This is a genomic window from Streptosporangium sp. NPDC002607 (assembly GCF_053592655.1).
The window spans coordinates 1-56,985 of record NZ_JBSFWD010000022.1; the positions used below are offsets into that span (position 1 = coordinate 1).

The following is a 56,985-nucleotide window of genomic DNA, read 5'->3' on the forward strand; positions in this document are numbered from 1 at the left end:
GGAGCCGCGATCGCGGCTCCGGGCGGCCCTTGTCGGAGCCGTGCCGGCTACCAGGCGACCGGCAGGGACGTCAGGCCGTACACGACGCTGAAAGAGCGGAAGTGCGCCTCGGGCTCGACCACGCGCAGCTCGGGGAAGCGCCCGAGCAGTGCCGGGAAGGCGATGCGCATCTCCATCCGGGCCAGCGGTGCGCCCAGGCAGTGGTGTACGCCGTGGCCGAAGGCCAGGTGACCGGGCGCGCCCCGGGTGATGTCCAGCGTCTCGGGGTCGGGCAGGAACCCGGCGTCGCGGTTGGCGGCGGGCAGCGCGCAGACCACCAGCTCGCCGGGCCCGATGACCTGGCCGGCGATCTCGACCTCCGTGGTGGTCACCTTGGCGGTGCCGGAGTGGACGATGCTGAGCCAGCGCAGCAGCTCCTCCACCGTCGCGTCGATGCGCTCGGGCTCCTTCCGCAGCAGCTCCAGCTGGTCGGGATGGCGGAGCAGGGCCAGCGTGCCCAGTCCGAGCATGTTGGAGGTGGTCTCGTGTCCGGCCAGCAGCAGCAGGGTGCCGATGCCGACGAACTCGTGCACCGTCAGGTCGTCGCCGTGCTCGCGCACCAGCGTGCCGAGCAGTTCCTCCCCGGGATCGACCCGGGCGCGGGCGACCAGTTCGCCGATGTAGGCGCGCGACTCCAGCTGCGCCGTCAGACGCTCCTCGAAGGGCGCCCCCACATCGAGCATCTTGCTGCTTGTGCGCTGGAAGTCCTCCCGGTCGGCGTACGGCACCCCCAGCAACTCGCAGATCACCAGTGAGGGGATCGGCAGCGCGAACGACGACACCAGGTCGGCCGGGGACCCGGCGCGTTCCATCGCGTCCAGGTACTCCTCGACGATGCGGGTGATCCGCGGCTCCAGCCGGCGCATCCGGCGGATGGTGAACTCCGGCGTCAGCACCCGGCGCAGCCGGGTGTGCTCGGGAGGATCGAGGGCGAGCATGTTGCCCGCGCGCAGCGCCGCGACCTCCTCCTTGCTCATCTTCGTGTCGGACGGCACGAAGTCGATCCCCACGGCGTTGCTGAACCGTTCGGGGTCGCTCAGCACCGTCCGTACGTCCGCGTAGCGGGTCACCAACCAGGCGTCGACGCCGAAGGGTGTGCCGGCACGCCCGATCCCCTCCCCGTCCCGCAGCGCTCCCAGTTCCGGATCCGGGTCGAACCCTGCTCGCCGCATGTACAGCGGAGGCGTCGGAGTCTCGCTCATGTAGCTCCCTTGCTGACCGGCCGTCCTGACTGTTCCGAAAAAACGATAACCAGCCGTCGCCTCCCTGCAAGGGATCCCGGCGGGCGGGATATCGCCCACCGCGCTGACCTGCGCGCGCCTCGGAACCCCGGCGTTATGAGGGCGACACCGACGCTCCTGCCGGACCGACCGAAAAGACCCGCGGGCAGGCTGCCACCGGCATGGCGGAGCCGGCCGCGGTGACGATGCTCCGCGCACTCGTATTCGATCTAGCATGACGGTCTGGCCCCGGTACGGTGATCCGTCCGAGGTACATCCACCTGTTCACGGCGTCCCGGGTGATGACCGCGGTCATCGCGCCGGCTCGGTGATGTGAGAGGGCGGCAGGACGATGGACACCAAGGGATGGGCGGTCAGCGTCCCCTCGGGGTATCGCGTCGGTGACTGGCGGGTCGGCAGGCCCGTCGCCACGGGGAGCTGGGCGAGCGTCTACCGGGGAACGCGAGACGGGAGAGAGGCGGCGCTGAAGTTCCTGCCCACCGGCACGCTCACCCGGCGGCAGTTGCGGTACCTGCGGGACATGACGGAGCGGGAGTTACGCCTGCACGGCAGGCTCCGGCACCCCCGGCTGATCCGGCTGCGGGAGACGCTCGTCGTCGACGACGCCGGGAACTCCGAACTCGACGGCGCGTGCGTTCTGGTGATGGACCTGGCGGAACGGTCACTGGCCGATCTGATCGGGGAGGGGGCTCCGGTTCCCGGCGCGCCGAGGCTGATCGCCGAGATCTGCGAGGGGCTCGCGCACATGCACGCCGAGAGGTGGGTGCACGGAGACCTCAAACCCAACAACGTGCTCGTGATGGCCGACGGCTCGGTACGGCTCGCCGACTTCGGCCTGGCCACCGAGATGGACGGGACGCACGGCTACCTTCCCCCGATGGGCTCGGTGGACCACGTGCCTCCCGAGCGCTGGGGGGAGCCGCTGAGCGAGAAGGGGCACGCGGTGCGGGCCTCGGCCGACATCTGGGCGCTGGGCGTGACGGCGTGCCAGTTGCTCACCGGCCACCTTCCCTTCAGCGCCCCCACCGCTCGCGCGCGCTATGTGGCCGCCGTCGAGTACGCGGCGGGCGAGTCCCCCCTGTCGCTTCCGGTCTCGCTGCCCGAGGCCTGGCGCCCCTGGGTCGGCGACTGCCTGGACCCCAACCCGAGGTCCAGGCCCAGCGCGGTCCGCCAGCTCTACCGCGCGCGACTGCTGGCCGGCACCCTGACGGGTTCGCCCCGGCGAACGGGCCACCGGGTGGCGAAGACCATGGCCTCGGCGGTTCTCGTGCTGGCGGGTGTCTCGGGGGCGGGGATGGTCGACTCGCGGATGGCCGACCCGTTCGGGCGGTGGTTGCGCTCCGGCTCCGACATCCCCCGGGAGTATCGCGCGCTGATCGTCGAAGCCGGCACGATGTGCGCGGACCCAGGTCTGAGCCCGGCACTGGTCACCGGGATCCTGAAGGCGGAGAGCGGCTTCGACGCGAACCTGTTCGACGCGGCCAAGGACGAGTACGGCCTCGCGCGCTGGACGCCGTCGGTGCTCCAGTACTACCTGCCGGCCGACCGCCGGGGCACCGTCCTCACCCCGCCCATCTCGCCCGAGGACACCATCCCCGCCGTCGGCCGCTACCTGTGCATGCGGTTGCCGCTGCTGGCCGGGGTGCCCGGAGACCCCGGGCTGCTGGGCGCGGTGGCGTTCCGCTCCTCCGACGACGTGGTCCGCCAGGAGGGCGGGATTCCCGCGCGCTTCCAGGCCCACGCCGACCTGGTACGGCGACACCGGGCCGCCTACGAGCCGTGATACACCCGTTGTCTCCGCCGCGGGGAAAGCGGCCGGCGGACGAGGGCATACCGCGAAAGCAACGGGCTGGGGGCGCAGGAATGGAGCATGGTCCCCGAGGGCGATGACCACTTCACGCTGGTCAACCCCGTCAGCGGCAAGTGCCTCGACCTGGCCTACGCCTCTCCCGACCCCGGCGCGAACATCCAGCTGGTGACCTGCAACGGCGAGGGTGGTCCACCGGGCCACCCTCCACAGGGTGTGATCAGCTGTCCAGCCGCTTCAGATGCTCCTCCCGCACCAGGTCGAAGCGGAGCGCCACGGAGACCAGCGCGGCGCGCTGCCAGTCGGCCTTGCGCGAGCCCGACGGCGGCTTGACGCGCAGTTTCGTACGCGCCAGATAGTCGATGTGGAAGTTGACCGCGGCCCGGGTCAGTCCCGCGCCGCCGGGAACGTCGCGCAGCCGCTCCAGGATCTCCGGCACCGTCGGGATGACCGGGGACGAGCCGTCGCGCAGCCGCGGCTCGCAGAGCGCGATCAGCACGAGAAAGTACTTCGCCGTCTCGTCCACGGGGAAGCCGGAGACGGTCGGCTCGCCGACCGCCGCGCTCTCGGGCGCGTCGGGGTCGATGAAGCTGTGCTGCGAGGCGAAGACCAGGAAGGAGCAGGCGCCACCCGCCACCGGGAGCACCACGCGGGCGAACTCGAACGGCACGGGCGCCGCCACCCGCCGCGGAGCCACCTTGAGGAACTCCCCGCCGCCCTCCGGGTTCTCCACGACCAGGGTGGCGTCCCGGCTGAGGTTGGTGAGCAGCCAGTAGTCGTCCACGGCCCGGATGATCCCGGCCCGCCGGGAGATCCCCGGATGGTCCAGCGGGAAGTCGACCGGGGCGCTCTCCGTTCCGCGGCCGAAGGTGACCTCGCGACCCGGAGGAAGCTCGATGACGACCGCTCCATCGTCGGGGGCCTCGGCCTGCAAGAGGATCGTCCGCATCTGTTCCGCCCCTTAGCACCCTGGAAGCTTCCAGGTTCCCAGAACATCACCCTATGCCGAACGATGTCGCTGTCGGCGCTGAATGTCGGGGGACCGGAGCGCCGGCGAACTCCACCTGAAACAGCGGCTGGTCGACGAGGGTGACCAGCCGCTGTTTCCGCTTTCCGGGATTCGGAGCCGAGCCGCTCAGCGTGACCGAGCGCGGGCTGGCGGGTCGGCGCCGATCCGTGCGCTGATGCCGCCCGCTCGGTCGGGGCCATCACCGAGGACCAGGCCGGCAGCTGGATCGAGGAGCAGGCCGGGCGCGCGCGGGACGGCAGGCTCTTCCTCGCGATGCCGCTGTTCGTCGCCGCAGCCCGCCGCCCCTGACCGGCGGTCTCAGGAGGCTCGTACCCTTTTTCGAGGAAGCGGGTAACAACCGAGGGTCCCCGGCCACTTCCCGGTGTCAGAAGAACACATCCGGGACGAAGGGGGCGGGGCGGTGACGGACGACTCGCAGAGATTCACCGGCATGTACGACGAGTGCCGGCAGCGCGTCTGGGCCTACGTGGTCAGCCGCGCGGGACGGCAGGTCGCGGACGAGGTGGTGAGCGAGACGTTCGCGATCGCCTGGCGACGGCTGGAGGACGTGCCGGAGCCGGCGCTGCCGTGGCTCCTCGGGGTGGCCCGCAACGTGCTGCGCGACAACATCCGGGCGGAGATCCGGCGGGACGCGCTCAGCGCCGAGTTGCGGGCCTGGACCGAGGACGACGTCGCGGAGCAGGTCACCGAACGGCTCAGCGTGCTCAGGGCGCTGACCGGGCTGTCGGAGGACGATCGGGAGATCCTGATCCTGACCGCCTGGCAGGGGCTCTCCCCCCGCGACGCGGCCCAGGTCGTCGGCTGCTCTCCGACCACCTTCCGGGTGCGGCTGCACCGCGCTCGCCGACGGCTCAAACAGCGGATGGACACCGCCGTGAGTCCCGAGCCCCGGATGAGGAACCTCAGCGAGGAGTGGTCATGAACCCCATCGATCAGCTGCGGGCCGCACGCCCCGCGCACCTGGACGACACCCCGGTCGACCCGCGTACCAGGGCCGCCGAGCTCTCCCGCGCCATGGCGCGGCCCCGGCCGGCCCCGGCCAGGCGCAGGATCGTACGCCCGGTGTGGGGTCTCGGCCTCGCCGGAGCCGCCGCGGCCGTGACCGCGGTCGCCGTCACGATCTCCGCGACCGGCGGTACGGCGCCGCGCGCGCCCTCCGCCCAGGTGATCTCGAGCCCGGCGACCGCCACCCCGCGCATCGAGCTCTCCGGGAGATCCATCCTGCTCGCCGCCGCCCACGGGGCGGCCCGCCAGCCGGATGTGACCGGCGCCTACTGGCACACCGTGTCGGTGAGCCGGAACCTGTTCGAGGCGGCCGACGGGGACTACACCGTCGTGGACCGGCAGCGGAACGAGGTGTGGACCCCGTCGGCGGCCGGCGGGGAGCAGTGGAGCCGGACGAGCTCCCTCGGCGCGGAGCCCGCGGGTCCGGACGACAGGGCGGCCTGGGAGCGGGCCGGTTCCCCGGCCGAGATCCAGGTCAGGTCCCCCAAGAGGGGCAACAACCCGAAATCCGCAGGTTTCACCCTGTCGACCGAGCCGGGAGCGGCGCAGGACGGCCACGCCCCCCTCGTCGACGGGGACAAGGTGTTCTGGCTGGGCCGCAACGTCACCATGAAGGACCTGCGCGGCCTGCCGAAGGACCCGGACCGGCTCAAGGCGTGGCTGCTGCGCTCGTACGGGGGGCACGGCACCGAGTCGGACGCCCCGATGTCGTCGGACGCCTGGCTGTTCGCCGTCACGGTCGGGCTGATCACCGACATGCCGGTCACCCCGCAGGTGCGCGGTGCCGCCTTCCGGATGCTCGCCGACCTGGAGAGCATCGAGGTCGTCCGTGACGTCGTCGACGCGGAGGGCCGTACCGGCAGCGCCGTCGCCATCGAGGAACGGGTCAGGGCGAAGGCGGACGCCAAGGGCGGCGAGGGGATCCTGCGGAACCGCCTGATCTTCGACGAGGTGACCGGGCGGGCACTGGCCAGGGACAGCGTCGTGGTACGGCCGGGCGGCCTGCAGGCCGGATTCGCGCCGGGCACCGTGTGGAACTCCGAGACCGTCCTCGAAGCCGGCTGGACCGACGAGAAACCCGCCTCCTGACTCCCGGAGGACTCGCCGCACTCCCGGGGCGTACGGCGAGTCCTCCGGGCGAGGCGCCGGACCTCCCCAGCCGCTCGGAGAGCCGTACGGATCCGGCGTTCCGCTCTGCCGGCGGCCCGGCGCGCGGTGGCAGACTGAACCGTGTTCGACGTGGATCCGAGCGGGCGGGAGCCGGGATGGGTACGGAGGAACGGATCGAACGGGCCGGGTTGCTCCACGAGCGCGCGATCTTCGGCGGCGAGGCCGACGCGCTGGTGATGGCCGAGCGGGAACTGGACGCGGTCGAGGCCGACCTGGCTCTGGCCCGCGGCAAGGTGGCGCAAGCGCGTTCCCTCGCGGAGGGAGACGAGGACCCGCAAGGGCTACCGCTCTTGGAGCGCGCGGCACGGCTCTACCGGACGCTCGGCGACCCGCGCGGCGAGGGCGAGGCGCTGCTCTGGACCGCCCTCTTCCACCAGGTGGTCCGCCGCGACGACGACACCGCGGTGCCGATCCTTGAACGCTCGTACGAGCTGGCGACGCGGATCGGCGACAGGATGACGATGTCCTACGCGATCCGGCACCTGGGCATCGCCGAACACGCCGCGGGCCGGTTGGAGGTGGCAAGGGAGCGCCTGGAGGAGTCGGTACGGCTCCGCCGGGAGCTCGGCTTCCTGCCCGGCGTCGCCGCGAACCTGGTCGGGCTGTGCTACATCGCCCTCGCGCAGGGCCGCCGCGACGACGCGCTCGCCCTGGTCGAGGAGGCGGGCACGCTCGCCGAGGCGACTGGCGCGAAGGCCGTCCTGCGCCAGGCCGAGGAGGCACGCGGGCAGCTGTAGGCCGTCTCGCCGGGGTCCGGCCCCTGGCGGGCGAGGCCGGGGCGACGGCCCGCGATCTCGACTGTCTTCCACGACCGGGCATATTTGCTATGTTTAGTAAATGGTGAATATGTCATCGACGCTCTCGCTGCGGGGATGTGCCCTCCACTACGCCGACAGCGGTGGCGACGGTGTGCCGCTGGTGTTCTCGCACGGAGCCGGGGCCGATCACGTGATGTTCGACGCCCAGAGCGAGCAGCTGCGCGCCCGGGGATACCGGGTCGTCACCTGGGACATGCGCGGCCACGGCCGCTCTCGCCCGGCGGGCGTCCCGTTCACCGCCGAGCAGGCGATCGCGGATCTGTGCGCGCTCATCGAGCACCTCGCGCTCGACCGGCCGGTGCTCGTGGGACAGTCCCTCGGCGGCAATCTCGGCCAGGCGGTCGTCCGGCGGCATCCGGACCTCGCCCGGGCGCTGATCGTCATCGACTCGGCGTGGAACACCGGGCCGCTGTCATGGACGGAGCGCCTGCTGCTGAAGGTGGCCGCGCCGAGCCTGTCGATGATTCCGGCCGGCCGCCTTCCCGGCGTGATGGCCGAGGCCTCCGCGGTGACGGAGGGCGCGCGGGCGGATGCGCGGCGGGCGTTCTCCCTGCTGTCGAAGCGGGAGTTCGTCCAGGTGTGGCGGGCGACCGTCGAGCTCCTCGACCCGGACCCCGGCTACCGTACGCCGGTGCCGCTGTGCCTGATCCGCGGCGAGCGAGACCGTACCGGCAACATCGCCTCGGCCATGCGCGGGTGGGCCGCGGCGGAAGGCGTCCAGGAGGTGGTCATCCCCGGCGCGGGCCACATCGCCAACCAGGACGACCCGCACGCGGTGAACGCGGCGATCGAGGCGTTCCTGCGTACGCTCCCGGACTCGGGGCGGGCACGGCGGTGAGCGCGACCAGGCGTAGCGCGTTCATCACCTCGGTGGGTGACCTGCTGGCCTCATGGAACCTCCCGCACGCGACCGGTCGCGTCTACGGGCTGCTCCTGATGACCGAGGAGCCGGCCTCTCTCGACGCGATCGCCGCCGAGCTCGACCTGAGCAAGGGCGCGGTGAGCACCGCGGTGCGGCAGCTGAACTCCTGGGGACTCGCCAAGGTGATCCCGCAGCCCGGCAGCCGCAGGCTCCTGGTGGAGGCCACCGGAGGGATCGAGTCACTGCTGGAGGCCAGCCACGCGCGGGCCAGAACCCTGATCGCCGCCCTGCGCGACGGCGAGGCCCTGCTGGGTCCAGGCCCCGCGCAGGACCGGCTCCAGGACGTGATCGGGCTGTTCGCCGGCTATGTCGACGTCGGGAGCCAGTTGCTCGACAGGCACCGCCGCTAGCGCCACGGGAGGGGAGAAAGGATTCAGCCGGAGATGACCTCGTTGAAGTTGTCTGCGGTCAGCTCGATGCTGCTCATCCGTGGTACTCCTGCTTGGCGGTGGTCCGAGAGCTGAGACGGTTGGGGTTGGGCGTTGGGCACCGCGAGGTCGCGGCGCCCAACGCCCAGCCATGGACGGCGGTCTTCGTGCTGTCCGCTCACCTCTTACGCGGTCATCGGGCGGCGACGGCCTCGGTGGCCTCGGCGTCGTCGGCCGTCGCGGGGGCGGAGTTCTTGGGGCCGCGCAGGGCGATGTAGACGAACAGAGCGCCCATGACGGCGACGCCTGCCCACATGGCCTGCTGCCAGCCGTCGACGAAGGACTGCTGGGCGGCGTGGACCAGGTCTTGGGCGTGCGAGCCGGTGCTGCCCGCCACCTCGACGGCGTTGGCAATACCTTCGCGCGCGGTGTCCGCGGCACCCTGGGGAATGCCCTGCAGGCGGTCGTCGATGGCGCTGCGGTAGCCGGCGGACAGCAGCGCTCCGAGCAGGGCGACGCCGAGGGCGGTGCCGAATTCGCGGGTGACGTCATTGAGGGCGGAGGCGACGCCCTGCTTCTCGCGCGGCAGGGAGCCGGTGATGGCCTCGGTGGAGGGTGTCATCGACAGGCCCATGCCGATGCCCATGGCGAGCATGCCGGGCAGGATGGTCAGGTAGCCCCCGTCGACGGAGACGAAGAGGGCCATGAGGGCCAGTCCGGCGCCGGCCAGCGCAATGCCCGCGGCCATGGTCGAGCGGGAGCCGATGCGTGCGGCCAGCTTGGGGGCCAGGCCGGAGGTCGTCATCATCATCACGGCCATGGGCATCAGCGCCAGCGTGGACAGCAGCCCCGACCAGCCGAGCACGGCCTGGAAAAACGGGAAGAGAACCACGGCGATGCCCGCCTGGACGCCGAAGACCACCAGCAGCGTGATCGAGCCGCCGGCCAGGCCGCGCTCACGGAACAGCCGCACGTCCAGCAGCGATGCGTCCCGGCGATGCAGCTGCCAGGCCACGAAGCCGATGGCGGCGATGAGACCGACAGCGAGACTGATCAGAGTCACGGGCGCAGTCCAACCACGCTCGGGACCCTCCTGCAGGACGAAGATGAGCCCGACCACCGCGACCGTGGATACCAGCGCGCCGACGGTGTCGAAGCTGTGGGCGGACCTCTCGCGGGAGTTGGGGACCGACTTCAGCGTCATGGCCAGGGCCACGATGATCAGGACCACGGGCAGGACGAACAGCCGGCGCCAGTCGGCGACGTCGACGAGGAGCGCGGAGAGGAACATGCCCAGGATGCCGCCGCCTCCGGCGACGCCGGTCCACACACCGATCGCCGTGCCACGTTTCTCCTCGGGGAAGGTGGAGGTGATGACGGCGAGAGTGATGGGCATGATCATCGCAGCGCCGATACCGCCGGCCACGCGCGCGGCCAGCATCACCTCGGCCGTCGGAGCCAGGCCCGCCGCGACGCCGGCGACGCCGAAGACACCCAGCCCGGCGATCAGCATGGGCTTGCGGCCCAGGCGGTCACCGATCGCGCCGAGCGGCAGCAGCAGCGCGGCCAGGGCCAGGGTGTAGATGTTGATGATCCACAAAATGATGTTCTGCGAGGCGCCGAACTCGACGGCCATGTGCGTCTGGGCGACGTTCAGCCCGGACACCGACGCGATGACGGCCATCAGCGCGATGGAGACCGCAATCAGAATGGTGCGCAGCTGGCGTGCATCCGGTGCGCCTCCGCCGCTTCCGTCAGCGGCCGCCACCTGTGGAGGCTGGTTCGTACTCATGGATTCCTCTCAAAATGGGCATGCAGCGTCAGCGCCGGAGCAGATCCGGTCGCCGAAGTGGATGGAGTAGGGGCCGGCCACCGCGCGCGGCTGAGCGCGGGTGTGCGGTGGGCTGGTACGAGCCCTAACGTCAGGCGGTGGTGCCGGTCTGGGCGGCGGCGAGGGCCGCGTCGGTGTCGGCGATGGCCAGGAGGGCGTTGATGTGGGAGCCGGCCAGAGCGCCCGCCGCGGCGGAGGCGCCCACCTGGGCGGTCAGGTCGGTGGCGTTGCCGGCGACCCACACACCCGGCACCTCGGTGGTGCCGGCCATGCCGGAGGCGAAGCGGCGGCCCATGTTGTCGGGCAGGTCCTCCATCGGCAGCTTCAGACCGTCCAGGCCCGCGGTGCGGGCCTGCATCTGCGTGGCGACCGCGAGGACGCGGCGGGCCACGACCCTGCCATCGGTCAGGCGCACGCCCGCGATGCCGCCGTCCTCGCTCGTCATGACTTCCTGCACCGGGGTGTCGATGATGCGGATGTTGCGGGCGGCGAAGCGTGCTCGGGTGTCGTCGTCGAGATCGGTGCCGTGGGTGAGGTAGATGAGGTCGTCGGTCAGCTGGCGGAACAGCAGCGCGTGGTGGATCGAGGCGGGGCCGACGGCGAGGATGCCGATCGGTTCGTCGCGTACCTCCCAGCCGTGGCAGTACGGGCAGTGCACCACACCGTGCCCCCAGTGCTCGGCGAGGCCGGGCACGTCTGGCAGCACGTCCCGCAGGCCGGTGGCCACCAGCACGTGGCGCGCCGTCACCGTGCCGCCGTCGGCCAGGCTGACCATGAAACGCAGATCACCGTCGACGGCTGGGGCGGCCGGTTCGGCAGAGGTCACCTCTCCGAAGACGACCTGGCCGCCGTACCGGCGCACCTGCTCCCGGCCCCGCTTGAGCAGCTCGGTGGGCGGCGTGCCGTCCAGCACGATGAAGCCGTGCATGGCCTTGGCGGGCGCGTTGCGGGGCGTCCCGCTGTCGATCACGACGACCGAACGGCGGGAGCGGGCCAGCATCAGGGCACCGTTCAGGCCTGCGGCGCCGCCGCCGATCACCACAACGTCCACGGTCTCACCGGGCAGTGCGTCGCTCGCGTACGCGGAAGTCCGCACAGACATGTCGCGCCCTTTCATCGTGCGTGGCCCAACCCTTCCGGGCCTTCTGCACACGACGTTAAACCCGCCTTGCATCACGGGCATATGATGTTGCCCATGACGCAAGAAATCGGAGACCTGGACAGCCTCGTACGCAAACGCATCCGCGCCCTGCGAGTCGCACAGGGCTGGTCCCTGGAAGAACTGGCCACCCGCGCCAACCTCAGCCAGTCCTCACTGAGCCGCATCGAGAACGGCCAGCGCCGCCTCGCCCTGGACCAGCTCGTCACCCTCGCCCGCGCCCTGGACACCACCCTCGACCAGCTCGTCGAGACCGCCACCGACGACGTCGTCACCAGCCCGATGATCGACGGCACCCACGGCCTGATGCGCTGGCCCGTGAAGGGCGACCCCGGCATGAGCGTCATACGCCAGCGCATGACCGAGCCGCCGCCCGACAACCCCTCCCGCATGCGTGCCCACCCCGGCCGGGAATGGCTGGTCGTACTCTCCGGCACCGCGATCCTCATGCTGGGCCACCGGCGCTTCCGTCTCGAGACCAACCAGGCCGCCGAGTTCCCCACCATGATGCCGCACGCCATCGGCGCCGAAGGCGGACCGTGTGAAATTCTGGGCATCTTCGACCGCGATGCCCGCCGCGGACACCAGCGCGACAACGACGGCGACTGCGACACCCCCGGCATCCGCGAATGACGGCAACGCGCACCCTCGGTACGGGTGCGCCTTGCGCGTCGGGCACCGCCACGCGCCGACATCTTGCGCATCCCGGGAGCCGTCGTGCCGTGTAGGCAAACCCGCCTTACGGTGACGACATGACCCACACACACCCGCACACCCCTCACCAGGGCGCGCAGCACGGCCACCACCAGCAGGACGACGCCGGCCAGGCGGAGATCCTCGACCTGGACGCGGAGGTCCTCGGCGAGCACATCGCATCCATCACCGCATGGCTGCCTCTGAAGGCCGGCCCGCGCCATATCGTGGACCTGGGCTCCGGCACCGGAGCGGGCACCTTCGCCCTCCTCGACCGCTTCCCCGAGGCGCACGTCACAGCCGTCGACGCCTCGCCCGGACACCTGCAGCGCCTGCGGAAGAAGGCGTGCGCCCAGGATGTCGATGACCGCGTGCGCACCGTGCAGGCCGACCTCGACGCCGCCGACTGGCCCGACCTCGGCACGCCGGACCTGGTCTGGGCCTCGGCCTCGATGCACCACATGGCCGACCCCGACCGCGCACTGCGCAACGTCCACGGCATGCTCGCGCCCGACGGCCTGTTCGCCGTCGTCGAGCTGGCCGGATTCCCGCGTTTCCTGCCCGAGAATGCCCCGGAGGACCGGCCCGGCCTGGAAGACCGCTGCCACGCCGCGACCGAGCACTTCCACGCCGAACACGTGCCCCACCGCGGCGCCGACTGGGGGCCGATGCTGATCGCCGCCGGGTTCACCCTCGAAGGCGAGCGCACCATCGCCGTGAACATCGAAGGCTCCCACCGCGAGGCCATCGGCCGCTACGCACTCAGCAGTCTGCTACGCATCCGCGGTGCCGCCGCACAGGCGCTTCCGGCCGCAGATCTCGCCGCGCTCGACCGGCTGCTCGACACAGACAGCCCGCACAGCATCCTGCGTCGCGACGACCTCTCGGTACGCACCGAACGCACCGTCTGGGCCGCACGCCTCAGCTGATCTGCGATCTCCACGCAGGTTGCCCGCCGGGCGGCATCGGCGCCCAAACGGGAGCCGATGCGCCGCTTCCTATTCAGGCAGGAAGGCGCGCAGTTCCGCTCGGCATTGGCGCCGGGGCGGGAGTCACGAAACCCCGGCGACCTGCCCGAGCCGCCGCTCCGCGGGCACGGGGCCCGCGGAGCGGCGGCTCGCATCAGCCGACGCGCTGGTCGAGCCCCCAGCGGCGCCGGAGGGCGTTGTCGGCCGCGCCGAAACACATGTCCACGACGATGCCGATGATCAAAATCACGATCATCGTCGCGAGGAGGCCGGGCGCGTCGGAGAGCTCCCGGGCGTTGTCGAGCTGTTCGCCGATCGACGCCTGATGGGCGATGATCACGAGAAGCTCGCCCGCCATCAGGGACCGCCACGCGAACGCCCAGCCCTGCTTGAGCCCCGACAGGAACGACGGCAGCGACGCGGGCAGGATGACGTGCCGGTAGAGCGCCAGGCGTCGCAGGCCGAGGATGTGCCCGGCACGGAGCAGGATCGGCGGGGTGTAGTCCACGCCGGCGATCAGCCCGTTGGCGATCGACGGCGCCGCCCCGAGGACGACCACGAACATGATCGCGCTCTCGCTGAGTTTGAAGAACAGGATCGCCAGCGGGAACCACGCGATGGAGGGCATGGTCTGCAGGCCCGTGATCAGGGAGCCGAGCGCCGCCCGCAGGGGCCGGACCCGCGACACGGCCGCACCGACCACGAGCCCGACCAGCACCGCGATCGCGAACCCGGTGATCGCGCGGCGCATCGTCACGCCCAGGGCCTCGTAGAACTCGGCCTCACCGAGGCGGTTCCACAGATCCTCAAGGACGGTCACCGGGCCGGGAAGGACGTACTCCGGGCGCCACCCGCTGAGCACGACCAGCTCCCAGACGGCGAGGACGAGGACGATCGCCGAGATCATCGGCCAGCTTCTGGCCCAGACCCTTGAGGCCAGGCTCTGCCGTTCCCGGTTGGACAGCTCCAGCGCGTCCAGACCGGCGATGTGCTGGGAAAGATCAGCAGTCATTGGGCACCCGCTACTTCTCGATCCCGGCGCCGACGGGCGGCTGCGCCGCCGGCTTGGCGTGGCGCAGCACCTCCTGGCGCAGCCTGTCGGTGATGGTGGAGGCCAGTTCGGCCACTTCACCGGAGTCGGTACGGCGCGGCCGCGACAGTGTCACCGGGAAGTCCTCGATCACCTTGCCGGGCCTGCTGCTCAGCAGGACGACCCGGTCGCCGAGCCGTACGGCCTCGCGCACGTTGTGGGTGACGAACAGGACGGACAGCTCCCGCTCCCGCCAGATCCGCTCCAGCTCGTCGTGGAGCAGGTCACGGGTCATCGCGTCGAGGGCGCCGAAGGGCTCGTCCATGAGGAGCACGTCGGCGTCCTGGGCGAGGGCCCTGGCGAGCGCGACCCGCTGGCGCATGCCACCGGACAGCTCGTGCGGGCGCTTGTCGCCGAAGCCACCGAGGTGGACGATCTCCAGGAACTCCATCGCCCGCGCGCGGCGCTCCTTCTTCGTGGTGTTCTTCCCCGAGCTCGTCACCCGGAGCGCCAGCTCGATGTTCCCCGAGACGGTGAGCCAGGGGAACAGGGCCGGCTCCTGGAACATCATCGCGATGCGGGCGTCCCTGGTGTCGATGTCTCCGGCGGTGGGGCGGTCCAGGCCGGCGACGAGGTTGAGCAACGTGCTCTTGCCGCAGCCGGACGCGCCCAGCAGGCAGACGAACTCGCCCCTGTCCACCGAGAGCGTGACCTGGTCCAGGGCCAGGAGCTCCCTGCCGTACACCTTGGAAACCGCGTCCAGCCGGACCGCGGGCTCGTGCCCGTCGGTCCGGCCGGGGCGCAGCTCCTGTATCGGAGCTGTCACTTCGCCTCCCTGACCAGCGGCTCGCCGGCCCGTGACCGGACGCGCCGCTTCGACTCTGCTGTTCTGTGCCGCCTGCTCGGGTCGATCACTTGTCGCTCACCGCGGGCTGGCTCTTGGCCGCCAGGACCTCGTTGAGGATGGTGAGGTCATAGATGCCGTTCAGGTCCACCGGGTCGAGCAGGCCGACCTTCTGGGCGTGGTCGGCGCTGCCGACGAGGGAGGACGCGATCGGGTCGTTGGTGAAGGTGATGTTGCCGAAGGCGCTGTCCAGGACCGCCGGCGCGACGGGCTTGCCGGTCAGCTCCTTCAGCTCCGCGTTGACCGCCTCCTTGGCGCCCGTCGGGTCCGACTGGATGAAGGCGTTGGACTCGACGTGCGCCTCGATCAGCTTCTTCACCAGGTCGGGGTGGTCCTTGAGGAACTGCTGCCGCACGATCAGGTGCGTGATCACGAACTGCTTGTTCGGCCAGAGGTCGGCCTCGGTGAGCAGGATCTTGCCCTTGCTCTCCTGGACCAGGCGGCTCGCGAAGGGCTCGGGCACCCAGGCGCCGTCGATGTCACCGGTGGCGAAGGTCTGCAGGGTCTGGGCGTTCTCCTGGGGGAGGATCGACACCTCGCCGCCGCCCTTGGTGTCGGTCTCGATTCCCTTCTCCTTGAGCCAGTAGCGCAGCGCGACATCCTGGGTGTTGCCGAGCTGAGGCGTGGCGATCTTCTTGCCCTTGAGGTCCTCGACGCCGTTGATCTCGGGCTTGACCACGAGGAACACGCCGCCGGACGCCGCGCCTGCGACAATCTTGATGGCTTCGCCCTTGGACTTCGACCAGGCGTTGATGGCCGGGTTCGGCCCGATGTAGGTCGCGTCGATGGCGTCGGAGAAGATCGCCTCGGTCGCGGCCGGTCCGGCGTTGAAGGTGGAGACCTTCAGCGTCGCGTCGCTGCCGAGTGCCTTGGCGAAGAAGCCCTTCTGCACCCCGACCAGGGCCGTGGAGTGCGTGATGTTCGGGAAGAAACCGAGACGGACCTCGGTCGTCGTCTTCGCCGTGTCGCCGCCGGAGGACCCCCCGCCTCCTCCGCAGGCCGCCGCGAGGGCTGTCACCGTGACCGCGGCCAGTGCCACTGCCATCCCCCGGAGCCTGCGAACCCTCATTGACTACTCCTTAATTCCTACTTAATAAGTCGGTTAAGTGCATAAAATGGCAAATGAGTCCCCCTGTCAAGCGGTGGTGACCGTATGGGTGTGAGTCGTTACCAGTTCGTGTTTCTCGGTGCGCCGCCGCCGACGGGACCGTACGGCCGGCCCGCGCACATCAAGCGGCAAAGAGCCGTGTCGACCCCTGGACTTGAGGGGTGAATGCCGCCGAGCCGACACCTTGGTACCCCGGCACGCGATAACTTCTTGGAACGCATCCCGCATGCGCCCGAGGAAGCCAACGGACAGGACCCAAGATGCGCGTTTCCGTGATCGGATGCGGTCACCTCGGTGCTCCGCACGCCGTCGCGATGGCCGAGATCGGCCACGAGGTGATCGGCGTCGAGTCGGATCCCGACAGGTGCGGAGCCCTGGGCAACGGCATCGCCCCCTTTTTCGAGGAGGGCTTCGAGGATCTCCTGGTCCGGCACACCTCCTCCGGCCGGCTCCGCTTCACCACCGACCTGGGGGAGGCCGCGGACTTCGCCGACCTGCACTTCATCACGGTCGGCACCCCGCTGCGCGAAGACGGCCATGGCTACGACATGACCCAGGTGATCGACGCGATGCGGTCGCTGGTCCCGCTGCTGAGCAGGCCGGCCACGATCGTCGGCAAGAGCACGGTGATGGTCGGCACCGTCGAACGGCTCCAGAAGATCATCGATGCTGACGCGCGGGTCTCCGGTGTGGAACTGGTCTGGAATCCGGAGTTCCTGCGCGAGGGTCATGCCGTGCGGGACTCCCTGTTCCCCGACCGGGTCGTGGTCGGCCTGACCTCCCGGCAGGCCCGCGAGGCGGTCGAGGAGGTGTACGCGCCGATCCTCGACCACGGGGTGGGGTTGATCCTCACGGACCCGCCCACGGCAGAGGTGATCAAGTCGGCCGCGAACGCGTTCCTGACCACCAAGATCTCGTTCATCAACGCGATAGCCGAGGTGTGCGAGTTCGTCGGAGCGGACGTGAACACGGTCGCCCACGCGATCGGCGTCGACAAGCGGATCGGGCACGACGGGATGCGGCCGGGCATCGGCTACGGCGGCGGGTGCCTGCCCAAGGACGTGGCGGCCTTCACGCACCGCGTCGGCGAGCTGGGCGCGCGGAACGCGCACGGATTCCTGACGGCCGTCGAATCGATCAACGCCGACCGGGTCCCGGCGGCGGTCAGGCTGATCGAGAAGGCGCACGGCGGTCCGATCGACGGCCGTACCATCGCGTTCCTCGGCGCGGCGTTCAAGGCCGGAACCAGCGACGTACGCGACTCGCCCGCCCTGCGCCTGGCCGAGAGGCTGGCCGAACGCGGCGCGACACCGGTCATCTACGACCCCGCGGCCATCGCCGCCACTCGCGAGCTGCACCCCGAATTCAGCTACGCCGACACCGCCGAGCAGGCCATCACGGACGCCGATCTCGTCGTGCTCGCCACCGAGTGGCCGGAGTTCACCGCCGACCCCAAGCTCCCCGCGGACACCGCCGACCTGGTACGTCACCGGGTGCTGGTGGACGTGCGCAACGCGGTCGAGCCGGGCCCGTGGCTCGCCGCCGGATGGGAGGTCTGGCAGCTCGGCCGCCGGCCCCAGCGTCCGTAGGCGCGGTGGTCGAGTCAACGACCCTCTCCTGAGGGAGGGGGCTTGAGGCGCGGTGATGCGCTTTGAAGCCCCGCGTTGACCAGCCCTGGCCGTCAGCTCAGGGAGGTGCGTTTTGATGGCCACGTTGAACACGAGATCGCAGACCCACCGGCGGGTGCTTCCTCAGCCTGCCGCTCTGGAATCCGTGGGAGCAGACACGCCCGAGGGTGGGCACGAAACGGCTCACGGACACCGCCGCCAGGCGGTATCTGGTGTTCAACCTGGGCGAGGGGAGATCGAGCGGACCGGCACCCGCTCTGCTCGGCGTCACCCCGAGGACGCTCACGTCCGTCACCTTCAACGCGCGGACGGCTACGGCTACACCACCCAGAAAGAAGCCGATCGACATGACCGACCGGTCAGAGCACGCCCGGGCCTTGACGGCACTCCCGCTCCCGATTCCTCCCCGGCCTGAAGGCCGGAGCATCCTCGGGAGGTTGCGGTGAAAGCGGACGTGGAAGGGCGGGAGGCGGCAGTGCCGGGCTGCCGGCGTCCCCGGATGGTGGTGGCCGACTCCCTCCACCATCCTCGTCGGGCCGGCTCCGGGCCTCGTGCTGACGCGTTCAGCCGGCGACGCTCAGGTAGCGGACGCGTACGGTGTTGCGGATGGCCTTTCCGTCCTGCTCGTCGGTGTACTCGGCGACCTTGACGTAGCCGTGGTCGTCGTAGATGCGTCCCAGCTCGGGGCTGCCCGCCCAGTGGTCCAGAGCCAGTGCGGGAGCGCTGTGCGCCCTGGCGAGACGCGCGGCTTCCTCCAGCAGGGCCGAACCGACGCCGCGGCCGCCGGGGCCGCGGTCGGTCATCACGGTGTGGATGAACATCGATCCGTCGGGCACCACGGCGGCGGGGATCCGTGGCGGAATCAGGGGCGCGGCGGCCAGCATCCCGACGCACCGGCCGTCCCGTTCGACCAGGGTGATGACGCCCTGGCGCGTCCAGTCGGAGACCCGGTCGGGAAAGCCCGGGATTCGGGAGAACGGTACCGTTCCCCATTGCTCCGGGCGGTCCTGGGCGATGAGCCATGCGTGGACGGAGTCCATCAGGGACAGCAGGGCCGGAACGTCGTCGGTCGTCGCCGACCGCGGCTGGACGGAAGGACGTGGCATCGGGGTCTCCCGGGGGGTTAGAGTTCACGCGACCCAATTAATTCAACTTTCTAAGGGTTAGATTGTCAAAGCAAAATAGGGTCCATGCCGTGACCATGGCCGTTCAGGAGCTCCAGGACGCCACCGATCTCATTGACGAGCTGGCGGCCCGGCGCCTCGGCGTCAACCGCACCGACCTGAGGTGCCTGAGCCGGTTGACCGCCCGCGGCCCGCTCACCGCAAGCGAGCTGGCGGCCGCCGCCGGTCTCACCGGAGGTGCCGCCACCACCGCGATCGACCGGCTGGAGCGGGCCGGCCTGGCCACGCGGATCCGCGACACGGCGGACCGGCGCCGGGTCCTGGTGAACCTGACCGAACAGGGGCAGAGAGCCGTGCAGGAGGTCTGGGGGCCGATCGTGACCGAGGCGCAGACCGAACTCCTCCGGTTCAGCACCGCCGAACTCGACACCATCGAGACGTTCCTGCGCCGGGCGCTGCACAACCAGGTCCGGCACGCCGACCGCCTGCGCCGGCCGGTCGAACCGCCGGACCGCGGGGTCATCGCGTGAGAATCGTCTTGCCGGTGATGGTGCGCTGTTTGCCGCCGCTGGATCGCTCGTAGGCGAACGGTGCTTCCGAACCCCGCCACATCACCACTGATGTGGCGGAAAGCGATCGCGTTCCTACTCGTCCAGTAGGTAGTCGGCTTGCTGACGGCAAGTCCGCCTTACCGAAAGACAGACAGCGTCTCGGTTTGTGACGCCTCGGCGCCGGGGATCCGCAACCCGGGGAATCTCGCCTGAGCTGTCACAGGCCGGAGGGCTGTCCTGTCTTAGCTGGCGACCGGATGGCGACGGACGCCCCGGCGGACAGGAAGGTTTGTCATGAAGATCGTGGTAATCGGCGGTACCGGTCTGATCGGGTCGAAGCTCGTGACGAAGCTCGGCGAGCACAGCCACGAGGCGGTGGCGGCAGCACCGAGCACCGGCGTCAACACCCTTACCGGCGAAGGGCTCGCCGAGGCCCTGACCGGCGCGCAGGTGGTGATCGACGTGTCGAACTCCCCGTCCTTCGAGGACACCGCGGTACTGAAGTTCTTCGAGACCTCCACCCGCAACCTGCTCGCCGCGGAGGCGGCGGCAGGCGTCGGCCACCACGTCGCGCTGTCGGTGGTGGGGACCGAGCGGCTGCCCGAGAGCGGCTACTTCCGGGCGAAGATCGCTCAGGAGAAGCTGATCGAGAACTCGTCGATCCCGTACTCGATCGTGCACGCGACGCAGTTCTTCGAGTTCGTCCGGAGCATCGCCGACGCGGCCACCGACGGCGGCACGGTCCGGATGGCACCCGTGCTCTTCCAGCCCATCGCGGGCGACGAGGTCGCCCAGGCGGTCGGCAGGATCTCGGTGGGGCCGCCGGTGAACGGGAGGGTTGAGGTCGCCGGGCCCGAGCGGTTCCGGATGGACGAGTTCTTCCGGGACGCCCTGGCCGCCCGGGACGATCCGCGTGAGGTGGTCACCGACCCGCACGCGCGCTACTTCGGAGCCGAGCTGGGCGAGGGGACCCTGGTGCCGGCCGGCGACGCGATTCTCGGCGAGACACGGTACGGCGACTGGCCGGGCCGGACCACGGCCGGGAGGTAGCGCCCCCCGCCGGGCATCGCGACGTCGTCGCGGTCGCCGAGGGTGCGGACCGTCAGCCGCCCCTGGCCGCTCCGCCGGATGAGATCTCCCGGGGTTGTCACAAACCACCCGCCTGTCCTGTCATAGCTGCTCGGCGAGCGGTTTGAAGGCGGCAGACGAGGGTCGCGGGTCCAGGATGGGTTCACCGGCAGAGTGCGGGACACGGGCGAGACAGGGGGATGACGGTGGCGGATACCGTGCCGGCGAACGAATCCGGTGGGCCGGAAGATCTTGAACAGGCCGCAGTGATCTTCGCGGGCCTGCGGCCGCGCCTGTTCGGGATCGCGTACCGGATGCTGGGCAGCGTCACCGAAGCCGGTGGAAGGTTGAACGATCCGGTCGCTCTCCCGAAGCCGTCCACGGACACCGACCACAACGGCGCCGCGTTCAAACCGATCCACACCGCTCAGGTCACGGTGAGCGGCGGCTCCGGCCGCCCTCTTGGGTGATCAGCCCGGTGTGCAGGGCCTCGTGCTCCCACAGGTGTCGCGGCTGGGTGTGCAACCGCCAGTAGTGCTCGGCGATGTCGTCCGGGTCGAAGTCGGTGCCCGGGGCGACGGGACCGCACACGGTGACGCTCGCCACGTGGACCCCGGAGGGACCGTAGGTCTGGTCCAGCAGCGTCACCAGGGTCCTGACCCCGGCCTTGCCGAGCGAGAGGCTGACGTACTGCGGCTTCGGCTCGGGCATGCCCCCGGTGATGAGGAACGATCCACTGCCGCGCCGCGCCATCACGGGCGCGACGTGGGCGGCGGCGGTGAGCGCGCCGATCACGTTGACCGCCCAGGCGTCCAGGTGGGCGCGGACCGACAGCTCGCCCGGCGCGTCGGTCTGGATGACGGCACTGCTGCTCGAACCGTCGAGTCCACCCGGTGAAGCGGCTGTGGCCGCAGCCGCCGATGAGATCCTGGCCGTCTTCCGCAATCTCCGGGGCGCCGTCCTGGATCTCATCGATCACAGCCAGCTCCACCGGCAGTGACCGGCCCGGCCTCGCCGGGCGCGATACCGGCGGCCAGAGGGCTTAGGTCATGTCGTACTCGTCGACGTCCAGGGCGGCGCCGGTGGCGGTCAGGAAGTCCAGTACGTCGCGGGTGAGGTGCCAGCCGAGCGGATTGGGCTCCTGGGGTGACTCCGGATGCATGGCGTCCGAAGGGGGACTTTCCTCGTGATCGTTGAGGTAGCGCACGACCTGCAGGACCGCGCCGCCATGTTCCTCGTCTTCGGCGCGAAGACGTTCGGCGAGTTCGGCGATGCGGTCGGCATGGGGCCGGAGCCGGTCCAGCACACGGGATATCCGCTCGTCGACGCGTAGACCGGGCTCACGGCATGTGATCTTCCACCTGTGGCTGATCGGTCTGACCGGCTCAGTGCGGCGGCTTCCCCGGACCGTGGTCTCGTCGGGCCCGATGCCCACGCGGAGGTGTGCTGGCTGAACAGTGCGAAGTAGACGTACTGGCGGACGCGCATGCCGCGACAGTACCGGCGCGACCAATCGCCGCATCTGAGCCTTCCCCACAGGGCGGACACCTCATCCGAGCCGATCGTGTGTCGGCCACCCGGTACTACCGGCCGGGTTCTCCTTCCGGCTGGTCTCGCCAGGTGGCCTCGGCGCACAGGACGCGGGCCGCCTCGTGTGGTTCGGCGTCCCTGACCAGGTACCAGTCGGCGCGCCCGTTGTATCGCTCCGGGCGGAGCACGGTCACGATGCCCGAGACGAAGATCTTGCGATTGTGCGGATCGCGGACGTGCACCTGCCGATCGACGGTGAGACTGCCGTCGAACGGCTGCCCGCCGATGATGTCGTCCTCCCACCGCCAGAGGCGACGGCTGATTCCGGGTGACAGGCTCTCCACCCCTCGCGCTTCGTAGGGCATGGCGAAAGTTCGTGAACCTTCCGGATTCAGCTCCTCGGCGATGCGCTCCTCGTCGCACAGTTCCCGCAGCCGTTCCTCCTGCTCGTGCGGCTCCCAGTCGGGGAAGCGGTGCGGAAGGAATCCCATGTGCGCCTGCCGCGCGTAGTACCGGTCGACGAGGGGATCGGCGAACCGGCCCGGACGGTCCTCGGGACGGGCGATGCTCTCCGGTGTGACCTCGGTTCCGTCCTCGATCTCGACGCCCCGCGCCCGCAGCCACTCGTGGATCGTCACGCCCTTCTCACGGAGCTGCTCCTCCATCGTGCTCAGCCACTCCTCGAAGGTCGGCCGGGAGGGATCGACCCGCATCGAGGCCCAGTCCTGGGCGGCCGACACGGGCACGGGCACCTGCCGGGGCTCGACCGGCGGAGGCCGCATCTCCGGCGGAAGCGGCAACGGGACGTACTCTTTCGGCATCGGCACCATGTACGGCGCGGCCGGCAGGTGCAGCAGCGGATCGAACGCGTCCCGGATCGGCCAGAAGCGCAGCAGCCACCGCTCCTCGGGGCCATCCGTGTCCTCATCCGGCTCGTCGTCCTTGGTGAGCGGCTCGAAGTGCATCATCAGGCCGTACTCGAAACACGGTGGCCCGATGAGGAAGTCGTGGCCACGACCGTCCATCATCAGGAGCAGGTGAACGACACCGCTGTCCGCCACGAAGGTCGTCTGGTCGACGGGCGTCCAGGGGCCTTCGGGGCTCGGCGGCTCACCGTCCCACGCCTCCATCCGGACACCCGCGACGAAGTGGTAGCCCTCCGGGCTGGTCCACTCCCCGATGTCGGTGCCCTCCAGAGCGAACGTCCCGTACTCCACGTAGACCTCGTCGTCGATGCTGCGGAGCATGCGCGCCATGTGCGTCCCTCGATAGATCAAATTCCGACCGGTCGCGGACAGCCTGCCGCAGGCGTCCGACAAAACCGCGGCCGAGCAACGCATGCCGTCCAGGCGGCTCCAGGACCACGCTGCGGTGCGTGTCACGTGCCGCATGTGCTCGACCGGAGCCGTGGGGTGGCGTCAGTCCTGACGTGATGTTTCGGGGGCGACGAGTTCGACCTCGAACCCGTCGGCGTCCTCCAGGTAGGCGGCGTAGTGCCGCTCGCCACCGGCATGGGGATGACGTTCCGGGAACAGCAGGGTCCAGCCGTGCCGCGGTGCCCGCTCGGCCAGGGCGTCGACCATGGCCCGGCTCTCGACGTGGAAGGCGAGATGGTTCAGGCCGGGGCGGCGCCGGTCGTGTTCGTCCGCGCTGAGAGCGGGCGACTGCTCAAGGACCAGATAGGTGGAGCCGAGCCGCCAGCTCCGCCCGTCGGCCCAGTTCTGGAAGAGGGTGTAGCCCAGCTCGCCCAGCAGCCACCCCCAGCCGGCGACGGCCCGTGGCAGGTCTGGCACCCAGAGCTCGACATGGTGCAGCATGCCGGTGGTCACCTTGCTCATCCCGTGATCCCTTCTGTAGGTCCGAGCATGACCGCCCAGCCACTCCGATGTGGATCCAGAGGTTATTTCGTAGAGCGCCCGGAAGGGCTGTGTCCGATGCCGGTCAGCAGGTGCGGCGGTAGGGAATCTCCGGAATGTGGGTCCTCCAGTCCGCCTCGGAGAGCGGGCCGAAGAGGGCGCAGAGGGCGCTCTTGACCTTGTCGGGAGCGATGAGGTGGGTGCGGAGGCGGCCGGCGTCGTCAACGGCCGCCAGAACCGCGCCGTCGGCCGAGAAGGCCATGGTCGTGATCTTGTCTGGGCCGACCTTGTCCTTCGGCGTCAGGAAACCGGCGAGCGGAAGGCCCAGGGCGCGTCTGTTCGGAACGTCCCACAAGCGGACCCGGCCCGTGGTGTCGGCCAGCGCGAGCACTTTCCCGTCGGGAGCGAAGGCGACGGCGTTGCCCAGCTCCGCGCCGGGGAGCACGTCGTATTTGTGCCGGAGGGTCTGCGCGTCCCAGAATCCGATCTTGTCCTTGTCGAACACGACGACGAGCCCGTCCCGGCTGCGGGCCTTGGCGGGGCTCATTTCGAGGTTGGGGGCGAGGACTCGCTTGCCGGTGGCGACGTCGAGGACACCCTGGTCCGGTCCGGAAAGCACGGTCCGTCCGTCGGGGCTGAAGAGGACACGCAGGTCGCCGGCGATGCCCTGGCCGGGCTCCGTCCGGACTCCGGCGGACTTGACCCGCAGGCCTCCCGAGGCCACGTCCCACAGTTCGAACGAGGTCGAGCTGATGGTAGGGCTGGTGAGCACCGCGAGCGTCCTGCCGTCAGGTGAGAACCTGAGAGGCACCCGGTCACTGATCGCGTGCCCGGTCTGCAGGGTGATCTTCCTGGTCGCCGAGGCGACGTCCCAGATCTCGACCTTCCCGCTGCTGCGGAAGCTGCTCGCCAGGAGCTTTCCGTCTCTCGACAACGCGAACAGCGATTCGCTGGTGCCCCCGACACCGTTGAGCGGCAGCGCTCCCCGTCTGACCCGCCTGACCGGATCCCAGATCTCCAGGTCGCGGCGGGACTCGACGGCGAGAGTCGAGCCGTCCTCGCTGAGGACCGCAGTGGAGCCGACGAAGGCGTCGGTGAGCTTGACCGAGTCCGTGATGGGACTGAGGGACAGGACGGTGACGGTGCTCGTGGAGTAATCCGCGCAGCGCAGGGTGCGGTCTCCCGGGCCGAAGGCCGGGTTGGCACAGCCGCCGGAGTACCTGAAGACGGGCTCGTCGCGTTCGCCCACGATATCCCATGACTGGTCGTGGACACCCTCGGTGCCCCAGACGGTGCCGCCGACCGCGACGAACCTGCCGTCGGCGCTGAAGGCGATCCCGATGTTGTCGTCGTTCTTCTGAAGCTGCCGCCAGCTCACGTCCTCCTTGTCCAGGCGGATGATCCACACTCGGTCGCCCTTGATTACGCCGAGGCGTCTGCCGTCCGGGCTGACCTCCAGGCCGCTGATTCTCTCGGAGTCCTTACCGAACCGGGGCAGGGGCGTCTTCGTGCCCTTGCCGATGTCCCAGTACTCGAACTCTCCTTCCCGGAGGCTGACCAGAGACCGCCCGTCCGGTGTGAAGGTCGCGCCCCGGAGCTGGTACGGGATTTTGAGAACGGGCTTGCCCGATTCGACGTCCCAGACGACCGCCTGCGTCGCCGCCAAGCTCAGCAGACGGGTGCCCGTGGGATCGAGCGCCGCGTACGGCTCGGGAATGCGGATCGTCACCGGCCGCGGCCGGCCGGTCGCCGTGTCCCAGATGCCGACGGCGCCGTCCTTCCTGACCAGCGACATGGTCTTGCCGTCCGGCGTGAGGGACAGGACGTGACCGAGAGCGCCGTCGTCGACCGGTTCTCCGGTCAGAGTGATCGTCCGTACCACCCGGCGCGAGTCGACATCGGCGAGCTTCACCTCGTGGCCGTGCACGTACGCCATCAGACGGCGGGTGTTGTCTCCGGTTGTCCGCCAGCGGCCGTCCACACCGGGCGGCCGGTAGGTGTACTGCTCCGGCTGGCTGTAGAGCGTGGCCAGCGCGTTCTGGGCCGCCTGACCGTCGGGCGCCAAGGTCGCGGCGACGACGGCGAGTTGCTTGGCGACGGCGGGATCGACGCGCCGCATCGTGGTGGCGAGGTTGGCGACCCGGCCGCCGATGGCCGTATCCCGCTGCCCGGAGATGATCTCGTTCGTGGCCGCCAGCTCGATGCCCTGGACGATCGCGGTGGCCGCCGTCGCGGTGGACGCGACGAGCAGGACCGCAAGGGCGGCGCTCAGCAGCGTACGGTAGCGCCGCCTGCGCTGGGCGGCGCGTACCGAGTGGTCGAGGAACGAGCGTTCGGCCAGGTTGAGGGTGAGGTGCCGGCGACCGGCCACAACAAGGGCGAGTGCCTCGTCGAGCGAGCTGCCCCACAGCAGGTCACCACTTTTGCGGCCACGGCTCTGCCAGCGCCGCGTGGCGTCGGTGAGCTCGTGGTGGGCGTCGAGGACCTCGTGTTCGTCGGCGATCCAGTCGCGCAGCCGAGGCCAGGCCCGCACCAGCGCCGGGGTGGTGAGCGTGAAGAAGGCGCCGTCGCGGACCACCAGCCCCGCCTCGCTCAGCTGGTCGAGGGTGTGCCAGACGGCCTGCTTGGCCGTCTCGATGTCCAGGCACTCGGTGGCGGCGACCTTGCGCAGCGTGTGCCTGGCGTCCGGCTTCACGGCGATCATCCGCAGCAGGATGCGCGGCACGGTGGCCTGCTCGTGCGGTGCGAGCCCGGCATAGACCTGCTCGGCCACCTGCGCCAGCGACGGGGGGAGCGCCGTGCTGGAAAGAGCTCCGGCGACCGCGGTGGCCTCCTCCAGCACACCCTGGCCGCCGATCAGGCCTTCCAGCAGTTCCCGAGGTGCGGGGCGCCGGGCCGGGTCGTGCGACAGTGCCCGCGCCACCAGGGACCGCAGCGGCTCCTGCAGCACATCGAGCTCGGGCCGGTGATGAAGGACCTGGTGGATCAGCGCGGGCATGCCGTCACCGTCGAAGGGCGACTTGCCCGTGGCGGCGAACAGGACGACGGCACCCCACGCCCAGATGTCGACGGCCGGTGAGGCACGGTGGCCGCGGAACAGCTCGGGAGCCATCCATCGCGGGGTGCCTTTCAGCTGCCCGGTCGCGCTCTGGGACATCTCCTCGGTACGCGCGATGCCGAAGTCGATGACCCGGGGACCGTCCGGGCCGATCAGGACGTTCGCCGGCTTCAGATCCCGGTGCATCACGCCGGCCTGGTGGATGGACGACAGCGCGGTGGCGATGCCGACCGCGAGACGGTGCAGGTCGTCTGGGCGGTAGGGGCCCTCCTTGTCCACGCGGTTCTGCAGATCGGGCCCGGGGACGTACTCGCTGACCAGGTACGGGGGAACGTGGTCGAGGTTGGCCTCGATGATCCGCGCGGTGCAGAAGGGGGCCACCCGGCTGAGCGCCGCGACCTCCTTGCGCAGCTGGTCGCGGTAGGCATCGGTGATGAAGTCCTCGCGCAGTGCCTTGACCGCCACCCGGTCGCCCAGGCTGTCGTAGGCCTCGTAGACCACGCCCTGGCCTCCCGCGCCGAGCCGTCGGGCCAGCCAGTAGGGACCGAGTTGCCGGGGATCACTGGGTAACAGCGGCACCACCATGGGCATCAGATATACAAGATTGTTTGTTCGTGACGCCATCTCCAATTCGCCTCCGTTATAGAGGTGCGGCATTGGCGGGGGCCAATGATCAAGTGATCCACATTCCTCGGTGACTGTCCGATGGCGGTCATTGTTCGTGGCAGGCCGGCGCTATGAAGAAGGCGGATATCCGCGTCCACGCGGTTCTGCGGATCAGGCCCGGGGACGTACTCGCTGACCAGGTAAGGGGGAACGTGGTCGAGGTCGGCCGCACCTCGGGGGGAATGCCCGCCGAGGGGCGGACCGCCCAATGTAGGCAGTTCGTCGACGAGTTCACCGGTAAATGCCGGCCCACCCGTGCGCCCAGTGTCGTCGGCTCTCTTCAAACCACTCAACTCGCGGTTCAGGCTCGTCCGGGCTTGGCTCATGTCGTACTCGTCGACGTCCGGGGCGGCGCCGGTGGCGGTCAGCAAGTCCAGTACGTCGCGGGTGAGGTGCATCGTCATGCCGTACTCGAAACACGGCGGCCCGATGAGGAAATCGTGGCCACGACAGTCCATGGGTTTCGAGCCTTTTTCATGCTGCGATCCGTAATTATCACGGAGGCGAACGGCTTCGCGGACGAGGTATCGGTCTATGTCAACCCATATGGTGCCAGGTGCGATGAACCACGTTCGGAGCAGCTCGCGTACCTTCTCGGAACGTTCCCGGCGTAGGCGTGCGTTGCACTTAGCGCTTCATGGCCCGGCTGAGCGTCAGTGTTGGCCCGCAGGACATCGTCGGACTGGCCGAACAGCTCAGCTGAAGGCTGCCGCAAAGAACCATCCGGGCACTCGCGCCCGGGAGGTGCGCCGGATCGCCGGTCGGGTACGCACCCGTGAGTCCACCACCACCCCTGACGACCAGGTATCCCGTGCCACTCGAACTTCGATGGACAGGACATTGGTGCGGGCGGGCGGTTATGACGGCTGAAATGGCCCCACTCTGACGGCTTGGGACGCGTCGGCGCACCAACCAGCCCAGCATCGACATTCACGGCATGGCCGTATCTGTCGAACAGGAGTCAAGTCCATCGGTCAAATTGGGTCTTCTCAGCCGCCCGGCTGGCGGGTTATCAAGAGCCTGAGCCCCGCTCACGACCACCACTCCGATGTGGATGAAGGATGACATGCGCCGGCTATGGGCAGTGATCGTACGAACGCTCTGCATCGCGGCCCTGGCCGCGACCGGGCTCGCCGCGGCCGCCACGGACGCCGCGGCGGCCGAGCCTCCCCGCTGGGGGTTCGCCGTCGTCAGGAGTGGCGCCGTCGTGGACTCCATGCGCCAGGCGGGCTCGTGGCCGGACGGGCTCAAGGTCGAGGCCACCCCGGGCGGCCCCGGCCAGGTGTTCGTGAAGTTCCCGCAGATCGGCATGGCCGCCGGGGGAGTCGCCCACGTCACGGCGATCTCCCAGTCCGCCGACTGGTGCCAGGTCCAGGGCTGGTGGCAGTCGGGCGCCGACGAGATCGTGGCGGTGCAGTGCCACCGGTACGGTGTGGGGCCGATCACCTCGTGGTTCTCCGTCACCTTCGGGTACAGCGCCCAGTACCTGCCCGCGCCCCAGGCGTTCGGGTACGTGCACTGGGACGGCTCCGCCGTGGCCGCGCGGTTCAACTCCTCGGCGCCGACCGCGGTGAACACCGCCGAGCCGTTGACGGCCCCGGGAACGTGGCGGGTCACCCTGCCGGGGCTCGGCTCGGCGGGCCACGCCGGGAACATCCAGGTCACCGCGGTCGACTCGGCCGTACCGGCACGCTGCAAGCTGGGCGGATGGACCGCGACGACGGCCGCGCAGAGCATCATCGTGCGCTGCTACGACGCCACCGGCACATCGCTGAACACCGGATGGAGCCTGACCTACCACCGCGAGCGGGCCATCACCTGGACACCCCAGTCGTACCGCTTCGCCTACACCTTCGACAACGCCCCCGACACCCCGGGCGTCTACGTGCCGACGCCGTACCCGGTCAGCTACAACTCGCAGTCCGGGGGCGTGCAGCTCAGCAGGTCCGCGGTCGCCAGGAAGCAGGTGATCTTCGGCAACACCGGATACCGGGACAACGTCCAGGTCACCGCGTTCGGCTACGGCTCGGAGTTCTGCAACCTGCTCGCCCCCTGGGAGTCGTACCCGGCGTACGTGAGCATCCGGTACGTCACCTGCTACAACGGCGCCGTCCAGGTCGACCACCCGGCGATGATCACGTACGTGGCCCGCTAGTGCGGTGTCCGTTGGCGTGCACCGTGTTTCCGGTGGGTGTTTGAGTACTCGCACCCGCTCATCGATCAGGGGCGCGGTGATTCCGGCAAGTGTCGCTCTGTCGTGGAGGATTCGGATGGGCGGCCGATCTGCCGCCGTTCCGCATCAAGATCCGGGACGCTGCGGGGATCACCGGCCTGGAGGGGTCCAGACCTGCCGTCGAAACCGATCAAGGTCTTGGCCTGCCACCGCCATGGCCGGGCACCTGGGACGACCTGAATACTTTGCCTTTGCGCTAAGTGTTTCGGCGGGCAATACTTAGCCGCATGGCACAGTATTCGGCCGAGCTCGACGGCGTGTTCGTCGCCCTCGCCGACCCGACGCGGCGCGGCGTCATCCGACGCCTTGGCCGCGGCCCGACGAGTGTGGGCGATCTCGCCCGCGAGTTCCCGATGACCCTTCCCTCCTTTATGAAGCACGTGCGGACGCTCGAGGAGAACGGCCTGATCCGCACGGTCAAGCTCGGCCGGGTGCGCACCTGCGTGCTCAACCGCGACCGTCTCGCTCTCGTCGACGGCTGGCTCGCGGAGCAGCGCCAGATCTGGGAAGAGCGCACCGACCGGCTCGAACGCCTCGTCACCGATCCGATGGAGGAACAACCATGAACCCCGATCTTGACCTGACCCTGCAGCGGGTCATCCGCGCCCCCCGCGCCGCCGTGTGGAGCGCGTGGACCGATCCCTCCCGCTTTGAGAAGTGGTGGGTCCCGGCGCCGACCGTGTGCCGCGTCGACCGCCTCGACGTCCGGCCCGGCGGCGCGCTCGTGACGCGACTGAGCGACGACGGGGTGGACTTCGTCCCGCACATCAACGCGAGCTTCCTCGTCGTCGACGAGCTCGAACGGATTGTGTTCACGAACGCGATCGACAGCGCCTGGCGCCCCGCGAATCCCGAGCCGGTGCCCATGACAGCCGAGATCACGCTGAGCGATCATCCGGACGGCACGGACTACCGGATCATCGTCCGGCACGGCGATCCGGCCGCCCGCGCCCGCCACGAGGAACTCGGCTTCTTCGAAGGCTATGGCTCGGTCACCAAGCAACTCGCCGTGGTCGCGGAGAGCCAGGCCGCGCGGTGAAGATCGCTCTCACGGAGTTCGTCACCCTCGACGGGGTCAGCCAGGGCCCCGGCTCGCCGACCGAGGATACGAGCGACGGCTTCACCCGGGGCGGCTGGCTCGTGCCCCACCTGGACGAACTCTTCGTCCGGCGTACCTCCGACTGGCTGGACCTCGCCGACGGTCTGCTGCTCGGGCGGCGAACCTACGAAGCGTTCGCCCGGGACTGGCCGCAGATCACCGACCCGGACGACCCGTACACCGAGCGGATGAACTCACTACCGAAGTACGTGGTGACCAACACCCGCACCGAAGGGAGTTGGCATCCGACGACCGTGCTCCGTGGTGACCCGATCCAGACCGTCGGGGAACTCAAGGCGCGGCCAGGACGGGAACTCCAGATCCACGGGAGTGCGCGACTCGGCAACGCCCTGTTGGCGGCGGGCCTCGTCGACACGCTCCGGCTTGTCGTCGCCCCGGTCGTGACCGGTTCCGGGCGGCGGCTGCTCGACCACCCGAGCGGACCCGTCGGCCTTCAACTCGTCCGCCACGAGGTGACGGCGAACGGCCTGCTGCTGCTCCAGTACGAGACTGTCGGTGCTGCCCCGGTAGCGGAATACGAGGGCGTCACGGCCTTTGTCTAGTGCGGTGACCAGGACCGGATACGTTCACCGGGTTTGATCACGCCGCATTCTCGCACCTACAACACCCCATAACTCGCCCTCGGGCGCCGGAGTGGGCGGGGTGGTGCGGCCACTGTCTGAACACGGACATATCCGACGCCGCCTCCCGGTCACCTGGGACGCGTGACCGGGAGGCGGTGACGGGTCCGAACCGGACCGGTCGCCGAGAGGTGAGGTAGGGCGGCGGCGACCGGACACCGGAGCCGCGGACGCTGTCAGCCGGTGGGGCGCAGGTCGGCGGCGTCCGGGTCGGGGACGGGCTGGGACGCGGCCGCGGCGACCCGGGCACGCGGACCGGGGAGCCTGAGGGCGGCCAGGACGGCCGTCAGCATGACGGCGCCCAGGACGTAGACGGCGGCGCGCATTCCCTCGGCGGAGGCGGCGCGCAGGGCCTGCCCGGACAGCCCTTCAATGTCGTGGTTGGCGACAGCCACAAGAACCGCCAGACCCGCGGCGGTTCCCACTTGCAGCGCGGTGGAGGCCACCCCGGAGGCCAGGCCCTGTTCGTCCGCCGAGACGCCGGTGCCGGCGGCGATCCACATGGCCTCGTAGGTGATGCCCATGCCCAGACCGATGACGACGACCCCGGCCAGGACGGTGAGGACGGATCCGTCCGCGTGCATGCCGGGGGCGAGGAACGCAGCGCCCACGGCGTTGACGACGATGCCGGTGATCAGCGCGCTCCGGGTGCCGAAGCGGTGGATCAGCCTCTCGCTGAGGAAGTTTCCTGCCGTGATCGACAGGGTCGGGCCAAGGAACGCCAGCCCGGTCTCCAGGGCGCTGAAGCCAAGGACGTCCTGGAAGTACAGGGTCAGGAAGTACGGCACGGCCTGCATCGTCAGCCCGAAGACGAGAATGACCACGACCGCTCCGCTGAGCGCGCGGTTGTGGAACAGTCGCAGCGGCATCAGCGGTGTCCGACCCCGGGCCTGGACGCGCAGGAACGTGGCCAGCAGGACCGCCGCGAGAACGGCCGCGGCGATCACCTCGGCCCGTGCCCAGCCGACCTCGGAACCGTGCGCGACCGCGAAGATCAACAGCGTGATGCCCGCGGTACCGGTCAGGGTTCCGAGCACGTCGACGCTTCCTCTGCTGACGCGGCCGTCGGGGGGCAGCAGGGCGAAGGCGGCGACGGCACCCGCGACGGCCAGCGGGACGTTGACGTAGAACACGGCCTGCCAGCCCAGGGCCTGGGTGAGCACCCCGCCGGCCAGCGCGCCCGCGGTGAGCCCGCCGGCGCCCGCCATGGCCCAGACCGTCAGCGCACGGTTGCGCTCCCTGCCCTCGGCGAAGGCGGTGTTGACCAGGGCCAGCACCGCGGGGAACAGCACCGCGCCGGCGAGGCCCTGCAAGGCGCGCGCGGCGAGCAGCACCGCCGGCGCCGTGGCCAGGCCGCCCAGCACGGAGGCCACGCCGTACAGCGCCATGCCGAGCACGAACATCCGCCGGCGTCCCATCAGGTCGGACAGCCGACCGCCGAACAGCAGGAAGCCTCCGTAGAGGACGACGTACGCGGTGACCACCCATTGCAGGGTGTGCGGTGTGAAACCGACATCGGCGGCGATGTCGGGTAGGGCGACATAGATGATGGTGAAGTCGAGGCTGATGATCAGATGCCCGAGCGCGAGCAGCGCGAGGCTCCATCCCGGCCGTCGGCTGCGGGCCGGGGACTGAGTTGTGGACATGGGTGTGCCTTTCGTCCGTGTGTGGTTCGGTGGCCTGTCATGGCTGCACCGGGACCGGCGGACATTTGTTGGCACACCCCTTGAGGGCGCTGGGGTGGGCGGCGCCCGGGCTCGGTCCGTCCGGTCCGGTCATCGCCCCTCCCCTCCCTGCGTGCTCTGCGCTGTCTTCGGTACGAATATGCCGCTCGCCGCGGGCCACGACATCGGACGCCCGGTCAGCATGGCCCGGGACCTTGGACCTAGGACCAGCGGAGGTCTCCGCGGCGAGATCGACTCCGTTGATACGCGAGGCCTTTGGCCTGTGGGCCTTCGAGGAGGCTGAGTGCGGCAATCGGAGTGTCGCTTCGCGTGTACCTGGTGACACGCCCCATAACGACAGGCACGGTCGGGCGGACTTTTTGACCTCAAGTGCGGTTGAGGTCCTAGGTTCGTCAGCGACTCATCCAGACAAGACGACCAAAGGAACTCGACTGTGACGACCTTGGTGACAGGCGCCACCGGGAACACCGGCCGGCACGTTGTGGCAGAGCTGGTCCGCCGAGGAGAGCGGGTTCGGGCCCTGACGCGAGACCCGGCGGCGAACGCGGGAAGATTTCCGGCCGAGGTGGAGCTGGTGGCCGGCACGCACAACACACCAGAGAAGTTGGACGCCGCACTCCACGGCGTCAGCCGGCTGCATATCACGGTGACCACTGGACTTGCCGAGGTCGGGCCCGAGCTGGTCCAGCGGGCGGTCGCCGCGGGCGTTCAGCGTTTCACCGTGCTGTGGGGCGGCTGGGTGGGCCCGGTCGAGCAGGCGGTGGCGGACTCAGGCGTGGAATGGACACGTCTGGAAGCACAAGAGTTCATGTCCAACACGTTGAGCTGGGCCGAATCGATCCGAGCCGAAGGAGTGGTCCGAGAACCGTACGACTTCCCCAGCGCGCTGGTGCACGAGGCCGACATCGCGGCCGTGGCAGCCGTCGCACTGCTCGATGACGGCCACGCGGGGCAGTCCTACAACCTCACCGGACCCGAACCGCTGACCCCAAGTGAGCGGGTCGCGATCCTGTCGCGGACGCTCCGTCGCGACATCGCCTTCGAGCCGATAACGCACGAACAGGCGATCGACAGGCTGATGGCCACCGGAGTGTCCCGGGCGGACGCCGAGTATGTCGTTGGCTGGTACGCCGCGTCCAATGATTCCTCCAAGACCGTGGACGACACGGTCGCAAGGGTGACCGGCCGTCCGGCACGTACGTTCACGCAGTGGGTGGACGAGCACGCAGACCGTTTCTAGCGTTTCCAGGCCGGGGATGATCTCTATCGGCTGAACGCGCCCACGCCGGCCGATCTCCCTCTGTCCGGAACCCTCGTAGCACCCCAACCACGGCCGAATAGGCGACGGTTGATTACGCGGGGTCGCCAGAGTGGCACCCCATCATGTGGCGCCGCCGATCCACCCCGCCGCTGTAGATCCGCGGCCGACGTCCGTCCCCTCGCGCAGGGCGGTCACGTCACGTGCGCTCGATCGGCAGGGCCGGGCTGGTCGGGTGTTCCGTGGCTGGGCCAGGCGACGTCGTCAACCGCCAGAAATGGCTCGTGGGCCACGGCCGCGGGGGTCACCCCGGCGAACTCCATGACGTCCCGATGCAGGTGGGACTGGTCGGCGTAGCCGCCGTCCGCCGCGACCCCGGCCGCGTCGTGCCCCGCGGCCAGGCGGTGGGCGGCATGGTCGAAGCGGACCAGCTTCGCGGCGCGCTTAGGCGGCAGGCCGATCTGCGCGTGGAATCGCGACCACAGGCGCTTGCGGCTCCATCCAAGCTCGGCCGCCAGCCGCTCCACCCGAACCAGGCCGCGGCTGACCACGATCCGGTGCCAGGCCCAGGCCACCTCCGGCTCGACCGGCGACCCCACCTCACGCCGACGGACGAGCAACGCCTCGATCAACGCGAAGCGATCCTGCCAGGAGGAGACCTCGCCCAGTTGCTCGCTGATCCGTGACGCCTGCCTGCCCCACAGGTCGTCCAGCGTCACCACGCAGCCGTCCAGCTCGGCCGGGTCGACGCCCAGAATCGCGCGGGCGACCACAGGGGACAGGCGCATCTGAACACACGCGATGTTCTGGCCTCGCACCCACACCGCGCCGCCGAGCCCGAGCCCGGCGACAAGACTTCCCCGGTGCTGCCGCCCGGCGACGTCCTCAACGACGGGCGAGCCGGCCCCCAAGTCCAGAACCAGCGTCACGGCCGGGTGCGGAATCATCCGGTGACCCTCCGAATCCATGCCCCGGTCACGGAAGCCGGCCATGGTGACACCAGCCACCCGGCTGCGCCGCACTGAGGATGCGACGTCCCACATAACGGCATCGTCACGTTCGCGCACAGTGGACCGCATGCTCCCATGCTAGGGGAGCCGAGCGAGGGGAACATTTGTCCAATACACCGGCGCGCACCGGCGGCGACAGTGGGCTCATGACCATTCCTGACGGCACCACGGAAAGTTCGACCCTGGCCCTGGACGACGGCGACGTCTACGTGTGCCAGGACGGCCCCCACGATGCCCCCGCACTCGTCCTCATCCACGGGTCCGCCTCCTCGGCACGCTCGTGGGACGCGCTGGTTCCGATGCTGACCGGATCCCATCGCGTCATCCGGATCGACCTGCTCGGGCACGGCCGATCGGCCAAACCGGACGGCCACAGCTACGCGACCCCGGACCAGGCACGCCGGGTCGGACAGGCACTGGACCGGCTCAGCGTCAAGCACGCCATATTCGCCGGCCATTCCAGCGGCGGCGTGGTCGCCACCGCCCTCGCCGAGCAACGACCCGATCTGGTGACCGCGCTCGTGCTCATCAACACCGGACCCAGCCTGGACGCCTTCATCGCGGCGGGGTCCGCCGCCATCGACCCCACGCAGTGGCCGCCGACAGACGAGCAGATCCGCCAGTTCGCGAGCACCGGCTTCAGCCGCACCGGCTACCAGATCCCGCAACAGCTCCTGGACGAGGTGCGCGCCATGACCTACCACACGCTCACCATGACGATGCAGGCCACAATCGGCTACCTGAAGCAGCAGGCGCTCCCGGAGCGGCTGGCGGTCCTCGGCAAGCCGCTGCTGGTGATCTTCGGCGAGGACGACCGGAGGTGGCGCTCCTCGTCCGCCGCCGATTACCGCGCCGTTCCCGGCGCGAGGGTCGAGCTGCTGCCCGGTCTCGGACACTCACCCATCCTGGAGGATCCGCAGCGGACCGCCACACCCCTGCTGGCCTTCGCCGAGATCCACACCGCCTCTTCGACAGAACGATGACCACCACCACCGACCTCGCTCAGACGATCGAGCAACCGGATGCCGGTTCCGCGGCGGGACAGAGCATGACACCGCTGCTGCGCCCTCATCTGCGGAGTTTCGCGGCCGTGGTGATCCTGCAGGTCATCGGCGCGCTCGCGGGTCTGGCCCCGCTGCTGGCGGTCGTCGAACTGGGCCGTACCCTGCTGTCGCCCGGCCCGATCGACCACGCTCACGTCTGGACCGTGGTGATCGCGGGTGCGGCCGGCCTGCTCGTCCGGCTGCTGTTCACCGCCGCGTCGTCGGGAATCGGGCATGTTCTCGACAGCCGGGTGCAACTGACGTTCCGTCGGCAGCTGGCCGCGTCGCTGGGACGCGTCCCGATCGGCTGGTTCTCCCGGCGCCGCACCGGCGAGCTGGCCAAGGTGGTGGGCGAGGACGTGAGCGCCGTGCACCCGTTCATCGCCCACGCCCCCGGCGAGCTCGTCGCCGCGTTCGTGGTGCCGCTGGTATCGCTGATCTACTTGTTCACCGTCGACTGGCGGCTCACGCTGATCACGCTGATCCCGGTGGTGCTGGCGATAGCGCTGGTCCCGCTGCTGATGCTGCCCGCCAGGACGCGCGAGCAGGAGGCCTACGACGCGGCCATGGGACGGATCGCCAGTTCCGTCGTCGAGTTCGTGCAAGGCATCTCGGTGGTCAAGGCGTTCGGCGGAGGCGAGCGCGCCCACCGCACGTTCCTGACGGCCGCCGACGACTTCGTCAGCATCTTCTCCCGCTGGGTGCGCGGCATGTCCGTGATCGCCGCCGGGATGCAGCTGGCGCTGTCGCCGCCGTTCGTGCTGCTCATCGTGCTGATCGGTGGCGCGGCGCTGATCACGTCCGGTGGCCTGGCCCCGGCGGATCTGCTGCCGTTCCTGCTGCTCGGGCTGGGACTGACCGCTCCGGTGGCGGCGCTCGGCCACGGCTTCGACGATCTGCAGAGCGCCGGCCGCGCGGTCGGCCGGATCAAAGACGTGCTCGCGGTCCGGCCACTGCCCGAGCCCGCCCACCCGCGTCCGCCGCAGGGGCACCGGGTGGAACTGCGTGACGTCCGCTTCGCCTACGACGCCGACCACGAGGTGCTGCGCGGCATCGACCTGGTGCTGGAGCCGGGGACGGTCACCGCGGTCGTCGGGCCGTCGGGAAGCGGCAAGTCCACGCTGGTCCAGCTGCTGCCGCGGTTCTTCGACCCCACCCACGGCTCGGTCCTTCTTGGCGGCGTCGATCTGCGCGAGATCGGCAGCCGGGAGCTGTATCGGCAGGTGTCCTTCGTCTTCCAGGACGTCCATCTGCTGCTCGTCTCGGTCGCCGACAACATCGCGCTGGCGGTGCCGCGGGCCGGCCGCGACGACGTGGTCCGCGCCGCCCAGCTGGCCGGCATCCACGACCGCATCCTCCAGCTGCCGCGCGGATACGACACGGTGCTCGGTGAAGAGACCAAGCTGTCCGGAGGCGAGGCGCAGCGGATCTCGATCGCCCGCGCGCTGCTGGCCGACGCGCCCGTTCTGGTGCTGGACGAGGCGACCTCCTTCGCCGACCCGCAGACCGAACAGGCGGTCCGCCGGGCCCTGGCGACGCTGAGCGGTGACCGCACGATCGTCGTCATCGCCCACCGGCTGGAGACGGTCGCCGACGCCGACACCGTCGTGGTGCTGGAGAACGGAGCGATCGTCGAACGCGGCAGGCCCGCCGACCTGCTGACACGAGGCGGAAGGTTCGCCGCGTTCTGGCGATCCCACCGATCCGCCGAGATCGAAACCCACGGTGGCGTACTGCGAGGAGACGAGCCCCGATGATCCGAATGCTGCTGCGCGTGCTCGGAGACGAGTACGCCCGGGCGATGCGCCGCACCGTGATCCTGATGACGATCACCGCGGTGGTCGAAGGTTTGTCCTACGCGCTGCTGGTCCCGGTGCTGCGGGCGCTGCTCGGCAGTACGCCCGCGGACGCCGTGCCGTGGCTGGTCGCGTTCGGGGCCGCGGTCGCCCTCTACGCCGTGCTGCGCTACATCAGCGACTTGTCCGGCATGCGGGTCGGGACCACCATGTTGCGCGGCATGTATCACCGGCTCGGCGAGCACCTGGCCCGCCTCCCCCTCGGCTGGTACAACGCCGGTCGCATCGGCGAGGTGTCCGTCCTGGCCGGCCGCGGCCTCCTGCAAGCCATGGGCGTGGCCGCGCATCTGCTGGCACCGTTCATCTCCGCCCTGGTCACGCCCCTGACCATCGTGGCCGTGATGACCGCCTTCAACTGGCGGATGGGGCTGGCCGCGTTGCTCGCCGCACCCGTCGTGGCGGCGATCCAGGCCTGGACGGCACGCGCGACGGCCGCCGCCGACGCCGAGCGTCACGAACGCGACCAGGAGGCCGGCGGGCGCGTCATCGAATTCCTCCAGGCCCAGCCGGTGCTGCGGGCCGGCGGCCGGACCGGCGAACGCTTCCAGCTGCTCGACGACTCGCTGCTGGATGTCCAGCGCGCCTCCCGCCGTACCGTGCTGGCGACGCTGCCCAGCGCCGTGGGGCTGACGCTCACCGTGCAGGCGACCTTCACCGGGCTACTGGTCCTGGGCGCCCACCTCGCGCTCGGCGGGAACATCGGCGTGGCGGAGATCCTGGCGATCCTGGTGCTGGCCGCCCGCTGCGCCGACCCGCTGCTGTCGCTGTCGGACATCGGCGGCAAACTCCGCGGCGCGCGTTCGGAGCTGGCCAGACTCGAGACGGTGCTGCGCACCGAGCCGCTGCGGGAACCTCGCGAGCCGATCCAGCCTGCGCACCACGGTCTGGAGTTCGACGCCGTCACCTTCCGGCACGGCGAGCGCACGGTGTTCGACGAGGTGTCGCTCACCATCCCCGAGGGACAGCGGCTTGCGGTCGTCGGGCCGTCGGGAGCGGGCAAGAGCACGCTGCTGCAGCTGCTGGCGCGCTTCTACGACGTGGACGCCGGCGCGGTGCGCGTGGGAGGCGTGGACGTGCGCGCGATCAGCACCGAGGCGTTGATGGCGCGGATCGCCATCGTCTTCCAGGACGTCTACCTCTTCGACGGCACCATCGAGGAGAACGTGCGCCTGGGCTGTCCCGCCGCAGGCGTTGCCGAGGTACGGGCCGCGGCGGCCGCGGCACAGCTGGACGAGGTGATCGAGCGCCTGCCCGGCGGATGGGCGACGAACGTCGGCGAGGGCGGCACGCTGCTGTCCGGTGGTGAGCGCCAGCGGGTCTCGATCGCGCGGGCGCTGCTGAAGAACGCCCCCATCGTGCTGCTCGACGAGGTGACCTCGGCGCTGGACCCGGTCAACGAGGCGGCCGTCCACGAGGGCATCGAACGCCTGATGGCCGGCCGGACGGTGGTGATGGTGGCCCATCGCATGCGCACCGTCCAACGCGCCGACCGCGTCATCTTCCTGGACGGCGGCCGGATCGCGGAGGAAGGCAGCCACGACGAACTGCTCGACCACGGCGGCCGCTACGCCGACTTCTGGAACATCTCCATGGCTCCCGCTGCGCGGGAATGAGCCGGAGCGTCGGGCGATCCGCCAGGGGCGCTCGTCCATACCGCCGCCCGTCTGGTGTTCGACAACGGCACCACCCCGGCGGCTGCTCGGGAGGCCGTATCTCCCGCATCGGCGACGGCTAAACGCAGACACCGCAGACTCCGTCGCCCTCCGCAACACCCTGGCAGCCGTCGCCTCACCGCCCGGCTCGTCGAACTCCTTCACGACTGGAACCACACCCGGCCCGCCCGGCCGATCATCACCGTCTACCGGGCAGGAACCCCCGACGACCAGCTCGGCCCCGGCGTCCGCCTCACGATCACCTGGTGACCTCACCGGAGGAGACGCCGAGTACGCCGACCGCCGAGAGGGAACCGTCCTGGCCACGCGTGGCTTTGTTGGTTGAGGACGTGGCGGCGCTGCTTCAGGCTCGCGCCGCCACGTCGGGCTGTCAGGTGAGTTCGAACCAGATGACGGTTCCGGTGGGGTCGCGGTGGAAGCCCCAGCGGGTGGCGAGTTCGTTGACGAGGAGGAGTCCTCGGCCGCCGGTGGCGTTGGGGTGGGGGTTTCCGGCGCAGGGGATCTGTGCGGAGCCGGGGTCCTGGACGGTGACGATGACGCCGTGCGGGAGGAAGGCCACCGTGACGACGAACTCCCGTGGCCGGTCTCCCGGTGTGGTGTCCGCGGTTCCGGTGTCGGTCGCTCTGGCGTCGGTTGGTTCGGCGTCTGCCGGTTTGGTATCGGTCGGCCTGGTCGAGTGTTCGACGGCGTTGGTGGCCAGCTCGCTGGTGAGAAGCATGGCGTCGTCGTGGAGCGGGTGGTCGTCGCCGAGGATCTCGGCGACGAAGTTCCGCGCGGGCCTGACCTGGTCGGGGACGGCCGTGAACCGCTGGGAGATGACGGGAGTGTGGTTCGGCGTCGTCGACCAACCGGGTATCCGGCCCAGGTACGGCGACCACATCGTGGCGGCCGGTCCGGTGGTGTCGCCGGTTGTCGTCCGGAATCGGTCAGCGAGCACGCCGACGAGTACGGACAGCAGTCGCGCGGTCATCCCGGTCACCTCCCTTGCTCGTCTGGCTGCCTCCGGCGACCCTGATGTCCCTGACGGCCGTTCGGTGGTCGGTGCTGATCGGCTGGTCGTGCTGTTCGGGGTGGGGGTGGAAGTCCTCGATGTGCTGCATCCGTGCGGCCAGTTCGGCGGGGGTGTCGGCCTCGATCAGGCCGATACGCTGCCGACACCGGGCGGGGGAGAGGGCCCACCACTGTTCGGTGGCCTTGCCGTACCAGAGGCACCAGGCGGGAAAGCGGAGCGTCAGCGTGCGCAGCGCCTGGGGGATGGTGCCTTCTTCACCGGGCTCGTACGGTGCTCCGGGAGGTGGCGGGTTCATGCCGTCACCCCCTTCCGGTACGACTCGCGCCTGCCGGGCCGTATACCCGGCGGAGACTCCCGCCCGTACGGCGTCACGGCCGATCGCGAGTGGCGTCCCCGGCTGATGGGAGAACCCGCGAAGGGATGGCTCGGCGGGCGCGGGGCCACGGTGGCCGGTACGGGAGGCGCGGGCAGCCGGCCGCAGAGCCCGAGACGACGCCGGGCCATCATGCGGGTACGGACCTGGGCCGGGGTGGGTTGTTCCCACAGGTGATTGGGCCGATGCGGCAGGCTGGCGGCGTCGTGCGCGTAGGGGGGATGGCCGCACCAGCGGCAACCGAGAGGGGTCGGTGGTTGATTGGCATGCCAGCGGACCCGGATGGTCTTTGGGGTTCTACTACTGTTGAACACAGATCGCGCACCTCCAGAGTGCGGTCGAGGCTCTGCCAGGCGACGCCATTCGCCGGGCAGAGCCGTTTTTTGATGTTCTTGAGCTCGCTGGTTGTGAATGCCCGCCGTCCCCTGTCAGATCGGGGCGCTGTTCGCCCTCGCCGCCGGTTCGGGCAGTGGATCTGCTTGGCGGAGTTCGCTATAACCGAGCGTGATTCGCCGGACAGGGCGGCATCGCCTGCGTTCTCGGGGGCGCATTTCTCTAGCCGATAGAGGGCATGTATCGAGGCGATGCTCATGGGCGTCCATCTCTCACGATCCGGCTTGCTCAAGGTGCTGACAGCAGACCGCACGACCTGATTTGCTCGCAACGAACAGCAAAAACAGCAGGGAGTGTTCGAATGACTACCGAAAGGAAAGGGGGTCGCGGACGGCCGGCCAAGGCCCTCGACCCCGGCTCGTCACTGCTCGCCGCGCTGGGATCCAGGATGCGCGAACTCCGCAAGGCGCGCTCGCTCACGCTGATGGAACTCGGCGAGCTGACCGGATACTCCTGGCAACACCTCGGCGCCGTGGAGCGGGCCTCGGTCGCCCCTTCGGAGTCCGTGGTCATCGCGTGCGACACCGCACTCGGCGCGGGTGGAACGCTCAACGGCATGCTCCCAGGTGTCATCCGCGAGCAGGCGCATCTCCGCCACCGCAGCGAGGCCGCGCGGAGACCCAGCCCGGAGACACCGGATTCCGGTGTCGACTGGGGACGGCTCAGCACATGCGGCAAGCGCGCTTCGACAATCACCTCCGCCGTGGTGGAGGACATCGAAATGATCACCGTGCACCAGCGCCGCCTCTACCACGAACTGACGTCGGCCGAGATGCTCGTCCCGGTTGACGGTCACCTCGCCCTCCTGCTCTCTCTCCTGGAGGCTCCCGCCCCTGACAAGCTGCGGCGGCGGATCGCTTACGCGGCGGGGGAGGCAGCAGGGTTCGCGGCGTGGATCTGGTTCGATCTCGGTGACCACTTCGCGATGGGGCGCCGGTATGCCACGGCTCTGGACGCCCTGGGGGAAGCAGGTGACAGGGGACTCCGGTCCTATATCAGCGCTTACCGGACCATCACTGCGGACGCGGCCGGGCGGCCGGAGGAAGCCGTCCAACACGCCGCAGCTGCCCTGGACATAGCCGGTCGCTCCGTCACCCACGTGACGAAGTCCTGGCTGCATGCCATCAGCGCCACAGCACGTGTCCACGCGGGCGACGGCAGAGCGGCACTGGCCGAACTCAACAAAGCGAACAGAGCCCTGGAACGGGCCGGTGACGAGCGGGACGAATGGATGTACGACTTCGACCGCGAACGGTTGCTCGGCTACGAGGGGAACTGCCTCCTTGAACTCGGCCGCTACGCCCAGGCCGCCCGCTCCTTCGAGCACGCCATCGGTGGCGTTCCTGCCACATGCGTACGCCGCAAGGCAGAGCTCACCGTGGACTTGGCACAGGCACGCATCGGAGAAGGTGAACCCGCCGAGGCCGTACGGCTGGCCCAGGAGGCGATCACTGTGTTCGCTCGGCGAGGATCGGTCGCCGGAATGTCCCGGGTCCACCGCTTCCGCGACCGGGTGGCACCTCGGCACCCCGAGGTCGCTCGCGAGCTGGATGACTTCGTCCGATCATTGCAAGAGTGAGCCCTATCCCCGCTGAGGTCGTCGCCTGCGCCACCGTCTCGTACGACGCGGTCCAAGCGGTCGGTGAGACCGTCTACTGGATCGAGGGACGGCCGGACGGGGATGTGCTCGTGTGCTGGACGGCTGCCAATGGCCGCCAGGACGTGCTGCCGGAGGGGTTCCACGTCGCTTCCTACGTGCATGAGTACGGCGGGGGGGCCTACCTGGCCACCGAGCGGGATCTGTGGTTCTGCAACGCGGATGACCAGCGGGTCTATCACGTACGCGACGGCCGACACCCCGTGCCGGTGACCCCCGCGTTGGCGGGAACCTGGCGCTATGCCGACCTCCGTCTTGTTCCGGGCACCGGCAAGCTGGTCTGTGTACGGGAACGTCATGAAGAGAGCGGCGTCCACAACGAGTTGGTTGTTCTGTCGGCCGAGCCGTCGATCATCGCCTCCGGCGAGGACTTCTACATGTCTCCGGAGCCCAGTCCTGACGGGAAGCAGCTTGCCTGGGTCTCATGGAACGCGCCGCTCATGCCGTGGGACGGTTCCCGGCTCTGGTTGGCCGACATCGGGCCTGATGGTGCACTTACCGGTACGAGGCTGGTCGCGGGCGGGGACGAGGAGTCGGTGTGCCAGCCGCGGTGGAGCGACGACGGGGTGCTGCACTTCGTTTCCGACCGCTCAGGATGGTGGAACCTGTACGCCTGGCACGACGGCCATGCTGAGCCGGTCATCACGGGAGAATTCGAGGTCGCGGCGGCTCCCTGGGAGTTCGGGTATCGCACTTATGTTTTTCAGGGTAACCAGGTCGTAGCCGTCATCCAGCAGGGGGCGCTGCACCTCTTAGTTGTGAAGCGCTCCGACGGTGATGTGGAACGGCTCGCGTTGCCGTACACCTCGATCAAGCCCTATTTGGCTGTGGTAGATGGGAAAGTCGCCTTCATCGGCTCCAGTCCTACTCGGTTGCCTACGGTGGTGCTGGCTGAGACCAGCGGTGCTGTTCGTGAGCTCACACCGGCCGACGTCACTCTTGACCAGGCATCGCTCGCCCGGCCGGAGCCTTTCACTTTCGGTACCCGCGACGGGGGTGAGGCGTACGGCCTCTACTACCCGCCCTTGGGAGGAAGCGATGGGCCTCCGCCACTGCTTGTACGGGCTCATCCGGGGCCGACGGCGAACTGGCCGCTGCGTCTGGACTTGCATGTGCAGTACTTCACGAGTAGAGGTTTCGCCGTCGCTGATGTCGACTACAGGGGGAGTACTGGGTACGGCCGCGCGTACCGGTTAGGTCTTCGTCATCGATGGGGGATGGTCGACGCCACTGATTGTGCTGATGCGGCTCGTCACCTGGTGTCCGCCGGTCGGGCGGATCCTGGGCGGGTGGCGATCTGGGGGGCCAGCGCCGGCGGGTACACCGTTTTACGGGCCTTGGCGATCACCGATGTGTTCGCGGTCGGGATCGCCAGGTCAGCCGTGGTTGACCCGGAGAGTTGGAGCGGTGCCGCACCGAAGTTCCAGGCCCGTCACGCGGAGCTTCTCCGCGGTGAACTCTCCGGTGGATCAGAAGCCGCGATTCGGCGTCCGCTGCTTCTGATCCACGGAGACGAGGATCGGGTAACTCCGCTGGAGCAGGCCAGGAGCCTCAATGCTCGTCTGGTCGTCATCCCCGGAGCGGGTCACACGCTGCGAAGACCTGCTGATGTCCGCCATGTTCTCCGCGTGGAATTGGAACACGTGCTTCTACCAGGAATCTGATCACAGCGCCGAAGCCAGAGGCAGTAGATCGGGGGCGTTTGCGGACAGCCAGGCCGCTAGCCATCGGGAGTCCTCGACGCTTCCCTCCGCCTGGGTGTCGATCAACCTGCGCAGGATCATGAGCGGCAGCAAGGCATCGAGTGCCTCCTGGTCGACCGCGTCGGTGCCGTCCCCTTTTAACAGTCGTCGTGGATGAGCGCTATGTGGCAGGTCGACGGCGAGGTACTGAGGCGATCATAAGTATTGAGATTTTCCGGAAATTCCCCTGGTCCGTATGCCGCTTCAGCAGGGGGACGACTCGTCTTCCGGTCTTCTTGAAATTTACATAACTTATGATCGACTCAGTATGGGGAAAATTATTGACGGATGATTGACTCCAACGGATTTACCACGAATATGGAGTACTCGATACCGTCAAGCATGCATGCATTGGGAATATTGAGACCGGGAGGAGTCGATTGACTCCAGTCGGCGTACCCGCCCGCGATCTTCAGCGTATCGCCGTCGGTGACGACGCCACTTCCAAGGGCGTCAACAGTGATCCTCCTGCAGGAATTTTCGGGTCAGAAAATATCTTGTGGAGCAACTTCTTGTCGAGGCCGAGCGCAGCGACAAGAATGTAGGCGGCGAGACGGGGCGGGATGGCGTTGCCGATTTGTTGTGCGACATCCCGGCCGCGCCACCGATAGTCAGCGGGGAAAGTTTGCAGCTGCCCAGATTCCTCAGGGGTAAAGCGAGGAGGGTCAGCAGGGCGGCCATCCGGCGTCTCCACTCGATTGCGGGAGATTTTTCCTGTCACCGTGAAAGCTGGTTCGGCCGAAGTGCGCTGACCGCGGTTCTTTGGGTCTCCGCCGGTGCCGTAATTGGAGACGACGACGAATGGCTCTGGGCGGGCGAGCACGTCCTTCATCGCTACCCAGGGGGACAATCCCTCGGGCCCCTCTTCTCTCGACACATTCTTGCGATACGGGCGATGCGTCGGTTCAGGGAGCAACGCTTCACCTTCCAGGCGGGCGATGAGTACTGCTCGACGACGCGTCTGCGGGACTCCGAATTCCTCTGCGCGCAGTACGTCACACGCGGCGTTGTAACCTTCCTTCTCCAGAATCGTCTTCATGGCTTGCCATACAGGGAGGACAGCAGGTACCTGCTCCAAGACGATCGCATCGTAGGGGTTGCCGTCGTCTATCGCCTGAAGCGCCCACTTCAGCGGCTCCAAGACCAAGCCCGTGCGGTCGTCGCCGTTATGATCGGCTGCTAGCTTCTCCAGATCGGTCCCTACATCCAAGCGGAGCGCCATACGTTCCGCGAAGTCCAGAACATCGTCCAATGCGCGACGACCGGCGCCCGAGCCTGCAACGGTGTACGTCTGACAGGGGGGACCGCCCGCCAATACAGTGGCATCGCTAAAGTCTGAGGGCTTAAAATTGCGCACGTCGTCGTGTCGCGTCTCGAGCTTCTCCGCGTCACGCGTCTTGCACGCGCTTGTGTCCAGCTCGATGCCGACCGTCGGCACATCGAGCCATCGTGCTGCTACGTCCAACCCTCCAGGACCGGCGAACAGATCAACGATCTTAGGGGGGCGGCGCACGTACTCTCCTGTCGGTTGAGGTGGATACCAGGGGACGGCTGAGACGTCCATCCGCCTGTGAGTCACCCGTGATGGCGGCAAGCTTACTCTCTGATCATGACAGTCTCCTGGGCGAGCGATGCTGTACGCAGGCCAGGGGCTGAGCAGCGGCGTAACAGGAGATCTTGCTCAAGCAGTTCGACGCCGACAAGATCCCAATGTCCCGATTTTGTCGGATTGGGTCGGTACTCTCGTGCTCTCGCGACAGAGGAGGGCATGTGGGCGACACCCAAAGAATCTTCAGAGCCGTGGAGATCTGCGCCGGCGCTGGTGGGCAGGCGCTTGGGTTGGAACGCGCGGGCTTCGAGCACGGCCTGCTGATAGAACTTGACGACAACGCCGTTGCGACGCTCCGATTGAACCGCCCTGACTGGAAGGTGGTGGCGGGGGACGTGGCAGATGAAGGCGTATGGAATCCCAACGACTATGCGGGGAGCGTTGACCTCCTGGCTGGCGGGGTGCCGTGTCCACCCTTTAGTGTCGCTGGACAGCAGCGCGGGGCCACCGACGAGCGTGATCTCTTCGCTTGGGCGGTCGAGCAGGTTGGGGTCATCCGACCTCGCGCCCTCCTGCTGGAGAACGTCCGTGGTCTGAGTCAGCCCAGATTCGCGGGGTACCGGCAGCATGTCCTTGACCGCTTGAGTGAGTTCGGATACGGAGCAGAGTGGCGAGTCGTGAACGCCAGAGACTATGGCGTGCCGCAGCTCCGGCCCAGGTTCATACTCGTCGCGATGCAGCCAGAAGACCTCACGTACTTCCATTGGCCTGCACCTGTTGCTTCCCCTCACACCGTCGGGCAAGTCCTGCTTCCTTTGATGTCCGCTAACGGCTGGGAAGAGGCTGAGGCGTGGGCGAGCAGGGCCAATGACATCGCGCCGACCCTCGTTGGGGGTTCGAAGAAGCACGGTGGTGCCGACCTGGGGCCGACACGAGCCAAAGCCAAGTGGGCAGAGATGGGTGTGAACGGGTGGGCCTTGGCCGATGCGGCTCCCATCAGGGGTGAGATTTTCGAAATCGGGCCCAAGCTGACGTGCGAGATGGTAGCTCGTTTGCAAGGATGGGACGAGGAGGAGTTTCGTTGGCATTTCAGCGGCAAGAAGACCGCCCGCTACCGCCAAATCGGCAATGCTTTCCCGCCTCCAGTGGCAAAAGCTCTGGGCGTGGCCGTTGCAGCCGCTCTGAACCACGCGACCATGCCTCGTGAATGTGGCCCACAATCGGAACATGACCCCATCTACCGCGCTCTCCGAAAAGGAGGGGATTTCATGACCCTCGATCAGATCGTCAGGGCAATCAAGTCACCGCTGAAGACCGACGAACTGGAACGCCATATCGATTCGCTCGGGAAGGACTTCGAACTCGAAGTGCGAGACGGAGAACCGATTGCTTATAAGATCGGATCTATCAGGGCTTTCCGAGGGGAAGCTGGTCATGTCCGGAACGAACAGTTCAAGAAGGAGATAAGAAGAATCAGCTGATTGATCTAGCGGACGGCGATGTGCCGATGTCTGCGAGCCGGGCCGGCCTACGCTCATTCAACAAGATTTTCTAGCCCTGCACGCCATGCCGGAGAGGGAAGGCGATCGAACATATTGCGGCTTCGAATGATCAAGTGGGCAAGGCGGTGACAATGCTCAACAGACGGCGCCCCTATCGCAAGATGCCCCTCTTTCTCGGAGTAGAGACAACACCCTGTTTCGAGGACGAATTGTGAAATCAGCGCTGCGCGATCCGCATCGAGAATTACCCCGACATGGGGATGCTGTTGTAGGTGCAGGGAGCCAGGCGCCCGTCCTCGACACGCAGTATAAGTCGTACCGCCAGCTGCGACGATCGCCATCACCAAGGCGGCTACGCCAAGGTCTATTCCTCCGATGTGCCAGGCGAAACTGTCGTCTTCGTTCTCGTAGGCGTCGTTTACGACCGTTTCAAGTGTCTCCTCGAATCCTTCAGCGTCATGGGCTTGGTAAGCTCGATCAAGTGCATCACGTTCGATCTCAAGAGCGCCTTCAGCTTCGTCCCAAGTCACATCGTAAAGAGGGGCGTAGTCGCGGTTCCAGCCAGGCCCGGGGTAGCTGGCGACATCTTCTGCAGAGGTCTTTCCCAGATACTCTGGGTTGTAGTCGACATAGCATTCGACGTTGAATTCAGGTATCACGCCACTACTCTGTCAGATTGACTCGGCTTCTGTTCCGCAGAAGGAACCCGGCAGAGCGCCAGCTCTGGGCCAGGTGTTGGGGAAGCTTGGACTCTGTCTGGCAAGCGATGTCCGTGCTCGGGCATGAGAGGGCGGCGTGTCGATCGCTGCGAGCGCTTAGCGCAGAGGTTTCAGGATCAACCCGGTTCACTCGTCCTCTAGTCTGCAGAGATCCTGTTTGGTGTCCTCCTGCTTCTCCCCGGCGACCATGCGCTTGACGAAGTGCAGTACCTCATCGAGTGCCTTACGGCTGGCCCTCCGCTGGGCGACGGTGAAGGTCTGGCGCAGTCGTCCTCCCGCGGGTACCTCTGCCTTGAAGAGCGCGAAGGTCCGTTGAGATGTACGTCGCCTTCGACGCGGTAAGCCCCGCAGCCCGGCGGGTCCGGCAAGCTGAGGCATCCCGTTCCGCACCCACCGTGGGAATACCGAGCTTCTCGGTCGTCATGTCGAACCCACCGGGACCGGCGAACAAGACAACGATCTTGCTAGGGAGAACCTGATCCAGGAGGTGTGTCACGTAGGCAGACACCGCTACAGTTTCTGTGGTCGATAGTCCTGGCGACCATGGCTGATCGGTGATCGATCAGTGTATCGGCGGGCACAGAAAGTATCATATCTGTTGCCGAAGGTGACGTCCTAGGCGGCGTGACTCCATGGAAGGTCGCGCGAAGTAGCTTGTTGTGGTTCGGGTGTCAGAGTTGCTGATGGGATATAACGTTTTCCTGTGGCCTTGATGCCTTCTCCTAGTTCGGTCGGTGTGTCAGCGCGGATGAGCAAGCAGCGCCGCAGGGACACCGCGCCGGAGATGACCCTGCGGAAACTCCTGCACGCCCGCGGTCTGCGATACCGGGTGGCGTGGCCGATACCCGGAATGAAGCGTCGTTCGGTTGACATCGCTTTCACCCGCGCGAAGGTCGCAGTGTTCGTGGATGGATGCTTTTGGCACTCATGCCCCGAGCACGCCACACGCCCGGCCGCCAACGACAAGTGGTGGTCGGAGAAGCTGGCGAAGAACACGGCGCGAGACATCACGACGAACGAGCATCTGCGTCAGGCTGGATGGCGGGTCCTCCGTATCTGGGAGCACGAGGATCCATCCGAGGCGGTCGATCGCATCGTCGAGGAGGTCATGAGGTCGTGGGCTGAGCGCTGACTTGGCCCACCCTTGATGTACGACCGCTGCGATCGCCCTGGGCTGTGATCCACCTGCCCCTATACGTCAGGGTTGGAGTCTGTGGACGACCTGGATCGAACCGTCGCCAGGCGCGTGACGGTCTCGTTCGTCAATGTACGGCAAAGGTCTTGGATCTGCTGGTCAGTGAGGGCCCGTACATCCAGGAACGCCAGGTACCTGCGTAGTCGTGCCGTGACATCACGAATCACCGGTCTACGAGGGGAGTTGGCGGCGAGGTCGATGACCGCCTGGGCCATCTCCCGTACCAATCGAGGATCACCTCCGATACTGCGGCGTTCCAGGAGCTGGTTGAGGTCACTCTCACTGAGTGCGGCCAGGACGTGCTCGTGGCCGGCGAAGACCACAGCCTGCCACCACAACCGTGCCCAGGTGTGCCGGGTGAGGTCGGTGGCGATCCATCGTTCTTTGTTACCCGGTCCGAAGCGCCACATGGTCACATGAGGAAGGACCACGAGAGAGAGAAAAGACCAGAGGTCCCGGTTGCCGGCTTCCGCCCACGACAGGTCCAATTGGCCGCGGATTACTTTCGCTGCCTCCCGGTCGAAGGAGATCCGCGCGTCGTTGCTGGCCGGCTGTGGGTAACCGTACTCCTTGGCCGTCGTCGAGACCGTTTCAATCAACTCTCGTACGCGTTTCGGCGCGACACGACCGCCGACGGGTGACCAGGTCTGTTCCGGGTGACTCTCCCGTGGAGCAGGAGGTCGTCCGGCGGTGACCTCGGCGTACAGGGTTGTGCCCACCACGGAGGGGAGATGGGGCCACAGTTCACTCACTGGAAAATCCGCCCCCTGCCGAGGTTCCTCACTGCGCCGGAGATCTGAGTCCTGAACTCCGCGAGCTCCACCGCCGCGGGTGGGGCGAAGAGATGCAACGGTGACGCGGCGAAGGTTCTCACCAGCACGTCCCCGACGCTGTCGGGCGGCCATTCCTCACGTTCATCGAGCTCTGCGCGGAGGTGCAAGGCGAGCTCCAGCAGCATCGCGGCGACGCCTGCCTGGAGTTCGTCGAGCAAAGCTTGCTGGCGTCTGTCCTTGGCACCACGGGTGACCGCCGTGCGGAGTTCGCGGTCGTGTTTGTTGATGAGCACGCGAAACGTGCCGTAGAAGGGGGCGGTCAGGTCTGTGCTCGTCTCCAGGTGCCAGCTGGCGGTGGGGGAGAGCCGGGTATGGGCGAAATCGATCTCGTGCACCGGGAACATGGAGGACATGCTTTCCAACACCACCCGTTGAAGGTGCTCGGCGAGCACCGAACCGGGGACCGTGGCCACGCCGACCCCTCGCTCCACGGTGGCGCGGGTGAGGCTGATGGTGCTGCGGAGTGACAGGATTCCGGACAGGCGTTCGCCCACGAGTGTCGTATGGATCAAGGCCGTGCCGTTCGGGTCGAACCGCGCCGCCAGCGCGGCTTCGGTCATGTCGGTGGTCGAGCTGGTCCAGGAGACGGTCAGTGCGACGTCCGCCAGGTGGAGCCCCGTCTCCTGGACGAAGCGCGCTACGTCAACCCGCACCCGACGTGCTGCCCGCAGATCAGTGCCTGGGTCCCAGCCGTCGACCGCCTCCGGCATGGGCCTCCACTCCTCCGCGTCGAGGAGGAACCACGGTTCCCAGACCACAGTGCCCTGACGCGGGACCAGGTAGGGACGAACGTCAGCCGGCATCGGACGTCACCTGACTCACTCGGAAGCGTACGACAGCGTCGGGTACGTGTGTGGCGTAGACGTACCAGTCCGACTCCTCGCCCGCAGGCACCGTGACGGTCCTTCCACGCGCGACGACTCCGGTGGTGGACTGCCACTGCATGATCCGCGGAACGGCGGCACCGAGAGGGGGCTCGCTCTCGCGGCCTCCCCCTTCCAAGACGACTTCGACGTCGGCAGAGAGGACTCTCGATGCGACCGCCGCAGGGACTTTGACTGCGGCGACCAAGTAAGGCTCTCCCTCGTGCATCAGCAACATCGGGGTTCCGTGCAGTCGAGGCCGTCCTCCTCGGCGCGATGACACACCGCCTTCGAGGCCGCCGGTACTTCCCCGTCCACCACCGCCGAAGTCGCCACCTCCGGTGCCGATTCCGCCGGTTCCGCCGCCACCGGCGCCCGACTCGTCGTCTTTCGGCCGTCGGCTCATCCGCGCGGGCACGATGCTGGCGAGCAGCGCCGACAACTGCCCCAGTCCTTGGCCTCCTGATCCACCGCTCTGGGGTCCGAGCCCAAGTCGTTCGTCCAGTTGCTTCTGTACGAACGTGCGTGCTCCCTGCACGACCCCTCGTGCGGTTCCGGTCAGCCCCTTGGAGATCCAGTCGTCGTGCGTGGGCGGCTCGGCGGAGGCGAACAGCGCGTCGGCGTCCTCGGACGCCTTGAACACACCTGCGTAGGCGAGGCGTTGGTCGGGATGGGGCGGACCGGGAAGGTAATCGACCACGAGTTCGGCGACACGCATGCGGGCGACGTGGTGGGACGGACCCTCGAACGGCTTCGCCGCACCGACGAGGAGGCGCGTGCTCGTGCCTCCGGCGACACCCAGGGCCATGGCGAAGGTGCCGGCGTGCTTTGGCGGCACGGTACGCGAGAACGCGACTCCGTCACCCGCTCGTACCTCTTGCAGTGCCTCGACGAAGGGTGCGAGCTCGCCGAAGGTATGAGGGTCGGCCACGGGGACGGCCGACCCGTTGACGCCCACGACGAAGCGCATGTGACGTCCATCCTCGTCCGGGACCATCTTCGGCCACAAGTTCCACAGGATGGAGGACGTGATGAAAGTGGCGGCCTCCTCGGGGGTCCGATCACGAGCGTCCGTCTCGGATCCGACAGTTCCCAGGTCGGCGGCCAGAATGACGATATCGGTGCCGGTGTCGCCGTCGTCGAAGCCCGGTAACCCCAAGGCCTTGGAGATCGCGTCGGCATGAGGAGAGACGACCGGGTCCGGCACGTCGTCCGTCGCCACGAGGCCCCACCAGTGACGGCCGGTGAAACGGCGCTCGTCGAGATAACAACTGTGACCGAGCGCGGCGCCCATCAGTCGACGGGAGTCGGGACCGTGAGCGGCGGTGTGCGTGTCCACGAGGATCGCGCTGGCTCGGCTGAGTCGGTAGAAGATGCCCTTCCCGAATCCGTACGTTCCCCCGCCGAACTTGTGGTCGCTTGGCTCCCCAACATTTCGGATGAACTGCACGAAGTCCGGCGTCTCTCCGTCGTGCGCACGCTCACCGGCGCGCAGCGGACCGCCCAGCCCTCTGGTGTTGCGGTCGGAGATCACCAGCACGACGGTCTCCGGGCGCAGGGCTCCATCGAGGTCGACGTTCGACTGTTTCGGAGGTCCCGGCAGCAGCAGGTCACGCCAGATGTGAACGTCGTCGCCGAGCACACGGACGTCGATGCGGAACTCCACCACTCCGTCGGACAGATGCGCGTCCCAACTGTTCTGCGCCGCCTCCCGCACCAGAACAGTCAACGGGTCGAGCGCGGGTCGTCCCAACTGCTTGACGATACCCTCTGCTACCGCAGAGCCTTCCGGTGCGAACGGCTGCGACCACCAACGAGCGCTCATCTGACCGCCTCCTCCGCGATCTCGGCCAGAGAGGCACCGGTGCTGAACGGGAGCAGAGCGGTGAGTTCGATCTCATAGCGGATGTCCGCTACGCCGTTCGGAAGCGAGCCAGTGACGAGGGACGACGGGACGAGTCGAGGCGTGTCCGGACCGACCGCGATTCTGAGTACCTCCTCGATCGCGAACGTGTCCAGGTCAGGTCGATCCGGCTGGCCCGACCATCCTGCCGCCGAGAGCCGTGTGCGGAGGCTCGCCCGTGACACCACTGAGCCGCGTAACTGTTCGACGAGGTCGCTCAACGTCCGCCCCTCGGGATCTTTCACGACGCGGAGTAGGACGAGGTCCAACGGTCGTCCATTGTGGGTGCCCAGCTGTTCCAACCCGTGGGCGGTGATGGTGTCACCTGCGGTGCTCAAGCCCTTCACCTCCAGGCACCGGACGGCAGCCTCGAAGTCGTGCGGTTCGTTGAGCGGCCCACGCCAGGCATCTACGGGGAAACCGGGATCGGCCTCGACGAGGGCCAAGAGCACGGCGAGCTCCGCGAAGAGGCCCAGCTTGGCCTGACGCGATAGTCCACGCAGCAGGCTGCTCCGGAAGAGTCGCCGCCACCGCGCGATGGCGGCGACCGCGGCGTCCCCCGGTCGCCGCGCGTCCGCCACGGCCTCCAGCACGTCGGTCACGACCTCGTTGAACTCAGGGAAGAGATCAGGCTCCGCACAGGACACGTCGACGTATGCGATAGCAGCACCGCCGAAGCTGAGCTTGCGGACCACGGTGCTGAGCACCGCCGGCCTGGGATCGACGGACACGTCCTCGTCACCGGCGGGAACGAGGAGGTGTCGGGCACCTGTGCCGTCGAGCGCCACGCGGCAGGGCTCCGCATGGCATGTCACGTCCAGAGGAAAGGAAACGAGTTCCTTGGCACGCGGCCGGGTCAGGACCGCCCATGCACGTTCCAGCACGGTCGGTTCTACGCCCGTCACATCAGGTCCTCGGTGTCGATGCCGAGTGCCTCGTCGACGTTCTCGCTCTCGACGTCGGTGAGGTCTACTGCGACGTGGGTAGCCTGGATACTCTTCGTCCGGACGTCCCCGGGGAAGGTGATGCCAAGGCCGACCACAGGCTGCGCCGCGCCGAGCGCGGTGCGCGGGGGATGCTCGGAGGCGTCGCTCTGCTGCTGATTGACGGGTTCGCTCGTCGGGTCGATCAAGTAGAGGACGACCAGGCCGCGGTCATGACAGACAGGGTGGCTGTTGCGCAGGGCGACGAGTTCGCTCTCGCTCTTCGCCCTCGCCTGTGAGGCCGTCAGACCGAGGTCCAGGGCGCGGTCCTGCTTGCTCATCAGCGTCTTGATGTCCGCGCGTTCGGCGTGGTGGTCGTTCAGCCGGGATCGGATCGAGTACTTGATGTCGAGACCGCCCAGTCTCGCGTCCCCACCCTCACCGGTCACGACGGCGACGGACCACATCGCCAGGCTCGGCGGGTCGCTGGTGAGCTGCCGGTCGATGTACTTGACCATGAGCGACGGTTCGAGGTCCGGGGAGTCCTCGTGCACCTGATAGCGGGACAGGAAGGTCTTCACAAGCGACACCGGGACGTCGCGGATCAGTCGGGCGGCACCCAGGTCCTCGACCTGACCGTGCCGGACCGCCTCCTGGACGAGGTTCTCCGCGGCCTGGCGGTTGCTGTCCAGCCAGTCGCTGTCGCGGTGCTCGAAGTAGCGGGTCTGCAACCGGCGCCCGGCGTAGGAGATGAAGGCCGGCTGGGCAGCGCCCAACTTGGCGGTGATCCGCAGCGATGGATGTGTCCGAATGCGTACCGCGACCTGGGACGGCGTCAGGTTCTCCCGTTGATAACGGTCGATGTCGTCGCGCATCTCGTGCTCGACGGTGGCGAGATGGCGGAACGCCGCTGCGAGGCTCGGTGTCATCCAGATTCTGGGCAGATCCTCGTACCCGGTCCGGTACCCGAACCAGCGACCCATCTGGAGCAGAGTGTCGTAGGCCGTCGCCCCTCGGACGAAGAAGCTGACGACGAGCCCTTCCAGGGTCAGCCCTCTTGAGAGGGTATTGCCGCCGACGGCGATGGCGACCACGGAGGGGTCGGAGTAGTCGAGCCGGTCCTGGCTTCGGTAGTTGTCGAGGACGACGCGCGTCGTGGCGATCACTTCGCTCAGGTACGGGAGAACCTCGTCGAAGGTGTTCTGATTCCGGTCGAAGTCCTCGGCGGGCACTCGCGACGACTCCTTCTCCCAGAGGTTGCGCCACTCATCGAGGACCTCTGGACTACCGGCCGTGAGGCTGGCCACGGTCTGCTTCTGCAGCCACCGCAAAGGGTCCCGATAGCTCTCGTGGACCGCGATCTTCACAGACGTGTGGATGAGCATCGTGCTGTGGCCGTCGTCGCCACGCGCCCGTCGTGCCGCTGTGGCCAACCAGAACCAGCGGACAGCCGTCACCAACTCATCGATCATGGTGGGGGTGAACCCATCCGCGGACTCCTTGCTGCCTGGACGCAACAGCGGGACATCCTTCTCGGCGACCAGGCGCACCATGTCGTAACCGTCCGGTGGGCCCTGCTCGTCGGCAGTCTCCCACTCCACGGCATCGCGACCGAAGATCTTCTCGGGGCCGAAGTAGCCATCGGGACGCGGCAGGTTGAGGATGAACGACTTCGGATATAAGTCTTCCTGGGTGGGGTCGATGAATACGTTGGCGAAGGGTGTCGCGGTGTAACCGACGTACGTGCAGCGTGGCATCAGGTTCAGGAGCTTGCGGATGAGCGGGTTGATCCGACCCGTGGCCACCGAGGCCTGATCCGCCTCGTCGTCGATGATCAGTACGGGGGCGGACGCGAGTGCCTTCCGGCTGTTCGGCTTGTCCAACCACCTGATGAGCTTGTCCAGCACGGCCGCGTTCTTCTTGACGACTGCCAGGACCGTCTTCTCCTCACTGAGCGCGGCCGACGCCTCAATGGTCTGTGCGACGAAGTCCTGGGTTTCACCGGTCAGTGTCATCCAGCGGTCGGGGTTGAGGTCCTTGAGGTACTGGTCCAGTCGTACCTGGGTCTGGCGGCGCAGCCCGTTGTGGATGCCGGACAGGACGATGACCAGGCGGTACCGCACATCCGCCATCTTCGCGATGACCGCGGTGAAGTTGGTGGTCTTCCCACTCTGCACATATCCCACCACGAGACCTTTGGAGTCCCATGTGGAAGAGTCCGGTCGTGGGGTGTGGGCGACCACGGTGCT

Annotated in this window: 50 protein-coding genes and 1 pseudogene (1 of these 51 only partly in view); 26 read left to right on the forward strand and 25 right to left on the reverse strand. The window is 68.3% G+C overall.

Annotation, left to right across the window (positions count from 1 at the left end; genetic code table 11):
* Nucleotides 1–47: 47 nt before the first annotated feature.
* On the reverse strand, nucleotides 48–1,241 hold the full coding sequence (locus tag ACWD3H_RS24140; RefSeq protein ID WP_451956553.1) for a cytochrome P450: 1,194 nt from the start codon (nucleotides 1,239–1,241) through the stop codon (nucleotides 48–50).
* Between the two features lie 370 nt (nucleotides 1,242–1,611).
* Between ACWD3H_RS24140 and ACWD3H_RS24145 the strand changes: the two genes are divergently transcribed.
* Both ACWD3H_RS24145 and ACWD3H_RS24150 read left to right on the forward strand, forming a co-directional pair.
* Entirely contained in the window at nucleotides 1,612–3,063 is a 1,452-nt protein-coding gene (locus ACWD3H_RS24145; protein WP_451956554.1) for a serine/threonine-protein kinase, read from the forward strand.
* Between the two features lie 54 nt (nucleotides 3,064–3,117).
* A pseudogene (locus ACWD3H_RS24150) lies at nucleotides 3,118–3,420 on the forward strand (RICIN domain-containing protein); the annotation flags it as partial.
* On the opposite strand, the gene ACWD3H_RS24155 reads toward ACWD3H_RS24150, so the two are convergent.
* On the reverse strand, nucleotides 3,308–4,036 hold the full coding sequence (locus ACWD3H_RS24155) for an FHA domain-containing protein (protein ID WP_355563031.1): 729 nt from the start codon (nucleotides 4,034–4,036) through the stop codon (nucleotides 3,308–3,310). The pseudogene ACWD3H_RS24150 and the gene ACWD3H_RS24155 sit on opposite strands and share 113 nt — an antisense overlap.
* 481 nt (nucleotides 4,037–4,517) lie before the next feature.
* Between ACWD3H_RS24155 and ACWD3H_RS24160 the strand changes: the two genes are divergently transcribed.
* The 5 genes from ACWD3H_RS24160 (at nucleotide 4,518) to ACWD3H_RS24180 (ending at nucleotide 8,382) form a co-directional block, all read left to right on the forward strand.
* Nucleotides 4,518–5,039 (forward strand): RNA polymerase sigma factor, encoded by a 522-nt coding sequence (locus tag ACWD3H_RS24160; RefSeq protein ID WP_355630298.1) that lies wholly within the window; start codon nucleotides 4,518–4,520, stop codon nucleotides 5,037–5,039.
* Complete coding sequence (locus ACWD3H_RS24165) at nucleotides 5,036–6,211, forward strand: CU044_5270 family protein (protein WP_451956555.1); 1,176 nt, start codon at nucleotides 5,036–5,038, stop codon at nucleotides 6,209–6,211. Before ACWD3H_RS24160 ends, ACWD3H_RS24165 begins: the two co-directional genes overlap by 4 nt.
* Before the next feature lie 176 nt (nucleotides 6,212–6,387).
* Entirely contained in the window at nucleotides 6,388–7,029 is a 642-nt protein-coding gene (locus tag ACWD3H_RS24170) for a tetratricopeptide repeat protein (RefSeq protein ID WP_451956556.1), read from the forward strand.
* 100 nt (nucleotides 7,030–7,129) lie between these two features.
* Complete coding sequence (locus ACWD3H_RS24175) at nucleotides 7,130–7,948, forward strand: alpha/beta fold hydrolase (RefSeq protein ID WP_451956557.1); 819 nt, start codon at nucleotides 7,130–7,132, stop codon at nucleotides 7,946–7,948.
* Nucleotides 7,945–8,382 (forward strand): GbsR/MarR family transcriptional regulator, encoded by a 438-nt coding sequence (locus ACWD3H_RS24180; protein WP_355563016.1) that lies wholly within the window; start codon nucleotides 7,945–7,947, stop codon nucleotides 8,380–8,382. The genes ACWD3H_RS24175 and ACWD3H_RS24180 overlap by 4 nt, the downstream gene beginning before the upstream one ends.
* Before the next feature lie 211 nt (nucleotides 8,383–8,593).
* Here the strand turns inward: ACWD3H_RS24180 and ACWD3H_RS24185 are convergent, their stop codons facing one another.
* Complete coding sequence (locus tag ACWD3H_RS24185; protein WP_451956558.1) at nucleotides 8,594–10,192, reverse strand: MFS transporter; 1,599 nt, start codon at nucleotides 10,190–10,192, stop codon at nucleotides 8,594–8,596.
* Between the two features lie 130 nt (nucleotides 10,193–10,322).
* Entirely contained in the window at nucleotides 10,323–11,333 is a 1,011-nt protein-coding gene (locus ACWD3H_RS24190) for an NAD(P)/FAD-dependent oxidoreductase (protein ID WP_451956559.1), read from the reverse strand.
* A gap of 93 nt (nucleotides 11,334–11,426) precedes the next feature.
* On the opposite strand from ACWD3H_RS24190, the gene ACWD3H_RS24195 reads away from it, so the two are divergent.
* Nucleotides 11,427–12,023 (forward strand): helix-turn-helix domain-containing protein, encoded by a 597-nt coding sequence (locus tag ACWD3H_RS24195; protein WP_451956560.1) that lies wholly within the window; start codon nucleotides 11,427–11,429, stop codon nucleotides 12,021–12,023.
* Between the two features lie 119 nt (nucleotides 12,024–12,142).
* The gene (locus ACWD3H_RS24200; RefSeq protein ID WP_451956561.1) at nucleotides 12,143–13,012 is read left to right on the forward strand and encodes a class I SAM-dependent methyltransferase; all 870 of its coding nucleotides are present in this window, start codon (nucleotides 12,143–12,145) and stop codon (nucleotides 13,010–13,012) included.
* Between the two features lie 193 nt (nucleotides 13,013–13,205).
* Here the strand turns inward: ACWD3H_RS24200 and ACWD3H_RS24205 are convergent, their stop codons facing one another.
* From ACWD3H_RS24205 to ACWD3H_RS24215, 3 genes are all read right to left on the reverse strand, one after another.
* Nucleotides 13,206–14,063 (reverse strand): ABC transporter permease, encoded by an 858-nt coding sequence (locus ACWD3H_RS24205; protein WP_355550346.1) that lies wholly within the window; start codon nucleotides 14,061–14,063, stop codon nucleotides 13,206–13,208.
* Nucleotides 14,064–14,073: 10 nt separating this feature from the next.
* Nucleotides 14,074–14,907: an ABC transporter ATP-binding protein gene (locus tag ACWD3H_RS24210; protein ID WP_451956562.1), complete on the reverse strand. Its 834-nt coding sequence runs from the start codon at nucleotides 14,905–14,907 to the stop codon at nucleotides 14,074–14,076.
* A gap of 85 nt (nucleotides 14,908–14,992) precedes the next feature.
* Nucleotides 14,993–16,054, reverse strand: coding sequence for an ABC transporter substrate-binding protein (locus ACWD3H_RS24215; protein WP_350915843.1), 1,062 nt, complete (start codon nucleotides 16,052–16,054; stop codon nucleotides 14,993–14,995).
* A gap of 299 nt (nucleotides 16,055–16,353) precedes the next feature.
* On the opposite strand from ACWD3H_RS24215, the gene ACWD3H_RS24220 reads away from it, so the two are divergent.
* Nucleotides 16,354–17,682 carry a UDP-glucose dehydrogenase family protein gene (locus tag ACWD3H_RS24220; RefSeq protein WP_451956563.1) on the forward strand — a complete coding sequence of 443 codons (1,329 nt, stop codon included), beginning with the start codon at nucleotides 16,354–16,356 and terminating at the stop codon, nucleotides 17,680–17,682.
* A 602-nt stretch (nucleotides 17,683–18,284) separates the two neighbouring features.
* On the opposite strand, the gene ACWD3H_RS24225 is transcribed toward ACWD3H_RS24220, so the two are convergent.
* Complete coding sequence (locus ACWD3H_RS24225; protein ID WP_451956564.1) at nucleotides 18,285–18,827, reverse strand: N-acetyltransferase family protein; 543 nt, start codon at nucleotides 18,825–18,827, stop codon at nucleotides 18,285–18,287.
* A gap of 95 nt (nucleotides 18,828–18,922) precedes the next feature.
* On the opposite strand from ACWD3H_RS24225, the gene ACWD3H_RS24230 reads away from it, so the two are divergent.
* From ACWD3H_RS24230 to ACWD3H_RS24240, 3 genes are all read left to right on the forward strand, one after another.
* Entirely contained in the window at nucleotides 18,923–19,375 is a 453-nt protein-coding gene (locus ACWD3H_RS24230; protein ID WP_451956662.1) for a MarR family winged helix-turn-helix transcriptional regulator, read from the forward strand.
* Nucleotides 19,376–19,690: 315 nt separating this feature from the next.
* Nucleotides 19,691–20,446, forward strand: a complete 756-nt coding sequence (locus ACWD3H_RS24235; RefSeq protein ID WP_451956565.1) for an SDR family oxidoreductase — start codon at nucleotides 19,691–19,693, stop codon at nucleotides 20,444–20,446.
* Nucleotides 20,447–20,670: 224 nt separating this feature from the next.
* The gene (locus ACWD3H_RS24240; protein WP_451956566.1) at nucleotides 20,671–20,934 is read left to right on the forward strand and encodes a hypothetical protein; all 264 of its coding nucleotides are present in this window, start codon (nucleotides 20,671–20,673) and stop codon (nucleotides 20,932–20,934) included.
* Here ACWD3H_RS24240 and ACWD3H_RS24245 read toward each other — a convergent pair.
* From ACWD3H_RS24245 to ACWD3H_RS24270, 6 genes are all read right to left on the reverse strand, one after another.
* Nucleotides 20,897–21,436, reverse strand: a complete 540-nt coding sequence (locus ACWD3H_RS24245) for an SDR family oxidoreductase (RefSeq protein WP_451956567.1) — start codon at nucleotides 21,434–21,436, stop codon at nucleotides 20,897–20,899. The two genes, ACWD3H_RS24240 and ACWD3H_RS24245, sit on opposite strands and share 38 nt — an antisense overlap.
* A 70-nt stretch (nucleotides 21,437–21,506) precedes the next feature.
* On the reverse strand, nucleotides 21,507–21,986 hold the full coding sequence (locus ACWD3H_RS24250) for a DUF4279 domain-containing protein (protein ID WP_451956568.1): 480 nt from the start codon (nucleotides 21,984–21,986) through the stop codon (nucleotides 21,507–21,509).
* 61 nt (nucleotides 21,987–22,047) lie between these two features.
* Nucleotides 22,048–23,250, reverse strand: a complete 1,203-nt coding sequence (locus ACWD3H_RS24255) for a hypothetical protein (protein WP_451956569.1) — start codon at nucleotides 23,248–23,250, stop codon at nucleotides 22,048–22,050.
* A gap of 162 nt (nucleotides 23,251–23,412) precedes the next feature.
* A complete protein-coding gene (locus ACWD3H_RS24260; protein WP_451956570.1) occupies nucleotides 23,413–23,832 on the reverse strand; it encodes a VOC family protein in 420 nt (139 codons plus the stop codon).
* A gap of 103 nt (nucleotides 23,833–23,935) precedes the next feature.
* Entirely contained in the window at nucleotides 23,936–27,499 is a 3,564-nt protein-coding gene (locus tag ACWD3H_RS24265; protein WP_451956571.1) for a protein kinase domain-containing protein, read from the reverse strand.
* A complete protein-coding gene (locus ACWD3H_RS24270; protein ID WP_451956572.1) occupies nucleotides 27,499–27,978 on the reverse strand; it encodes a hypothetical protein in 480 nt (159 codons plus the stop codon). The genes ACWD3H_RS24265 and ACWD3H_RS24270 overlap by 1 nt, the downstream gene beginning before the upstream one ends.
* Before the next feature lie 680 nt (nucleotides 27,979–28,658).
* Here ACWD3H_RS24270 and ACWD3H_RS24275 point away from each other — a divergent pair.
* The 4 genes from ACWD3H_RS24275 to ACWD3H_RS24290 all read left to right on the forward strand — a co-directional run bounded on the left by ACWD3H_RS24275 (nucleotide 28,659) and on the right by ACWD3H_RS24290 (nucleotide 31,469).
* Nucleotides 28,659–29,729: a hypothetical protein gene (locus tag ACWD3H_RS24275; RefSeq protein WP_451956573.1), complete on the forward strand. Its 1,071-nt coding sequence runs from the start codon at nucleotides 28,659–28,661 to the stop codon at nucleotides 29,727–29,729.
* A gap of 305 nt (nucleotides 29,730–30,034) precedes the next feature.
* Nucleotides 30,035–30,373 carry an ArsR/SmtB family transcription factor gene (locus ACWD3H_RS24280; protein ID WP_355550370.1) on the forward strand — a complete coding sequence of 113 codons (339 nt, stop codon included), beginning with the start codon at nucleotides 30,035–30,037 and terminating at the stop codon, nucleotides 30,371–30,373.
* Nucleotides 30,370–30,846, forward strand: a complete 477-nt coding sequence (locus ACWD3H_RS24285; RefSeq protein WP_451956574.1) for an SRPBCC domain-containing protein — start codon at nucleotides 30,370–30,372, stop codon at nucleotides 30,844–30,846. Before ACWD3H_RS24280 ends, ACWD3H_RS24285 begins: the two co-directional genes overlap by 4 nt.
* Nucleotides 30,843–31,469 (forward strand): dihydrofolate reductase family protein, encoded by a 627-nt coding sequence (locus ACWD3H_RS24290; protein ID WP_451956575.1) that lies wholly within the window; start codon nucleotides 30,843–30,845, stop codon nucleotides 31,467–31,469. Before ACWD3H_RS24285 ends, ACWD3H_RS24290 begins: the two co-directional genes overlap by 4 nt.
* A gap of 254 nt (nucleotides 31,470–31,723) precedes the next feature.
* Here ACWD3H_RS24290 and ACWD3H_RS24295 read toward each other — a convergent pair whose 3' ends face one another.
* Nucleotides 31,724–33,193, reverse strand: a complete 1,470-nt coding sequence (locus tag ACWD3H_RS24295; protein WP_451956576.1) for an MFS transporter — start codon at nucleotides 33,191–33,193, stop codon at nucleotides 31,724–31,726.
* A 472-nt stretch (nucleotides 33,194–33,665) separates the two neighbouring features.
* On the opposite strand from ACWD3H_RS24295, the gene ACWD3H_RS24300 reads away from it, so the two are divergent.
* Nucleotides 33,666–34,472: an NmrA family NAD(P)-binding protein gene (locus ACWD3H_RS24300; RefSeq protein ID WP_451956577.1), complete on the forward strand. Its 807-nt coding sequence runs from the start codon at nucleotides 33,666–33,668 to the stop codon at nucleotides 34,470–34,472.
* A gap of 212 nt (nucleotides 34,473–34,684) precedes the next feature.
* On the opposite strand, the gene ACWD3H_RS24305 is transcribed toward ACWD3H_RS24300, so the two are convergent.
* A complete protein-coding gene (locus tag ACWD3H_RS24305; protein ID WP_451956578.1) occupies nucleotides 34,685–35,419 on the reverse strand; it encodes a helix-turn-helix domain-containing protein in 735 nt (244 codons plus the stop codon).
* Between the two features lie 227 nt (nucleotides 35,420–35,646).
* Here ACWD3H_RS24305 and ACWD3H_RS24310 point away from each other — a divergent pair, with 227 nt between their 5' ends.
* From ACWD3H_RS24310 to ACWD3H_RS24325, 4 genes are read left to right on the forward strand one after another with little or no spacing between them, the layout of a single operon-like run.
* Entirely contained in the window at nucleotides 35,647–36,483 is an 837-nt protein-coding gene (locus ACWD3H_RS24310) for an alpha/beta fold hydrolase (RefSeq protein WP_451956579.1), read from the forward strand.
* On the forward strand, nucleotides 36,480–38,300 hold the full coding sequence (locus tag ACWD3H_RS24315; protein ID WP_451956580.1) for an ABC transporter ATP-binding protein: 1,821 nt from the start codon (nucleotides 36,480–36,482) through the stop codon (nucleotides 38,298–38,300). Before ACWD3H_RS24310 ends, ACWD3H_RS24315 begins: the two co-directional genes overlap by 4 nt.
* Nucleotides 38,297–40,012, forward strand: a complete 1,716-nt coding sequence (locus ACWD3H_RS24320; RefSeq protein ID WP_451956581.1) for an ABC transporter ATP-binding protein — start codon at nucleotides 38,297–38,299, stop codon at nucleotides 40,010–40,012. Before ACWD3H_RS24315 ends, ACWD3H_RS24320 begins: the two co-directional genes overlap by 4 nt.
* Nucleotides 40,013–40,066: 54 nt before the next feature.
* Nucleotides 40,067–40,321, forward strand: a complete 255-nt coding sequence (locus ACWD3H_RS24325; protein ID WP_451956582.1) for a hypothetical protein — start codon at nucleotides 40,067–40,069, stop codon at nucleotides 40,319–40,321.
* A gap of 121 nt (nucleotides 40,322–40,442) precedes the next feature.
* Here the strand turns inward: ACWD3H_RS24325 and ACWD3H_RS24330 are convergent, their stop codons facing one another.
* Complete coding sequence (locus ACWD3H_RS24330) at nucleotides 40,443–41,042, reverse strand: ATP-binding protein (protein WP_451956583.1); 600 nt, start codon at nucleotides 41,040–41,042, stop codon at nucleotides 40,443–40,445.
* Entirely contained in the window at nucleotides 40,999–41,379 is a 381-nt protein-coding gene (locus tag ACWD3H_RS24335) for a hypothetical protein (RefSeq protein WP_451956584.1), read from the reverse strand. The genes ACWD3H_RS24330 and ACWD3H_RS24335 overlap by 44 nt, the downstream gene beginning before the upstream one ends.
* 772 nt (nucleotides 41,380–42,151) lie before the next feature.
* On the opposite strand from ACWD3H_RS24335, the gene ACWD3H_RS24340 reads away from it, so the two are divergent.
* Both ACWD3H_RS24340 and ACWD3H_RS24345 read left to right on the forward strand, forming a co-directional pair.
* The gene (locus ACWD3H_RS24340) at nucleotides 42,152–43,429 is read left to right on the forward strand and encodes a helix-turn-helix domain-containing protein (RefSeq protein ID WP_451956585.1); all 1,278 of its coding nucleotides are present in this window, start codon (nucleotides 42,152–42,154) and stop codon (nucleotides 43,427–43,429) included.
* Nucleotides 43,426–45,171, forward strand: a complete 1,746-nt coding sequence (locus ACWD3H_RS24345; RefSeq protein ID WP_451956586.1) for a S9 family peptidase — start codon at nucleotides 43,426–43,428, stop codon at nucleotides 45,169–45,171. The genes ACWD3H_RS24340 and ACWD3H_RS24345 overlap by 4 nt, the downstream gene beginning before the upstream one ends.
* 490 nt (nucleotides 45,172–45,661) lie before the next feature.
* On the opposite strand, the gene ACWD3H_RS24350 is transcribed toward ACWD3H_RS24345, so the two are convergent.
* Nucleotides 45,662–46,762 (reverse strand): DNA cytosine methyltransferase, encoded by a 1,101-nt coding sequence (locus ACWD3H_RS24350; RefSeq protein WP_355630140.1) that lies wholly within the window; start codon nucleotides 46,760–46,762, stop codon nucleotides 45,662–45,664.
* A gap of 257 nt (nucleotides 46,763–47,019) precedes the next feature.
* On the opposite strand from ACWD3H_RS24350, the gene ACWD3H_RS24355 reads away from it, so the two are divergent.
* Nucleotides 47,020–48,279 (forward strand): DNA cytosine methyltransferase, encoded by a 1,260-nt coding sequence (locus tag ACWD3H_RS24355; RefSeq protein WP_355630143.1) that lies wholly within the window; start codon nucleotides 47,020–47,022, stop codon nucleotides 48,277–48,279.
* A 53-nt stretch (nucleotides 48,280–48,332) separates the two neighbouring features.
* Here the strand turns inward: ACWD3H_RS24355 and ACWD3H_RS24360 are convergent, their stop codons facing one another.
* Nucleotides 48,333–48,959, reverse strand: a complete 627-nt coding sequence (locus ACWD3H_RS24360; RefSeq protein ID WP_451956587.1) for a hypothetical protein — start codon at nucleotides 48,957–48,959, stop codon at nucleotides 48,333–48,335.
* An 808-nt stretch (nucleotides 48,960–49,767) separates the two neighbouring features.
* Here ACWD3H_RS24360 and ACWD3H_RS24365 point away from each other — a divergent pair.
* On the forward strand, nucleotides 49,768–50,151 hold the full coding sequence (locus ACWD3H_RS24365; RefSeq protein ID WP_355630149.1) for a very short patch repair endonuclease: 384 nt from the start codon (nucleotides 49,768–49,770) through the stop codon (nucleotides 50,149–50,151).
* A gap of 59 nt (nucleotides 50,152–50,210) precedes the next feature.
* Here ACWD3H_RS24365 and ACWD3H_RS24370 read toward each other — a convergent pair whose 3' ends face one another.
* The 5 genes from ACWD3H_RS24370 to ACWD3H_RS24390 all read right to left on the reverse strand — a co-directional run.
* On the reverse strand, nucleotides 50,211–50,624 hold the full coding sequence (locus ACWD3H_RS24370) for a hypothetical protein (protein WP_451956588.1): 414 nt from the start codon (nucleotides 50,622–50,624) through the stop codon (nucleotides 50,211–50,213).
* A gap of 338 nt (nucleotides 50,625–50,962) precedes the next feature.
* A complete protein-coding gene (locus ACWD3H_RS24375) occupies nucleotides 50,963–51,757 on the reverse strand; it encodes a hypothetical protein (RefSeq protein WP_451956589.1) in 795 nt (264 codons plus the stop codon).
* A gap of 82 nt (nucleotides 51,758–51,839) precedes the next feature.
* A complete protein-coding gene (locus tag ACWD3H_RS24380) occupies nucleotides 51,840–53,450 on the reverse strand; it encodes a hypothetical protein (protein ID WP_451956590.1) in 1,611 nt (536 codons plus the stop codon).
* 281 nt (nucleotides 53,451–53,731) lie between these two features.
* Nucleotides 53,732–54,718 (reverse strand): PD-(D/E)XK motif protein, encoded by a 987-nt coding sequence (locus ACWD3H_RS24385; protein WP_451956591.1) that lies wholly within the window; start codon nucleotides 54,716–54,718, stop codon nucleotides 53,732–53,734.
* Nucleotides 54,715–56,985: the 3' portion of a Z1 domain-containing protein gene (locus ACWD3H_RS24390; protein ID WP_451956592.1), read on the reverse strand. Its footprint extends 288 nt past the window's final position; the window shows 2,271 of its 2,559 coding nt (coding positions 289–2,559); its start codon lies off the right edge, out of view — the gene reads right to left on this strand; the stop codon is at nucleotides 54,715–54,717. Before ACWD3H_RS24390 ends, ACWD3H_RS24385 begins: the two co-directional genes overlap by 4 nt.

Coding starts and splice junctions, on each gene's coding strand:
- ACWD3H_RS24140 (WP_451956553.1), bottom strand. CDS start 1,241: ATGAGCGAGACTCCGACGCCTCCGCTGTACATGCGGCGAGCAGGGTTC.
- ACWD3H_RS24145 (WP_451956554.1), top strand. CDS start 1,612: ATGGACACCAAGGGATGGGCGGTCAGCGTCCCCTCGGGGTATCGCGTC.
- ACWD3H_RS24155 (WP_355563031.1), bottom strand. CDS start 4,036: ATGCGGACGATCCTCTTGCAGGCCGAGGCCCCCGACGATGGAGCGGTC.
- ACWD3H_RS24165 (WP_451956555.1), top strand. CDS start 5,036: ATGAACCCCATCGATCAGCTGCGGGCCGCACGCCCCGCGCACCTGGAC.
- ACWD3H_RS24170 (WP_451956556.1), top strand. CDS start 6,388: ATGGGTACGGAGGAACGGATCGAACGGGCCGGGTTGCTCCACGAGCGC.
- ACWD3H_RS24175 (WP_451956557.1), top strand. CDS start 7,130: ATGGTGAATATGTCATCGACGCTCTCGCTGCGGGGATGTGCCCTCCAC.
- ACWD3H_RS24185 (WP_451956558.1), bottom strand. CDS start 10,192: ATGAGTACGAACCAGCCTCCACAGGTGGCGGCCGCTGACGGAAGCGGC.
- ACWD3H_RS24190 (WP_451956559.1), bottom strand. CDS start 11,333: ATGTCTGTGCGGACTTCCGCGTACGCGAGCGACGCACTGCCCGGTGAG.
- ACWD3H_RS24195 (WP_451956560.1), top strand. CDS start 11,427: ATGACGCAAGAAATCGGAGACCTGGACAGCCTCGTACGCAAACGCATC.
- ACWD3H_RS24200 (WP_451956561.1), top strand. CDS start 12,143: ATGACCCACACACACCCGCACACCCCTCACCAGGGCGCGCAGCACGGC.
- ACWD3H_RS24205 (WP_355550346.1), bottom strand. CDS start 14,063: ATGACTGCTGATCTTTCCCAGCACATCGCCGGTCTGGACGCGCTGGAG.
- ACWD3H_RS24215 (WP_350915843.1), bottom strand. CDS start 16,054: ATGAGGGTTCGCAGGCTCCGGGGGATGGCAGTGGCACTGGCCGCGGTC.
- ACWD3H_RS24220 (WP_451956563.1), top strand. CDS start 16,354: ATGCGCGTTTCCGTGATCGGATGCGGTCACCTCGGTGCTCCGCACGCC.
- ACWD3H_RS24225 (WP_451956564.1), bottom strand. CDS start 18,827: ATGCCACGTCCTTCCGTCCAGCCGCGGTCGGCGACGACCGACGACGTT.
- ACWD3H_RS24230 (WP_451956662.1), top strand. CDS start 18,923: ATGGCCGTTCAGGAGCTCCAGGACGCCACCGATCTCATTGACGAGCTG.
- ACWD3H_RS24235 (WP_451956565.1), top strand. CDS start 19,691: ATGAAGATCGTGGTAATCGGCGGTACCGGTCTGATCGGGTCGAAGCTC.
- ACWD3H_RS24245 (WP_451956567.1), bottom strand. CDS start 21,436: ATGAGATCCAGGACGGCGCCCCGGAGATTGCGGAAGACGGCCAGGATC.
- ACWD3H_RS24250 (WP_451956568.1), bottom strand. CDS start 21,986: ATGCGGCGATTGGTCGCGCCGGTACTGTCGCGGCATGCGCGTCCGCCA.
- ACWD3H_RS24255 (WP_451956569.1), bottom strand. CDS start 23,250: ATGGCGCGCATGCTCCGCAGCATCGACGACGAGGTCTACGTGGAGTAC.
- ACWD3H_RS24260 (WP_451956570.1), bottom strand. CDS start 23,832: ATGAGCAAGGTGACCACCGGCATGCTGCACCATGTCGAGCTCTGGGTG.
- ACWD3H_RS24265 (WP_451956571.1), bottom strand. CDS start 27,499: ATGCCCATGGTGGTGCCGCTGTTACCCAGTGATCCCCGGCAACTCGGT.
- ACWD3H_RS24270 (WP_451956572.1), bottom strand. CDS start 27,978: ATGACGATGCACCTCACCCGCGACGTACTGGACTTGCTGACCGCCACC.
- ACWD3H_RS24280 (WP_355550370.1), top strand. CDS start 30,035: ATGGCACAGTATTCGGCCGAGCTCGACGGCGTGTTCGTCGCCCTCGCC.
- ACWD3H_RS24285 (WP_451956574.1), top strand. CDS start 30,370: ATGAACCCCGATCTTGACCTGACCCTGCAGCGGGTCATCCGCGCCCCC.
- ACWD3H_RS24295 (WP_451956576.1), bottom strand. CDS start 33,193: ATGTCCACAACTCAGTCCCCGGCCCGCAGCCGACGGCCGGGATGGAGC.
- ACWD3H_RS24310 (WP_451956579.1), top strand. CDS start 35,647: ATGACCATTCCTGACGGCACCACGGAAAGTTCGACCCTGGCCCTGGAC.
- ACWD3H_RS24315 (WP_451956580.1), top strand. CDS start 36,480: ATGACCACCACCACCGACCTCGCTCAGACGATCGAGCAACCGGATGCC.
- ACWD3H_RS24320 (WP_451956581.1), top strand. CDS start 38,297: ATGATCCGAATGCTGCTGCGCGTGCTCGGAGACGAGTACGCCCGGGCG.
- ACWD3H_RS24330 (WP_451956583.1), bottom strand. CDS start 41,042: ATGACCGCGCGACTGCTGTCCGTACTCGTCGGCGTGCTCGCTGACCGA.
- ACWD3H_RS24335 (WP_451956584.1), bottom strand. CDS start 41,379: ATGAACCCGCCACCTCCCGGAGCACCGTACGAGCCCGGTGAAGAAGGC.
- ACWD3H_RS24340 (WP_451956585.1), top strand. CDS start 42,152: ATGACTACCGAAAGGAAAGGGGGTCGCGGACGGCCGGCCAAGGCCCTC.
- ACWD3H_RS24365 (WP_355630149.1), top strand. CDS start 49,768: ATGAGCAAGCAGCGCCGCAGGGACACCGCGCCGGAGATGACCCTGCGG.
- ACWD3H_RS24370 (WP_451956588.1), bottom strand. CDS start 50,624: ATGTGGCGCTTCGGACCGGGTAACAAAGAACGATGGATCGCCACCGAC.
- ACWD3H_RS24375 (WP_451956589.1), bottom strand. CDS start 51,757: ATGCCGGAGGCGGTCGACGGCTGGGACCCAGGCACTGATCTGCGGGCA.